This window comes from Nonomuraea insulae (assembly GCF_042656245.1).
Genome location: NZ_JBHSPA010000008.1, coordinates 1 through 53,962, shown reverse-complemented (window position 1 = coordinate 53,962; position 53,962 = coordinate 1). Strand labels below are relative to the sequence as shown.

The following is a 53,962-nucleotide window of genomic DNA, read 5'->3' as shown; positions in this document are numbered from 1 at the left end:
AGACGAAGCCCCCCGCGAACAGCAAGGTCGACAAGGAGTCGGCGGTCACGCTGGTCGTGTCCAAGGGCACGGAGAAGATCAAGGTTCCCGAGGGCCTCGTCGGCAAGCCCCGCGAGGAGGCCGAGGCGGTGCTGGAGGAGGCCGGTCTGCAAAGCTCCATCCAGACGCGGAGTTCGGCCCAAAAGCAGGGCACGGTCCTCGCCACCGACCCCAGGGCCGGCTCCGAGGTCGAGAAGGGCGGCTCGGTCACCCTCTACATCCCCAAGGAACTGGCTGATGTGCCGAGCGTGATCGACCTCACAGAGCAGGACGCCAAGGCCCAGCTCAAGGCCGCGGGCTTCAAGGCCAGGGTCGTCAGGCAACCCGACCAGACGCCCGAGGGCACGGTCGTCCAGCAGAACCCGGGTGAGGGCGCCAAGCAGCCGTCAGGCACGACGATCACGATCGTGGTGTCCACCGGTCCCGAGGAGACGGCGCCGCCGCCCACCGACGACTTCCCGTCCGACCAGCCGACCGACGATCAGCAGCCCGACTTCCCGTCGGACGAGCCGACCGAGGACAACCCGATCGGCGACGGTGAGGACGGCGGTCTCGGCGGCGGTCTCAACGGCTGACGCGGTGCGGGCCGCCCTTCCCTCTCAGGGGTCGGGCGGCCTTCGCCATCGGTGCCCCAAAACAAAGAACGCCCCCGCCGCTCGGGGGCAACGGCGGGGACGCTCACTTGTACGTCGCTCTGAGCGAGAAGTTTGTTACACGATCCCGCGCAGCCAATTTCGCAGCAGCCGGTGGCCGTGCTCCGAGAGCACGGACTCGGGATGGAACTGAATGCCCTCGATGGGCGCTTCGCGGTGCCGCAGGCCCATGACGACGCCTTTGTCCGTGCGCGCGGTCACGTCGAGCACGGCGGGCACGGTCTCGGGCAACACCGCCAGCGAGTGGTAGCGGGTCATCCGCACGGGTGAGGGCAGGGTCTCGAACACGCCCTTGCCGTCGTGCGTGACGGCGCTGGTCCGGCCGTGGAAGAGCTCGGGCGCGCGGGTCACGGTGGCGCCGTACGCGACCGCGATGGCCTGGTGGCCGAGACAGACGCCGAGCAGCGGGCGGTGGCCGGCGGCCGCGTGGTGGACCAGGGGGACGCTCACGCCGGCCGCCTCGGGGGTGCCGGGGCCCGGGCTGATGAGGACGCCGTCGAAGCCGTCGGCGTCGTGGACGCGTACGTCGTCGCGGGGGCGCACGTCGCAGTCGGCGCCCAGCTCACGCAGGTATTGGACGATGGTGTGGACGAAGCTGTCGTGGTTGTCCACGACCAGCACCCGGGTCATTTCCTCACCGTCACCTCGTCTACCGTCACCACGGGCTCCAGAAGCGGGAACACCGCATACCAGAGTACGGCCACCACCGCGGCGACCAGCACGACGGCCGTCAGCACCCGGGTGTGCGGGCGGCCGGGCAGCTTGCGCCAGAGCCAGGCGTACATGTCACTCCTTGCGCGGTTCGCTGTTCTTGAGCACGCCGTAGACGATGAGCCGTTCGGCGGCGGAGTATTCGGGGTGGCAGGTGGACAGGGTGATGAAAGCGCGGATGGGGCGGATGTCGGGCTTGCCGGGCACGGGGGCCAGTACGTCGATCTCGTCGGGCTGTACGACGTCCTGAGAGGTCACACGGTAGGTGTATCGGGCCTCCGGGGCCTCCACGACGATCTCGTCGTCACGTTCGAGCTCGTCGATCTCGTTGAACGGGGCCGCGTACGTGGTGCGGTGCCCCGACAACACGAAGTTGCCCACCTGGCCCGGCATGGCGCTGTCGGGGTAGTGGCCTGGGCCCTTCCTGAGCTGGTCGGCTCCGACGCCCTCGACCACGGCGTAGCGGTAGTCGGCGCCCAGCTTGGGGATGCGCAGCAACGCGACGGCCCCGCCGAGCTCGATCTTGCTCTTCTTGGTGGTCAGCTCGCGTTGGAGCAGCACCTGCTGGCTCTGGGTGTAGGCGCCGGTGCCCCAGAGCAGATACGCGCAGAACAGCATGAGGATCAGGCCCGCGGTGATGCTGATCTCCCCCACGGCCCGGAGCGTGGCCCGCATTCGATCAGCGTATTCGGCCACGATGAGCCCCCTGGGGATCGCCATGACGTGCGCGTGGCGACTATCCTGGGGCACGCTTCAACTACGCTAAACGAAGAGCCTGTGGACGATCCGGATGCCCAGGCCCTCAGCAGGAGTTATCCAGTGCCCAAGTCCAAGGCTCGCAAGAAGGCGGTTTACACCCCGCCGCAGAGATCACAGCAGGTCAAGGTCAGCCCGCGCTGGCTTGCGCCCACGATGGTCGTCGCATGGATCATCGGCATCCTGTGGATCGCGATCTATTACGTCGCTCCACAGGCGCCCTTCTTCAGCGACCTCCAGAACTGGAACCTGCTGATCGGGTTTGTTTTCATCATCTTCGGGGTGGTTCTTTCCACCCGCTGGCGTTAGTTTTTTCCACAGTCTTTTCCACAGCCTGGGGAAGCTCAGCCGAGCATGCTGACAATCGCTGGGACGCGGACCAGCACGAGCGCCAACAGCAGGACCAGCGCCCCAGCGATCGCCAGCCACTGCACGAGCGGCCTGTTGCCCTTCGGGGCATAGACCAGCGCCGCGCCTAGCAGCGTGCCTGTGATCAGGCCGCCTACGTGTCCGGTCCAGCTGATGGGAATGTTGGCGATCGCGGGCAGCACGAACGTGATGGCCAGGTTGAGTGCGATGACCAGGGCGATGCCCCGCACGTCCAGGTTGAGCCTGCGCCCCACGAGGAACACGGCGCCGAACATCCCGAAGACGGCTCCCGAGGCGCCCAACGTGAAGGTGTCCACAGGATCCAGCCACAGGCCGAGCACCGAACCGCCCAACGCGCTGATCAGGTAGAGGGCCACGAACCGGGCATGCCCGAAGGCTCGCTCCAGGTAGGGGCCCACGACGAAGATGGCCCAGGAGTTGAACAGGATGTGGACCAGATCCTCGTGCAGGAACGCCGCGGTGATCAGGCGGTAGAACTGGTCGCCCAGGGCGACGCCGCGGGGCCACATCGCGAGCAGACCGGTGATCGCGTCGTTCGTGAGGTATTGGGCGCCGAGGATCAGGATGTTGAGGGCCAGGATGGTGTACGTGACGAACGGCGTGCGTACGACGCTGCCGCCGAACGCGGTCTTGGCCTGGCGGATGCCTCGGTTGCCCTCGGCCACGCACTCGGGGCACTGGAAGCCGACGGCCGCGTCGCGCATGCAGTCGGGGCAGATGGGACGCTCGCAACGCTGGCAGCGTACCCAGGTCTCCCTGTCGGGGTGCCGGTAGCACGTGGGCACCGCCTCAGCGGGCTGCTCGGGCTGCGGGGGCGGGCTCGGCGGCAGGCTGGTCATGACCGAAGCCTATGGCGTGCGCGGCCCTGCCGCGCCGCCCGCTACGCCCGCCCCTGACCGCCTTCCCTGCCCGCGGAGGCACGCGGAGGCCCGCAGAGGCGCGCACGCGGCCACACGTGGCCGCGGCCGGCCCGTGCCGGCCTATGGGGCCCCTCGCCGCCCTCCCCGCCCGGCCGCAGACGCGCGGAGGCGCTGCGCCGGGACGTGGGAGATCGCCCTCACCCGGACGCGCTGACGCGCGGGCGTGGGAGTGCGGCCGGGGACCGCGGGTGGGTCGTCAGGCGGGAACGCGGTCGATGGTGACCGACTCCACGATGACGTCCTCCGCCGGACGGTCGCGACCGTCCACGCGGGTCTTGGCGATGGCGTCCACGATGTCCGTGCCCTCGACCACCTCGCCGAAGATGGTGTGCTTGCCGTTGAGGTGCGGCGTGGGCACGACCGTGATGAAGAACTGCGAGCCGTTGGTGCCCTTGCCGGCGCGGACTCCGGCGTTGGCCATGGCCAGCAGGTAAGGACGGTTGAAGTAGAGATCCGGGTGGATCTCGTCGTCGAACTCGTAGCCAGGGCCGCCGATGCCCTGACCGAGCGGGTCACCGCCCTGGATCATGAAACCGGAGATGACCCGGTGGAAGATCGTGCCGTCGTAGTAGCGGCCGGTGCTCTTCTCGCCGGTGCCCGGATGCGTCCATTCGCGCCCGCCTTCGGCCAGCTCGACGAAGTTGCGCACCGTTTTCGGGGCCTTGGTGGGAAAGAGTTCTACCTTGATATTGCCGCGGTTCGTCTTCAGGTTTGCGATCAGCTTCTCAGCCACGAGACAGCTTCCCCCCTCTATGCACAGGGTTGGTTTTGTGGTGTTTTGAGGACTATGGCCTTACGGCCTTCCGAGCCATCCTCCCATGGACGGTCATGATTGAGCCGCCTTGTCCTGGGAAGGTCAGGCTCGGGGCCCCAACGACAGGGGAGGTTGTCGTGTCCCTGACACAGAGAAGACGCCGCGCGGCCATGGAAGTTCCGGCCACGTGGATGGGTCGAGTGAAGACCCGGGCCGTGCGAACCGGCCACCGGATGTCGCCCATGGCGGACCAGGCCAAGGTGGCCGCCGCCCAGCGCATCGAAGACGCCCGATACTGGGCGGCGCCGCGGCTGGAGTCCGCGGCGCACGGGTTCGAGGACCAGGTCGCGCCCAAGGTCAGCTCCATGCTGTCCTCGGCGGCCAGGAAGATCGACCCCAAGCCGTCGCGGTCGCGGCGGTGGCCTGTGCTCGTGCTGCTGACCGGCCTCGCGGTGGGGGCGATCGGTTACATCTTCTACCGCCGCAACGCACAGCAGTGGACCGAGCACATGAAGGACTCCGCCTCCGATGCCTCACGATGGGTCAATGAGAAGGCGGACAGAACCTCCGAGTCCGCGGACAGGATGGCGGCCAACGCGTCCGACAAGGCGGATGAGGCATCTCGCAGGATGTCGTGACGATGGTGCGATGACGGTTCGTCGGGAAAGCGCGCTCTCCGAAGATCGGGGGCGCGCTTTCCGCTGTTCGCGGGCGCGCTTTCCGCTGTTTCGCGGCGACCCCGGCGGTTGACGTACGACCAAGCGCTTGTTAGAACCGGGCATGGCGCTGTCACCTCTCGACGACTTCCCCGTGCACCAGGCCGCGCAGGTCATGCGGCACGTGACCACCGGCGATCGCAACTTCTACGATCGCTACTACTTCAACTGCCACGCCGCCTCCGACGAGCTTATGCTGATCGTCGGCCTCGGCCAGTACCCCAACCTGGGCGTCACCGACGCCTTCGCCTGCGTGCGCACCCCGGACCTGCACCGCGTGGTCAGGGCCTCCCGCGAGCTGGGCGCGGACCGGATGGACACCCGGATCGGCCCCTTCCACGTCGAGGTGATCGAAGGGCTCAAACGGCTCAGGGTGGTGCTGGAGCCGAACGAGCATGGCCTATCCTTCGACCTGCTGTGGGAGGGGACGATCCCGGCGGTCCTGGAGCCGCGGCACTTCCTGCGCTGGCAGGAGCGGGTGGTGTTCGACTCAGTACGCCTGGCGCAGACGGGCCGCTGGTCGGGAAACATCAGGATCGGGGAGCAGGACATCCCGGTCACGCCCGAGAGGTGGATGGGCACCAGGGACAGGTCCTGGGGCATCCGGCCCGTCGGCGAGCCCGAGCCGCCCGGCATCCAGGCCAAGAACGCCGGGACCTTCTACTGGCTCTACACGCCGATACGGTTCGACGACCACGCCATCCTCTGCATCATCCAGGAGGACGAGCGGGGCCGACGGCTGTTGGAGGAGGCCGTACGCGTGTGGCCCGACGGTCGGGAGGAGGAGTACCTCGGCAGACCGGAGTATCGCCCGGTCTACGCCCCCGGCACCCGCGACGTCGTCGAGGCCACGATCACGTTCTCACCGCCCGGCGGCAAGCCGTTCGACATGCGCTGCACGCCGCTGCTTCCCGTCCACCTCATGGTCGGCACCGGCTACGGACTGGAGCAGGAGTGGCGCCATGGGATGTACCAGGGCGCGGGGCCCGTCGTGCAGGGCGTGACGTATCGGCTGCCCGGCGACGCCGCCAGGATGTGGGGCCTGGTGGACGCCGTCGGGCGCTTCGAGTACGACGGGCTCGTCGGCCACGGGCTCTACGAGTACTGGGCGCTGGGACCGCACCCGTCGTTCAGCTGAGCTACTCCTTCTCGGGCGCCACGCAGGTGATCTTGATGGTCTTGTTCACGCCCTCCGGGGCGAGCTCGGCGAGCTCCGCGGGCAGCGCCTTCTTGGCCTCCTCCGGCGAGCCCGCGTCGCTGCGCATGATGTGCATCTCGCCCTTGGCGCCCTTCGGAGGCTCGGGCAGTTTTTCGAGCTTCACCGCGTCGCCGCTCGGCAGGGCCGGCATCGCCTTGCCGGCAGGCGCGGTCACCTTGCCGCCCTCGACCGGCTCCGCGCCCCCACCCGGCTGGGTCCGCATGAACTTGCCGTCCTTGAGCTCGGCCGGCATCGCCTTGGTCAGCTCGATGGTCTTGCCGTCGCTGGTCGTGCAGACGACCTTCGAGCCGGCGGTGGGAACGGGGGGCTCATCGGCCATCGCCGAGCCGGCCAGGCCGGTGATGGCGAGTACGGCGACCGCACCGAGCACCGCGAGACGTCGCTTGAACATGAACTCTCCTTCATTGAAGTCGGCAGAACACCTCCGAGATTGGCCGGACATACCTGAAGTGATCCTGAAGATGCCCTAAATGATCTTCAGGTTGGCTTTAGGTGCGTTAAGGCACCCTTGATGACGTGCGAGTGTTACTGGTGGAGGATGAGGAGCGGCTGGCCGACCTGGTCAAGGGCGGGCTGGCGGGCGAGGGTTTCGCGGTGGACGTGGCCCATGACGGGCGCGACGGGCTGTGGATGGCCACCGAGAACCCCTACGACGTGATCGTCCTGGACGTGATGCTGCCGAGGCTGAACGGGTACGCGGTGTGCTCCAAGCTGCGCGAGGCGGGCAACTGGACGCCGATCATGATGCTGACGGCCAAGGACGGCATCTACGACGAGGCCGAGGCGCTGGACAACGGGGCCGACGACTACCTCGCCAAACCCTTCTCGTACGTGGTGCTGCTGGCCAGGCTGCGCGCCCTCGTACGGCGGGGCGGGAGCGAGCGGCCCGTGTCGATCACCGTCGGCGACCTCGTGATCGACCCGGCCGGGCTGCGCTGCCGCAGGGGCGAGGTGGACATCGCGCTGACGCCGAAGGAGTTCGCGGTGCTGCACGCGCTCGCGCGCCGGCCGGGCGAGGTCGTCTCCAAGAGCGAGCTGCTGGCCCAGGCGTGGGACTTCTCCTACGACGGCGACGCGAACATCGTCGAGGTCTACATCAGCGCACTGCGCCGCAAGATCGACCTGCCCTTCGGCAGGACGACGCTCATGACGGTCCGCGGGGCCGGATACCGGCTGGAGGCTGCGTGAGCTGGCACTGGATGTCCTCCGTACGGCTGCGCGCCACGGCGGCGGCCACGCTCGTGGTGGCACTCGCCCTGGGGACGGCGGCCCTGGTGCTGGTGATGGTGCTGCGCGGCACCCTGGAGAGCAGCGCCGACGCCGAGGCGGCCAAGAAGGCCGCGGCGGCGATCCCGTTCGCGGAGACGATGCCGGTCGAAGCCGCGAAGCCGTCCGGGGTCACGAAGCCGTCCGGGGTTACGGAGCCGGCCAGGACCACGGTGCCCGCCGAGCCCCTCATGATCAAGCAGGGGAAGCTCTACGCGCGCGTCGGCGACCCCGACATCCTGATCACCAAGGAGCAGGGCGGCACGATGGACACGTGGGCGGTGCCCGGTGAGTACGCCGTCGCCGGGGTCAAGGTGGCCACCGCCGCGGGGCCCGCCATGTTGTGGGGCCGGGCCTCGCTGGAGGGCGCCGAGGAGGCGCTGCGGACGCTCTACGGGGCGCTGCTGCCCGGCGTGCCGGCGCTGCTGGCCGTGGTGGCCGCGATGACGTGGTTCTCGGTGGGCCGCGCGCTCGGCCCGGTGGCCGCGATCAGGACCAAGGTCGCCGACATCACGGCCCGCGACCTGCACCAGCGTGTCCCCGTACCGCACTCGAAGGATGAGATCGCGCGGCTGGCGACCACCGTGAACGGCACGCTTGACCGCCTGGAGACCGCTGTGGAGCGGCACAAGCGGTTCGTCGCCGACGCCGCGCACGAGTTGCGCAGCCCCATCGCGACCCTGCGCGCCCGGCTGGAGCTGGCCGAGCCGAGCGAGCTCACCACGGAGGCGCTGGCCGACGTCGAACGCCTGCAGACTCTGGCCGCCGACCTGCTCATGCTGGCCAAGCTGGACGCGGGCGAGCCGCTGCGGACCGCCGAGCTGGACCTGGGCCAGGTGGCGGCGGAGGCGTCGCTGCGGGCCAGGCGGCGGCCCGAGGTGCGGGTGGAGCTGGACATCGAGCCCGACGTGGTGATGAAGGGATCGAGCGCGCATCTCGACCGTCTGGTGACGAACCTGGCCGACAACGCCGTGCGGCACGCCGCCTCGACCGTACGGGTCCGCGTGGGCGCCGAGAAGGGCCAGGCCGTGCTGGAGGTGCGCGACGACGGGCCGGGGATCCCGCGGAACCAGCGCGAGGCCGTGTTCGACCGCTTCACGCGGCTGGACGAGGCGCGAGCCAGGGACGCGGGCGGCGCGGGCCTCGGGCTGTCGATCGCACGCGACATCGCGCTCCTGCACGAGGGGTCACTCGTGTACGGCGGCTCCGGGTTCGTCGCCCGTTTCCCCCTGTGGGACGGATAGGGCGTAGTTCTTGTGCCGCTCGGTGATCGCGAAGCCGGCGCGCTCATAGACGGCGACGGCCCCGGTCGGATTGTCGGTGTCCACGCCCAGCCCCGCGCTCTGGTAGCCCTGCCGGGCGAAGGCGTCGAGCGCGTGCGCGATCAGCGCGCCGGCCACGCCCTTGCCGCGCCACTCCCTGAGCGTGCCGACGATCTGGATCCACGCCTGGCGCTCCCCGCGATGCGCGCTCTGGGCGTCGAAGAAGTGCGTCATGAGCACGCCCACCGCGCGGTCGCCGGCCAGGGCCACGAACGAGGACTCGGGGCGGAAGTTCCGCGAGCCGGTGATGTGGCCCGCCCAGCTCTCCGGGGTGTGCGGCACGCTGCCCCAGTGATCCCTGAACGACTCGTTGCGGACGTTGCGGGCTCCGTCGTCCACTTCGGGGGACCAGGTGGCGATACGCACCCCCTCGGGCGTTCTGAGCGCGGGCAGGCCGCCCGACAGGCTCCGCTCCATGTGGGCGAAGGTGCGTACGACGGCGAACCCGGCCCCCTCCGCCAGCGCGGCGAGGGCCGGGTTCGTGTCGTGGGCGCCGAGGTGGACCTCCACGGCGACACCGGGGAACGCCTTCTCGCCGAGCATGGGCGCCACGTCGACGGCCCAGTCCACGATCCGGCGGCCGAGCCCTCGCCCGCGGTAGGCCGGGTGCACGCCGCCCCACAGGCGCAGGGCGTGCACCCCGCCCTCCGTCGCCTGCCTGACCGGCAGATAGCCGAAGGCGGCGATCCGATCGCCGTCCCTGGCCGCGAACGTGCCGGCGGCCAGGTCGATCAGCTCGCTGGACAGGTGCTCGGCCACGTCCTCGGCGCCGTAGATCTCACCGATGCGGTCCTCGGCCTCCACCTCGGCCCAGAACTCGGCCAGCGCCCTGGCGTCCTCGTACGTCAGAGGTCCCCACTTCATAGGCGGCAGCCTAGGACAGCCGGGCCGCGCACCCCAATCGGCCTCCCATGCGAGCCAGGACGTCCGCGAACGACGTGCGGACCTGAGCGTCGAACCCGATGAAGAACCGGTTGGCCAGCGGCACCCCCCAGCGCATCCAGGTCGCCACGTTGTAGACCCGGTGCACCACGCGCGTGCCCTCCGGGTCGGGGGCGAGCGAGAACTCTCCTCGGTACCACCATCCGCCCTGGTAGGCGACGGTGTGCTCGGCCGTCTGCTCGTGCAGCGGGCGCTCGCCGCGCAACACCGGCCAGACCTGCTCCACGGACGCCGCGAGCACGCCGGAGACCTCGGTGATGAGTGTCTTCTTCATGGCCGGCTCACCCGGGTGTTCTGGAAGGAGGCGAAGCGCCAGCCCTCCGTCGTGCGCAGGGCGGTCAGGGTGACGACCGAGGCGCGGCTCGGGTCGGGTTCGCCGTCCACGGACGACGTGCCGCCCGCGATCACCAGGGCGACGTCGCCGGTGAGGTGCCTGATCGACGGAGCGCCGCCCCCGCCTTCGCCCAGCTTGATCGAGGTCTTGAACAGCTCCCGGTGCGTGTCCTCGATGGCCTGCCTGCCCTTCAGGCGCAGGCCGAAGAAGGTGATGTAGTCGGCGTCCTCCGTGAACAGCCCGGCGTAACCGGCGGAGTCGCCGGCGTTCCAGGTGAGCTTCATCTGCGTCAGCAGGTGGACGATCTCGTTGGACTCTTCGGACATGGCACAGCTCCCTGTGTCGCGGCGCCTATCCTGTGAATGCGAGTTCGGGCAGGGCAGGCGCCTTGTTCGGATCGGCCGCCGGGGTGTTGGCGCATCCCGGCGGCCCTTTCACATCTCGACCGTGCTCTCCCAGTCGAGCTCTCCCCTGGTGAAGCGGCCGGACAGGTCGTTGATCCACTTGAGTTCGGCCGCGTACAACGCCCGCTCGACCTCGACCTCAAGCGTGAGCACCGGCGGCAGGCCGCTGTCGGCCAGGGCGCGGATGTGGGCCTCCATCCCGGTCAGTAGCCCCTCGATGGTGGCCGCCCTGCCTCGCAGCGCGCGTTGCGCCTCGCTCATCGGCAGGCAGCCGATGAGTGAGATCGCCGCGACGAACGCGCGTCTGTCCGGCTCGGGTTTCTCCAGCAACTGGCGCAGACGGGTGCGTAGTTCCTGGCGGCCCTCGTCGGTGATCTCGTAGACCGTGCGTTCGGGTCTGCGGCCCTCGCGATCGGTCCCCGCCGGGGCGATCAGCTCGTCCCTGGTCAGGCGCTCGACCGCGTGGTAGAGGCTGCGGGGCAGGCCCGTGATGTAGTCCTTGTGCGTGTCGACGATGAAACGGTGCAGCTCGTAGGGGTGGCTGGCACGCACGCTGAGCAAGGCCAGGACTGTCAGGCCGACCAGGTCGTGGCGTCGTGCCATAGCGCCTCCTTCTATATTGCAAAATGCACTATAGCTTGGCGCACTTCTGCTGTCGACCGCCTCTACCCCTTGGGTCAGGCGTCCAGTTGCATGAAGGCGCGGGAGATGGCCTGCTGGGCGACGTCCTCGGGGTAGGGGAAGAGTTTGATCAGGTCGCGCAGGCCCTCCACGTGGGCCCGCTTGGCCAGCTCGGCCACCAGGGCCAGCTCCTCGTGCTGCGCCCGCGCGTACGCCCGGTCCACCACCGCGCCGTGTCCCGGCACGATCACCGGCTCGGGCAGCTCGGCCAGCATCGCGGCCGTGGTGGCGGGCCAGTCCAGCGGGTACGAGTCGCTGAACGCGGGCGGCGCCCCCTCCTCCACCAGGTCACCGGCGAACACCACGCCCGCGTCCGGCACGTGGGCAACGACGTCGTTGCTGCTGTGCCCGAGCCCGAAGTGCCGCAGGTGCACGATGCGGCCGCCGATGTCGAGGCCGGCCGCGACCGTGAACGTGTGGTCGGGCGGCACGATCGTCACCTCCTCCAGCTCCTCCCGCCGCTCCGGGTGGTACTCGATCACGCCGGCGCGGTGCTTCTCGCCGTCCTTCTCGATCTCCTCGGCGCACCTGGCGTGGCCCCAGATCTCGGCGGGCCGGAAGAGCGCGTTGCCGAAGTAGTGGTCGAAGTGGGAGTGACTGTTGACGACCGTCCAGGGCGCGGCGGTGATCGTACGGACGGCGTCGATCAGGTCCTGCGCCTCCCGGTGCGAGCTCCGCGTGTCGAGCACCAGACAGTGCCCGTCACCCACGATCAGTCCCGTATTGAGGTCGTACGACCGATGACGCCGGACGTAGACCCGGTCGCCGACCTCCTGCCACTGCTCGTTCATGTCAGGAACCCTACTTTTAGGATCGAGGCATGGCATATGACTTCCAGGTGGTCGTCGACAGCCGACTGGTGGGTCACGCTCGCCGATCCCGAGGGCGACGAGTTCCGCGTGAGCTGATCAGCCCCGCAGGTACGCCAGCACCGCCAGGACCCTCCTGTGCCCGTCGGCGGCGGGCGGCAGGTCGAGCTTGGCGAAGATGTTGGCGATGTGCTTGGCGACGGCCGCCTCGGTGACGTACAGCTCCTTGGCGATCGAGGCGTTCGACCGGCCCTCGGCGATCAGGCCGAGCACCTCCTGCTCGCGCGGGGTGAGCCGGGCCAGGGGGTCGCGCCGGCGTCTCAGGAGCTGGCGCACGACCTCCGGGTCCACGACCGTGCCGCCGGCGGCCACGCGGTCGAGGGCGTCGACGAACTCGCGTACGTCGCCGATGCGGTCTTTGAGCAGGTAGCCGATGCCCGCACCCGCGCCTGACTGAAGAAGTTCGGCCGCGTACGTCTGCTCCACGTACTGGCTGAGCACCAGGACCGCCAGCTTCGGGTCACGCTCGCGCAGCTCCAGCGCGGCGCGCAGGCCCTCGTCGGCGAAGCCCGGCGGCATGCGCACGTCGGTCACCACGGCCTCGGGATCGTGCTCGGCGACCGCCTCGATCAGGGCGGGCGCGTCGCCGACGGAGGCGACGACGGTGTGGCCGAAGCGTTCGAGCAGCCCGGCCAGGCCCTCGCGGAGCAGGACGGCGTCCTCGGCGATCACCACGCGCACGGGCTCTCCTTCACGAACATGGGATCTCCACTCGTACGAGGGTCGGGCCGCCCTCCGGGCTGGACAGGGAAAGTCTCCCGCCCACCACGGCCAGCCGGTCGGCCAGCCCGGTCAGCCCCGTCCCCTTGCCCGGATCGGCGCCGCCGACGCCGTCGTCGCGCACCTCGACGATCAGCGTGCCCCGCTCGACCCGGCCGGCGACCGTTCCCCTGGTGGCCCGGCTGTGCTTGGCCAGGTTCGCGAGGGCCTCGCTGACCACGTAGTACGCGGTCACCTCGACCGGCGCCGGCAGCCGTCCCGGCACGTCGAGCCGTACGTCGACCGGCACGGGCGAGCGCCCCGCCACGTCGTCCACCGCCGCGCGCAGCCCCCGGTCGGTGAGGACCTGCGAGTGCACGCCCCTGATCAGCTCGCGCAGCTCGGCCAGCGCCTGCTTGGCCTCGTCGTGGGCCACCCCGATCAGCCGTCCCGTGCCGGAGTCGTCCGGCAGGTCCAGCCTGGCCAGGCCGAGCGTCATCGACAGGGCCACCAGCCGCTGCTGAGCGCCGTCGTGCAGGTCCCGCTCGATCCTGCGCCGCTCCATCTCGAACGCGTCCACCAGCCGGGCCCGCGACCGCAGCACCTCACTCAGCTCGGAGCTCTGCGGGGCCAGCATCGCGCGGACCATGGCCCCTCTTGCTCCGCCCCAGGCCGTGATCGTGTACGCGGCCACGGGCAGCAGCAGTATGCCCGCGGCGCTGGCCAGGACGCCGACGAACGGTGTGACGTCGGGCTGGAGGACCGGGGACAACACCAGGACCAGCGGGCCGCCGATCGTGAACGCCAGCATGACCAGGTCGATCCACCACATCGCGAGCACGGTCACGACCGCCAGCCCGGCCTCCCGCCTGCGCCGGCCGGGCGCCCCGGGCACGGGGGCGGCGTCCACCAGGCGCAGCCGGAGGCGTTCGAAGGGGGCGACGAGCGGGATGGACAGGGCCAGGGTCGCCAGCCCCGCCGCCACACCCAGCGCCGGGGTGACGGACGTGCCGCTGACGGCGGCCACGCCGGTGAGCGCGGCGGCCGCGCCCGGCACGACGCTGGCCGCCAGGTACACCCCGCCGCGCCAGGGCCAGCCGGAGGTGAGGAACGGGATGGGGCGCTGGGTCAGGGCTTCCAGCGCGGTCCTGTTGAGCACCTTGTGACCGTATCCACTGGTCGGAGGGGCCGGCAGTAGTGCTGGGTAGAGCATTCACCGGTGGGCCTTGGCCGGCTCGACCCACGGCCTTCTGGCGTAGGGCAGCACTCCTATCTGGAACTCGTCCTCGTAGATGATGGTGCCGGGATCGGGTGAGCGTACGACGTCGTAGGGGACCTCGTACCGGCGCAGCAGGTCCTGGAGGGGCGCCAGGGCGTCGATGAGGGAGATGGCGTTCGGCTTGAACCAGGGGACGGCGCGGACGGTGTTGCCGTCCGCGTAGAAGGGCGGGTAGGGCAGGCGGGCGATGAACCAGGCGTCGACCTCCGTGAACATCTTGTCGTCTTCCGGGGTGAGACGGCCGGCGTGGCGGAGGTGATGGCAGGCGGCGAAGATGCCCACCTGCACGCCGAGCCGTCCGTAATAGCGGACCTGGAACCGTACATAAAGGCCGCCGTCGCCTTCGCGCAGGGGTTTCCGGCTTCCATGAGTCACATTGCTGGGTTTACCCCGCCGGATCGGCGGGCGCACGGAACGCACACCTGTGGACAGGCTTGTCGAACGCCGCGGTCAGGCGTCGACGCTCCCCCGCCGCCCGAACCGGTCCGCGACGGCGTCGAACATCTCCACCGCCCGTCCCGGGTCCGCGACCTCCGCCACCGGCAGGCCGAGCTGCGGGTCGAAGCACTCGAAACCGGTCTCGCGCTCCACCACGGACGCCACCTCGTACAGCAGTCCGACGACCCGGCGGGCCTCGTCGCCGTGCGTCCGGTAGGGGACGCTCATCTCCCAGCCGCCCTCCCAGTGGTTCACCGAGATGCCGGTTTCCTCGTGGTCCATCTCCCAGTTCGGCGGGTACTCGACGACGCGCACCTCGCCGAGCAGCTCGCGGGCGTGACCGACGATGCTCTCCCACGCCTCCAGGTCGGGCCGCAGGTCCTGCTCCTCGATGGCGTCCAGCGCGTCGGCCCAGGACTGGCCGGGCTCGCGGCGGGTGAAGTAGAGGTCGTAGCTCATGGTGGACGAAAATACTAGCTTTGCCGCGTTCTATCGGATCTTGGCCCGGCTCCGTACGGGCGGAACTCGAGGCCCTCGAACGTGCCCGAGGTGCGCCATCTGTCGATGTAGGCGAAGTACGCCATCGCCCCGTGCGGGTGGCCGACGCCGAGCCAGCCCTTCTTGCCGAGGTGCCGGCCCTCGTTGTTGTAGTAGCCGGGCGTGCAGTCCGGGGAGCCCAGGGCGGGGCCCGTGCCCGACAGGAGGAACTCCACCCACGCCTCCTCCGCCTGAGCGGTGGGCTCGATCTCCGCGTGGCCGTGGTCGAGGGCGTGCCTGACGGTGACGGCGATGGTCCTGCCCGCCTCCGTCAGGTTGTGCGGGATGTTGGAGATGAGGTTGGCGCCCTGCGTCGGCTGCACGAGGAAGGCGTTCGGGAATCCGTGCACGTGGACGCCGTGCAGCGTGCGCATGCCCTGCGCCCAGTGCTCCGACAGCCGGACCCCGCCGCGGCCGGTCACGTCGTAGCCGGCGCGGCGGGTGTAGTCGGTGCCGACCTCGAAGCCCGAGGCGTAGATGACGCAGTCGACCTCGTACTCCCTGCCCGCCACCACCACGCCCTTCTCCGTGATCCGCTCGACGCCCTTGCCGTCGGTGTCCACGAGGTGGGTGCCGGGCACGTTGAACGCCTGCAGGTATTCGTCGTGGAAGCAGGGCCGCTTGCAGAGCTGGCGGTACCAGGCCTTCAGCCGCCGCGCGGTCTCCGGGTCCTCGATGACGGTGTCCACGCGGGCGCGGATCTCCTCCATCTTCTCGAAGTCGGAGTCCTCGAACGCGGCCAGCATGCTCTCCTGGGTGAGCTCCTCCGGCGGCAGCTCCTTGAGCTTGGCGCGGAAGCGGCGGGAGATGTCGGTCCAGCCGTCCATGACCAGGTCCTCCTCGGCCTGGCCGCCGGCCTGGTTGGCGGTGAAGTTCTCCAGCCAGCGCTGCTGCCAGCCCGTCGTGGCGATCGTGGCGAACCACTCGGGGTCGGTCGGCCGGTTGTCCCGCACGTCCACGCTCGACGGGGTGCGCTGGACGACGTACAGCTCCTGGCACGCCCGCGCCAGGTGCGGCACGCACTGCACCGCCGTCGCGCCCGTGCCGATGACGGCCACCCGCTGGTCGGCCAGCCGGTCCAGGGGCGCGCCCGAGGGGTCGCCGCCGGTGTAGGCGTAGTCCCAGCGGCTCGTGTGGAAGGAATGGCCGGCGAAGTCCTGGATGCCGGGGATGCCGGGGAGTTTCGGGACGTGGAGGGGGCCGATGCCCATGGCGACGAACTGGGCGGTGAAGGCGTCGCCGCGGTTGGTGGTGATGGTCCAGCGTGAGCGGGTCTCGTCCCAGGTCAGGTCCAGGACCTCGGTGTGGAGGAGCGCGTTGTCGTACAGGCCGAAGTGTTTGCCGATGCGGCGGCAGTGTTCGAGGATCTCGGGGGCGTGGGCGTACTTCTCGGTCGGCATGTGGCCGGTCTCTTCGAGCAGCGGCATGTACACGAACGAGGCCGTGTCGCACTGCGCGCCCGGGTAGCGGTTCCAGTACCAGGTGCCGCCGAAGTCGCCGCCCTTCTCCACGATGCGCACGTCCTCGACCCCGGCCTCCTTCAGGCGGGCGCCGGTGACGAGTCCCGCGAAGCCGCCGCCGATGACCGCGATCGTCACGTGGTCGGACTTGGGGGCGCGTTCGGTCATCGGGGTGTACGGGTCGTCGAGGTAGTGGGCGAAGCGGCCGGTGAGGCGGAGGTACTGGTCGTTGCCGTCCGGACGGAGCCGCTTGTCGCGTTCCTCGCGGTATTTCCGGCGAAGGGCGTCCTTGTCGATCTCGGTCATGCATCCTCCGGCGACTTCTCGGGATGACGCTCAAATTTCAGAATGTCATTCGGTAATGGCCGCCGACAAGGAGACTGTGGGAGTCGCTCTTGGACCATACGTCCAGGCTCGTGGAGAAATCGTCCACTAGGGTGGTGGCTCGGACACACGAGGAAGCGGATCTGTCTTGGCCCATCGTGCGCTGGTCATCGCCATGTTGCCCGCGATCGGGCTGCGCGTGCTCGCCGTGCTCGGCTTCCCTCCCTCGATCCTCTTCTACGGCGACTCCTTCGCCTTCCTGGCCGAGGAGCTGAAGCCAGGGACGACCCGGCCCTCCGGCTACTCGCTGTTCCTGGCGCTGCTGCGGCCCGCGCACAGCCTGACGCTGGTGACGGTCCTGCAGCACCTGCTCGGGCTGGCGCTCGCGGTGGCCGTGTACGCGTTGCTGCGCCGCCGCGGCCTGCCAGGCTGGGGCGCCGCGCTGCTGGTCACCCCGCTGCTGTACGACGAGTTCCTCATCCTCCTCGAACACATGATCATGGCGGACGCGATCTTCATCGCGCTCGTCGCGGTGGCGATCACGCTGATCGTCTGGCGGGTCACGCCCACCACGGCGGCCGTCGGCGGGCTGCTGCTGGGGTTGGCCGGGATCACCAGGACGGTCGGCCTGCCGCTGCTGATCCTGACCGCCGCGTACCTGCTGATCAGGCGGTACGGCTGGCGGCCCCTGGTGGCGCTGGTGGTGGCCGGGCTGATTCCGCTGGGGGCGTACGCGACCTGGATGAAGGTGGAGAAGGACAAGTTCGGGCTGACCGAGGCCGACGGCAACTTCCTGTGGTCCAGGACCATGAGCTTCGCCGACTGCGCGGTGATCAAGCCGCCCGAGAGGTTGTCCGTGCTCTGCCCCGACATGCCGGTGGCACAGCGGCCCTATCCGCCGCACTGGTTGTGGGAGAGCTTCTCGCCGCTGCTCAAGGTGCCGGGGGCGGCCAACAGAAACCAGCTCGCCGGGGAGTTCGCCAGGGAGGCGATCCTCGCGCAGCCGGGGGCGTATCTGGGGGCGGTCGCCACCGACCTCACCCAGTTGGGGCGCTGGGAGCGTACCGGCGTGGAGGAGAAGACGCCGTACAAGTTGCCCAGCTCCGAACGGCCGCTGACCGAGTCGGTGCGGGACGTGGCCGAGTCGTACGAGGGGGGTCCCGCGGCGACGCGGGTGGTGGAGCCGTTCGCGGGGTGGCTGCGGGCGTACCAGAGGTTCGGCTACGTGCCGTTCCCGCTGCTCATGCTGGCCCTCGTCGGAACGCTGGTGACGGCGATCGTCAGGCGCCGGTGGGACGCGCTGCTGCCCGGGGTCGCCGCACTCGCCCTGGTCGTCTCGCCGCCGTTCCTGGCGGCCTTCGACGTGCGGTACGTGATTCCGGCGATTCCGCTGGTGTGCCTGGCGGTGGGGCTGACGTTCGGCGCCGCGACGCCGTTCCTGGCTGGTCGCCGGGCGGCGGCCGAGCGGCGGGAACCCGTCGAGGTGGCCTGATCGGCTTCCTATGGCCTTGTGTCGTCGAAGCGGGCCACGAAGCGGCGCTGCCATGGGGTTTCGACGGCCTGTGCGGCGTAGTGCTCGCGCACGTAGGCGACCGCCCGGTCGTTCGGGACGCCGTCCAGCACGGCCAGACAGGCCAGCGCAGTGCCCGTACGGCCGCGCCCGCCGCCGCAGGCGACCTCGACGCGTTCTGACTCGGCGCGTTCCCAGGCCTCGCGAAAGGCTGTGGCGGCGGCTCTGCGGTCGGAGGGAAGCCAGAAGTCCGGCCAGCGCACCCACCGCTGCTCCCAGTCGGAGGGTGGCGGTTGTTTGCCCAGGAGGTAGAGGGCGAAGGTGGGGGTCGGGCCCGGTGGGAGGGGGCGACGCAGGCCCCGGCCACGGACGAGGCGGCCCGAGGGCAGGCGCAGCACACCCTCGGCTGTGGGATCCCAGGTCACGGTCATGTCCGCGAGCGTAATCGCCGGCCTTTCCTGGGTGGCGGCTTTCCGCTTTCGGCGTGATCAGCGCAAAGCGGACCGGTCTCGGCGTGATCAGCGCAGAGCGGACCGCTTTTGGCGTGATCAGCGCAGGGCGGGGACAGTGGTCTCGGCGTGATCAGCGCAGGGCGGACAGTAGGAGGGCCCTGTGCCGGTGGATGAGGTCGCGATCGGCCGTGGCCCAGGCGACCGCCGCCGCGGCGTGGCGGCGGCGGGTGGCCGGCAGGCCGGGATCGGTGGCGTTGGCGGACTCCGCGTCGGCCATCTCGTCCTGCCTGCGTGTCATCGCCTCCAGCAGCGGCTCCGGCTCGACGTCACCGTAGCCGTCGCGTAGTTCGCGCAGGTGCCGGGCCTGGTCGGCGATCGGGACGTGGCCCTGTGCCTGGACGCACCAGGTCCATGCCAGGTAGCCCAGATCGTCGAGGCGGTCGCCTGGGCGGCAGGAGGACCAGTCGATGAAGGCGACCGGCAGTCCGGCCTGGAAGATCGTGTTGAAGGGGCCGGGGTCGCCGTGCATGACGCATTCGCGCCCGGCCGCCAGAGGGTGGCCGGCGGTGGCGTCGTGCAGCGCGCGGAGCATCCGGCCGCCGAGGGCGTACGCGCCGGGGGCCCGCTGGGTGGGATGGTCGGTGGTGACGCCGGGGATGTAGCTGAGCACGTCACGGCCACGCTCGTCGAGGCCGTGGTGGCGCGGGGCGTAGGGGTACGCCACCGATTCAAGATATTTCAGGACTTGGGCGGCGAACGCGGACCCGGCGTCCCGGGAACGGCGAACCGTCTCGCCGACCCGTACGACCTCCTGGGCCCTGTTCCCGCCCGTGAGCGGCTCCTCGGTCCTGTTCCCGCCCGTGAGCGGTTCCTCGGTCATGAGGCCGCCGGTGCAGAGAGCCAGCTCGTGGTGAGGTCGGCGAGGATGGCGCCGCCGCGGTCCGTGAGGTGGACGTGATCGACGAGAAGTTCGCGACCGCCCCTGCGGGCGATCTCGTCCCAGCTGCGCCGCAGCAGGTAGTGCTGGACCGCCGCGCCGAAGGCGAGCGGGAAGCTGAAGCCGTACGCCGTGCGGGCCTGGCCGCCTTGCCCGAGGATGTCGGTGAAGCGCTCGTGCAGGGGCAAGTAGTCGATCTTCGTCTGCGTGGCGATCTCCTTGATGACGGCGTTGTACCCGGCGAGCCGCCGGTTGATGTCCGTGTCCGGGTCCTCGCCGAGCGGCGGCAGGGACATGATCGCGAGGCGGGCGCCGGTGGCGGTCTTGACGCGGTCCACGACCGTGCGGAGGTCGTCGCGGTACTGGTCCAGCGGAACCTCGTTTCGTACGTCGTTGGTGCCTATCAGAAGCGTGACCGCCACCGGGTGGCACGCCACGATGTCGGTCTCGACGCGCTGCCGCAGGTCGGCGATGGTGTTGCCGTTGACGCCCGCGTTGACGAACTCGTACCCGGGATGCTTGGCGCGCAGTGCGGCCACCCAGTCCGGGCCGAGCGAGCCCTGCGTCATGCTGGCCCCCGCGGCCACCACGCGGGGGCGTTCTGCGGGCTTCGCGCAGGCGTCGGAGGGCGGGTTGTCCGGCGGGCGGAGGAAGGTGAGATAACCCACCATTCCGGCGGCACCCAGCGCGGCGGCGAGCACGACGCAGAGGACCCCGAGGATCTTCATCTAAACTCCTGGTGAGTAAACGCTCGTTAACGATTGCCGAGGCTAGTGAGCGTTAACTCACTATGTCAAGCAGAAGGGGTGGATATGGGCACCAGGGACGTGATCCTCGACGCGGCGGCCCAGGTCATGGCCGAGCGGGGCCTGGCCAACGTGACCACGCGCCAGATCGCGCGGGCCGCCGGGTTCACCGAGGCGGCCCTGTACAAACACTTCGCCAACAAGGCCGACCTGCTCGTGGCGGTGATACGGGAACGCTCGCCCGGCTTCGGCGAACTGGCCCAGGCCCTGCGAGGCGGGAGCGGCCTGGAGGACGACCTCACCGCGGTGGCCAGGGCGGCCATCGACTTCTACCGGGACGGGTTCCCGATGTTCGCCTCGATCTTCGCCGATCCGAGCACGCTGAGCGTGCACAAGGAGGAGTTGCGGCAGCAGGGAGCCGGCCCGCACAAGGCGAACGACGGGGTCGCCGCCTACCTCCGTGCCGCGCAGGAGGCCGGCCTGGTGCGGAAGGACGCCGATGTCCGCGCGGCGGCGGGGCTGCTGCTCGGGGCCTGCTTCCAGCATGCGTTCCTGAGCCACATGTCGGCGCCCGGGCCTCGGGACGACGGGGAGGCGGCGGCGGCGTTCGTGCGTACCCTGCTCGAATCCCTCACCGCCTGATGACCGTCGGCCGCGGGCGGCTGGGCGCCTCAGCGGGAGCAGGTCCGGAGCATGTTGAGCAGCGCGGCCTTCTCCTTCCTGGTCACGAAGAGCCGGTAGTGGTGCTTCACGGTGATCCACGAGGTCGCGTACCCGCACCAGTGGCCGCGGCGCTGCGGACGCCAGCTCTGCGGGCCCTGGCCGCCCTTGGCGATGTTGGCGGAGTGGCTGACGGTGATCAGCTCCGGGCGGACGAGGTCGTTGGCGAAAGCACGCCGCCGCGCCTGGCTCCATCTCTTGGCGCCGGAACGCCAGGCGTAGGCCAGGGGCACGACATGGTCGACGTCGACCAGCCTTTCGCTCTTCAACCGCTTGCCGTCGTACGGGCTGTGCCAGATGCCCTTCACGGGGTGGCAAGCGGCGTTCTTCCGTACGCGCCGGCCGTCGCGAGCCAGGACCGTCTCCCTCGTGTCGCACTTCCCCGCGTGCTTCGCCCATCGGGGCAGGAACCGCTCGCGGCTGTAGCCGCGAATCGACAAGGGCTCGGCGACCTTCAGCCCGGCCAGCCTGCGAACGGCCAGAGCCGCGGCACCGGCCTGCGCCGTCGCCTGCCCGGGGGAGACGGCGGCGGCGATCGGGCTGATCACGAGGGTGAGGAGGACGAGGTGAACGGACCGCCTCAGGAAGATCACGGTTTTGCCCATACCCAGCGACATCCCCGTGGACAGCGGCGATATTCGTCCTCGGCCACCGATTCACGGGCCCGTCGCGCACCCCGCTGAGCACCTGTCAGCCGGGCCGGCTCAGGGGGCACCCTCGATCGGCACGTTCTCGACCGTCCACTCCAGGCGCACCTCGTCGCCCGCGCACACGACCACGCCGCCCCACGCGAACACGTCGCTCGCCGCCGTGACCTGGTCGCCGTTGGCCTGCTCCGGCGACATGTACGCGGGTGTGCCCACGATCGAGGTGGTCTTGGTCGCGTCCGGCGTCAGGAGCTGGGCGATGCCGAAGTCGATCACCCGGGGGCCGACGGAGCTGAGCGGGATGTTGGCGGGCTTAAGGTCGCGGTGCACGACTCCGGCCTGGTGGATCGCGGTGAGCGCGGTGGCCACACCGACGACCGGCGCCTCCACGCTCGCGCCCGACATGGGGCCGCCGTCGCGGATGGCTTGCAACGCGCTTGACTCGCCGCCTGTCATCGGTGGTGCGCCAGGTAGAGCTGCCCCAGCCGGTCGATCCGCCAGAGCTGCCCCACCGTGATCAACGTGGCGCCGAACACGGTCGGCCAGACCTCCAGCATGACGAGCCCGTACACGAGCAGCCCGAACCCCGTCGCGCCGATCACCACGAGCAGCCGCTGCACCTTGCGATGATCCCCGGCGACCAGCGAACGGTCGCGTAGCCACATCCGCTCGCCGTAGATCCCCTTGGCCGTCCAGCTCTCCGGCCGCTCCACCGCGGGGAAGGCGTGCGGGTTGAGCGCCAGCCAGACGACGACCAGGCCCACCGGCACCAGCGCCCACCAGCCGATCCAGTCACGGCTCCAGATCGCGAGGATCATCAGCGGGATGGCGGCGAACCTGGTCCAGACGCTCCACGGGTTCGCGTGCCGCTTCCATGCCTCCTCCGACATGCCGACGGCCTTGGCGTACCTCTTCAGCATGCTCATGCGATCAGTCCTCTCGCGAGTGCGTTGACGGTGGCCTCGACGACCTGGTCGTGGTCGGGGCCGTAGCGGTCGCGGTGGACCACCAGCAATCCGGCGGTCCGCAGCACGCCGACCAGCACCTCCGGCGGGACGTCCGCCACGATCACCCCGTCTGCCTGGCCCCGGGCGAGGTAATCGAGCAGCGGCGTCATCAGGTGCGGCGTGACGCGGGCCACCTCCTCCGCCCCCACCCTGCGGGCCACCGCCTCCAGCTCGTCCGGCCGGGTGAGCAGGCGCCGGTAGAACGGGTCGGTGGTGAGCACCTCGATCATCTCCCGCATCAGCGCGGCCAGGGCCTCGGCGCTGGGTGGCCGGTCGAGCGCGGCGGCCAGGCGCTTGCCCATGATCGGCGCCCTGCGGATCATCACCTCCTTGTAGAGCTCCTCTTTGGACTCGAAGAAGGCGTAGAAGCTGCCCTTGGCGATGCCGGCCGGGGCGACCAGCTCGTCGAGTGAGGTCTTCTTCAGCCCTTGGGCGGCGAAGAGCCCTTCCGCGGTGTCGAGGATCCGCGCGCTGATGCGCGCTCTGTCCTCCGGTGTGAAGGCGACGGCCATCTGTCTATAACCCTATGACTTGTACGGATATTCAGTCATAGCGTACGCCGACTTCGCGCTCAGGGGAGTCGCGGGCTCAGATATGGGGAAGATCAGCACTAAGTGATCGTCTACTCACGATGAGTTCATGATCTCGGGGGCCGAAGATGTGTGACTATCCACCGTCCGCGTTCATCCGCAGTGCGCCGTCCAAGCCCAAGCGAGCCCGTGGGCCGCTCCTCATAACGCTCGCATGCGCCGTCGCCGTCGCGTTCAGCGTCGGCGTCGGCTTCTCCGCCGGACTCGCCCTGCAAACCGATCGTCCTGCCGTTCAGATTCCGGTGGCGATGCCATCGCTCGTCCACCAGGTCGTTCCTTCTTCACCTGCTCCGGCACCGGCCGCCGCGCCGACACCGGCACCGACGCCCGACCGGCGGCGCGAGAAAAGGCCGGCGACACACAGGAAGAGCGCTGAGACGCACCACAGGCCCGCACCGGCCGCCAGGCGCGTACCCGCCGAGACGCAGCACAAGCCCAGGCGCGTCCCTGTCGAGCGCCGCCCGCCGCGTCAGGGGTTCGACGACCTCGAGGATCGTATCCGTCGCGCTGTCTATTCGAACGTGCTGAAACACCTGCGCGACCGATACCGGCGCTAACCCGTCGGTTCGTCGCCGAGGTCGGTGCAGTGGGCGATCGTCGCGTCATCCGCCGCCACCGCGTGCCGCGCCTCCGCCTGCCGGACACGGTGGATGATCTCGGCGGGTCCGCTCGACGCCAGGAGGCCCATGACCCCTGGCCAGTCGGTGAGCCCGAACCGGTCCACGATGCGGCTGGCCCCATTGCTGAGCAGGACGGCACCGGTCAGCTCGGAGATCGCACAACTTCCGGTGATCGCCTCGTCCGCCGCCCGCGGGTCGTCCTTGGCCACCCAGAAGCCGCCCGGCTGGTTGCGGTTGGCGCGCAGGTCTCGCAGGACTCGGCGGTACTCGTCACTGCCCTCGGCGGCGGCCTTGAACGCGGGCTCGTACGACCGGCTGATGACCACCTCCCGGGGGTCGGAGACGACGAGCGGCGCACCGTCCGCCCTGTCGAGCACGACGAACGAGTCACCGAGCACCAGGTACTCGACGAGGCCGCCGGACAGGCGCAGGACGGCCACCGTCGCCGACGGGCTGATGGTGTCGGTGACGTCGCAGGTGTCCCGGTGATCGTCCGTCACCTGCTCGATGGCCTCGGCGAGCAGCGCGGGAAGGCCGCGGTCCGGCACGAGTGACAGGAGGCTGAGGAGGTGGCCTCCCAGGCGGCCTGCGTACCAGGCCACGCCGTGCCGGCAGAGCGATTCGGCGCCGGGGATGCCGGCGCCGTCGGTCAGCACCGCTGCCGTCGGCACGGCGCCGGCGAAGTCCTCGTTCGCGCGGCCCGCCTGCTTGGCCACGCTCGCCATCGTCACCCGCATGACCTGTCGCCGCCCCTCCATCGATCAGGGCGTTGATCATAACGGCCTCTCGTATGCTCCTACTCCTCCTCGGCGAACACGACCTCGCGACGCTTGCGGATCGTCGGGAGGACGGTGACGACGAGCGCCCCGACGGCCAGGACCAGGAGCACCGCGGAGATCGGCCGGGTCAGGAAGACCGACGCGTCCCCGCGGGAGATGATGAGCGCCCTGCGCATGTTCTCCTCGAGCAGGGGTCCGAGGACGAAGCCGAGCAGCAGGGGCGCCGGCTCGCAGCCGCACTTGATCAGGACGTAGCCCAGGATCCCGAAGAACACGATCGCGTAGACGTCGTACGCGTTGAACGACAGGGAGTAGGTGCCGATCGCGGCGAACAGGATGATCATCGGGAACAGCACCTGGTACGGGATGCGCAACATGCGCACCCAGAGGCCGATCAGCGGCAGGTTCAGCAGCACGAGCAGCACGTTGCCGATCCACATCGACGCGATCAGGCCCCAGAACAGCGCCGGTTCGTCGATGATGACGTTCGGGCCGGGGGTTATGCCGTGCACGATGAACGCGCCGACCATCAGCGCCATCACCGGATGGGCGGGCAGGCCCAGGGTGAGCAGCGGGATGAACGACGTCTGCGCGGCGGCGTTGTTCGCCGACTCGGGGCCGGCGACGCCCTCGATCGCGCCGTGCCCGAACTCCTGCCGTCGCTTCGAGATGCGCTTCTCCACGGCGTACGAGGTGAACGAGGCCAGCACGTGGCCACCACCGGGCAGTACGCCGAGCGCGGCACCGATGCCGGTGCCCCGCAGGATCGGGCCGACCATCCGGCGCCGGTCCTCGCGGGTCGGCCACAGGCTCATCACCTTGCTGATGACCGCCGTGCGGGTCTGCTCGTTCTCCAGGTTGCGCAGGATCTCGGCCACTCCGAACATGCCGACGGCGACCGACACGAAGTCGATGCCCTCGTACAACTCTCGCTGGTCGAGCACGAACCGGGGCGTACCCGTGTAGATGTCCTGGCCGACCGTGCCGAACAGGAGGCCGAGCGCGATCATCGCCAGCGCCTTGAGCGCCGTGCCACGGGCCAGCGCGATCGACACGACCAGGCCGAGCAGCACCAGCGAGAAGTATTCGGCCGGGCCGAACTTCAACGCGACGCGGGCCAGCGGCGGGGCCGCGACGGCCAGGGCGACGGTGGCGATCGTACCCGCGATGAAGGACCCGACCGCGGCGGCGGCCAGCGCCGCGCCGGCCCGACCCTGCTTGGCCATCTCGTGCCCGTCCAGCGCGGTGACCGCCGCCGACGACTCACCGGGCAGGTTGATCAGGATGGCGGTGGTCGAGCCGCCGTACTGTGCGCCGTAATAGATGCCGGCCAGCATGATCAGCGCGGTCACCGGCTCGAAGCTGAACGTGATCGGCAGCAGCATCGCCACCGTCGCCGTCGGCCCGATGCCCGGCAACACGCCGACCGCCGTCCCGAGCAGCACTCCGACGAAGCAGTAGAGGACGTTCTGGATCAGGAGGGCGGTCGAGAAGCCCAGTGCGAGGTTGTCGAGAAGTTCCATGCCTCAATCCGGATGCCGCGTCAGAACCCCAGCCATGGGCCCCACAGCGGGACCCTCAGCTGAAGTCCGACGACGAAGATGAGCGTGCCGGCCACGGTCAGCCCGGCGGCCACGGCCACGGCCATGAGCAGACGTACGCGTGTGCTGGCCAGCGTGGCGAGCAGGGCGGTCACCGCCGAGGTAGGTACGAATCCGAGGCCACGGACGGTGGCTCCGAAGAACAGGACCGCGAGCACGATCAGGCCGACCGCACGCCAGGGAATCGGCCCGAACGAGATCACCTCGCCGGCGATGAGTCCTTTGACGACGATCGCCAGGCCCAGGGTGGCCACGGCCACGCCGACCAGCAGCGGGAAGGCGCCGGGGCCCATCCGCAGCGGGGTGCCCAGCTCGTAGCCGAGCGCCCCCACCACGAATGCGCCACCGATCAGGACGAAGATCACCCCGGCGAGCACGTCCGGGAGGGACCGGCGGCGCTCCACCTCAGGAGGCCTTGACCCCGGCGTCGGCGATGACCTTCGCCCAGGTGCCGAGTTGCTCTTCGAGCTTGGTCCTGTGCGCCTGCGGGGTCGCGTCCTCGGCCGGGACCGGCGCGGTGCCGAGCTTGGCCATCTGGTCGATGACCTTCTGGTCGGCCAGCGCCACCTTCAGCGCCTCGGACAACTTCTGGACGACGTCCTGCGGTGTGCCCTTCGGTACGTAGAGGCCGTGCCACACGCTGACCTGGAGCTTGGGCAGCCCGGCCTCGGTCGTGGTGGGCACGTCGGGCAGGCTCTTCACCCGCTCTGGCGTGGTGACCGCGTACGCCTTCACCTCGCCGGCGGAGATCTGGCCGCTGGTGTTGGTCGTCTGGTCGCACATGAAGTCGACCTGGCCGCCGACCAGGTCGGTCAGCGCGGGGCCGGTGCCCTCGTACGGGACCTCCTGGAGTTTGACGCCCGCGGCGGTCTGGAACAGCAGGCCGCACAGGTGGGACGCGGCGCCGATGCCGGCGTTGGCCAGCGTGACCTTGCCGGCGTTCGCCTTCACGTAGGTCACGAGTTCCTGGAGTGTCTTGGGCTCGAAGTCCTTGCGGGCGACGATCGTCATCGGCACCTCGGTGACGAGCCCGACCATCTCGAAACTCTCGAGCGGCTTGTAGCCCAGGTCCTTGTACAGGGCGGGCGCCGTGGACATGCCGATGTGGTGCATGAGCACGGTGTAGCCGTCGGGCTCGGCCCGCGCGACCTGGCCGGCGCCGACGGTGCCGCCCGCTCCCTCGACGTTCTGTACGACGATCTTGGCGCCGAGCTTGGCGGCCATCGGTTCGGCGATCATGCGGGTGACGGTGTCCGTCGGACCGCCCGCGCTGAACGGCACGATGAACGTGATGTTCTGGTCCGGGTAGCCTCCGCCGGTGGTGGCTCCACCGGTGGCGTCGCCCGGGGCGCCACCGCTGCCGGAGCAGGCGGCGACGAGCGAAACGACGCCGATCGCGGCGATCATCCGCGCGGCGGCCCGGTACCTGCCGGTCGTTCTCATATCGCGGTCTCCTCGTCAGCGCATGCGCCTTCGTCAGTGAGTGCGCGGCCTCAGTCTCGGCTGGCAGAGCCGTGAATGGTGTCAGAGGAATCCCAAGGAATGCGCTGAATGTCAGATAAATCCCAAGAACTGTAGGGCTAACACGAGCGTCGATCCCGGTCGTACAATCCGGTATGCGGATCACCATCATCGAAGATGACGACCGCGTGGCGCGGGGGCTCGTGACCGTCCTGACACAGGCGGGCTTCGAGGTCCACCGCATCGCGACCGCCGCCGAGGCCGTGCGCGCCGCCCCGTCCGATGTGGTCCTCGTCGATCTCGGCCTGCCCGACGGCGACGGACTCGACGTGATCCGCAAGCTGCGCGACCGCCCGGAGACCGCCGTCATCGCCGTGACAGCACGCTCGGAGGAGCACGAACGGGTGCGCGGCCTACGCGCCGGCGCCGACGACTACATCGTGAAACCGTTCGGCATCCCGGAGTTGCTGGCCCGCATCGACGCCGTCCTGCGGCGCACCCGGGTGGCCCGTGCCCTGAGCCATCCGGACGAGCCGCTCGTCCTCGGCCCGATGCGGATCTGCGTCGGCACCCGCGAGGTCACCGTCGACGGCACCCCCGTGACGCTGACCCGCAAGGAGTTCGAGCTGCTCCTGCTGCTGGCCCGCCGGGCGCCGAACGTGGTGAGCCGCGACGTCATCCTCGACCAGATCTGGGGCGCGAGCTGGGAGTCCTCAAGCCGCACCCTCGACACCCACATCGCGGCGTTACGCCACAAGATCGGGCCGGCCGTCCTCATCGGGACGATCCACGGGGTCGGCTACCGGCTCCTGGGCGACCGGCCGGAGCTGATCGGTTGACACGCCATGCACCGTCGCCTGCTCGTCGTCCTGGTACCCCTCGCGGTGTTGCTCGTCGCGGCGCTCGGGGTGCCACTCAGCATCACCGTGGCCGAGCGGGAGATGCAGGAGACCTACGTCGACCGGCTCAACGACGTCGGCCGGTTCGCGTCGCTGGCCGAGACCGCCCTCTCGACCGGGCGGAATGAGGCTCTCCAGCAGGAGCTGACGCGCTATCACGAGCTGTACGGCATCCCGGTCGCGGTGATCGACACCTCCGGCACGGTCCTGCTCGGACCGACGGGCGCCTACCAGCAGGCGGCGCGAGCCGAGCCGGCGTTGCCCCGAATCGTGACCGCCGCGCTGGCCGGGACGAGGCCGGAGCCGTCCGGGAAATGGGCGCCGTGGGACGACTCCGCGCTCGTGGTCGCGGAGCCGGTGGGCCGCGACAGCGAGGTCGTCGGCGCCGTCGTGACGATCTCCGACCTGTCGACGACACGCCACCGCATCCTCGTGCGATGGGCCCAGCTCGCCGGGCTCGGGCTGCTGCCGTTGATCGCGCTGATCGCCGTCGCCTGGCCGGTGTCGGCGTGGGTGCTGCGGCCGGTGCGGAAACTGGACGCGGCCAGCTCGCGGATCTCCCAGGGCGACCTCACGATCCGGGCGGACGCCGAGGCCGGGCCGGTCGAGCTGCGGCGGCTGGCGGAGACGTTCAACACCATGATGGACGCGGTCGAGAACGCCGTGCACCGGCAGCGGGCCTTCGTGTCCGACGCCTCGCACCAGTTACGCAACCCGCTGACCAGCCTCCGGCTCGCCGTGGAGAGTCTGGAACCGCATCTGGTGGCGGCCGGCAACGGGCGGCAGGTGTACGACGTCGCCGTCGACGAGCTGAAGGCGATGCAGCGGATGTTGAACTCGTTGCAGGCCAGTGCGCGGATGGAGAGCATACGGACGGCGTCGCCGGTGGATCTCGATGCCGTGCTGGCTACCCGGGTGGATCGGTGGCGGGCGTTGACGGCGACGGCGGGGCAGACTCTGGCGGTGGATGTGCCGTCGGGGTTGCGGTTGCTGGAGCCTACCGGGGGGCTGGGGAGCATCTTGGACGAGCTGATCAGCAACGCGTTGCGGCTGTCGGATGCGCGGGTGGTGGAGGTGACTGCCCGAGTTGTCCCGGGTGGTGCGGGCTCCGGGCACGGCAGCGGGGTTGGCCCTGGACACGGCGGCGGCGGGGTCGGCGGTGCTTCCGTGGCCGGAGGTGTGGTCACGATCGTTGTCCGTGACGACGGGCAGGGGATCGACGCGTCCGAGCGGGCCCAGGCGCTCCGGCGCTTCTGGCGGTCGCCCCGGCACCAGAACGTGTCCGGGACCGGTCTGGGACTGGCGATCTGTGCCGACCTGGTCGGGGCGGCCGGGGGCGAGCTGCGGCTGGAGGAGGGCCTGCCTCGTCCGGACGGATCCGGGTACGGGTTCGCCGCGGTGGTCGCGTTGCCGGTCGTTCCGCGGGTCGCGTCGTCGTCCGACGCCCCGGCTCCTGTCTGAGGCCCCCGGCCCTTCTCACCAGCCCTTTGGGTCGGCGCTTTGGTCGGCCGGGTCGGCGCTTTGGTCGGCTGGGTCGGCGCTTTGGGTCGGCGCCTTGGGTCAGCGTTTGCGGTCACGGAACCATGAAGCCGCACCCTGATGCAGCGGAATCGATGCGGTGGAGATCCCGGTGCGCACGTTGATCTGCCACGCCTCGGGAACGGGTTCAGCGTCGTCGCGGCCGGCGGAGGTGATCGTACCGGTTTGCGTGAAGATCGTATCGGTAATGGCGTAGACCAGGTCAGCGGGCACGTCGTTGCGCACGAGAAGTACGTTCGGCACCGCGACCGTGCGGGTGGCCGGGACACCGGCGTAGGCAGCCGCGTGGATCACGGCCGGAGCGTAGGGACCGGGAAACGCCGTGAAGAGCGCATCCGCCTGCGATTCCAACGGGATCAGCCGTACCGGATGCCGCAGCGCCAACTCCATGATGGCCGGCGTCGGGACGCCGGTCAGGGAGAACATCGCATCGATCTCGCCATCGCGCAGCGCCGCCGCCGATTCGGCCTGACTGAGATACAGACCGTCGGCGTCCACCATGCCCAGCTCCAACACCCGCAGCGACGTGAACTCCGTACCCGAGTCGCGAGCACCGAGAGATATGCGCTTCCCCTTGAGATCCCGAAACTCATCGATCGCCGACCCAGCCATGACCACAAGATGCAGGTGACTGTCATAGAGCCGACATACCGCCGAAAGCCCCTCGGGCACACTGCCGTCGGTCGTGATCAGCGCATCCAGGCTCGTCAGCCCGAGATGCACCTCACCGGCCCGCAACATCCGGATGTTGTCGGTGGACGCCCCACTCGGCACGGTACTCACCGTGGCACCCGACACCTGCTCGGAAATGCGCTCGGCCAGCGAACCACCGATACGCCGATACACCGCCCCCGCCGGCCCGGTGGCCAGCCGCAGGTGAACCCTGTCGACTTCGGGCTCCCGGGAACAACCGACGACCAGCCCTCCGGCAGCCAGAAGCACCACCCGCCGACTGAGCCGTAACTCCGGGTCCAGCACCATGCCGCGATGATACGGACAGCGACCCTCAGCCGATGACACCTGCGACCCGCCTGTGGGGGTGCATCGAGATCACCGATCGCTTCCTGCGTCCACCACCGCATCACCAAGCAATAGGGCTTCGGCGAGGCCTGTACGGGCGTAGAGGACCGAGCGGCCTGCTCGGTGGGTGCTGGTCAGGCCGGCGGCCCTCAGTGCGGTGAGGTGTTGGGAGACGCCCGCCGCCGATAGGCCCGACCGGTGGGCGAGTTCGGTGGTCGAGGCGGGTGCGTCCAGTTCGGCCAGGAGCAGGGCCCGGGATCGGCCGATCACGGCGGCGAGGGATTCCATGTGCGCATGTGTCCGGCGCTGCCACAACGTGCCGATCCCGCGCGCCGGGTAGGCCAGCTGCGGTGGTTCCGACACGATGGACCGGGTCAGCACCCGCGGCCAGGCGAAGACCGACGGCACCAGGAGCAGCCCGGCTCCGGTCTCGATCCTGGTGATGGCGCAGTGCCGCTCTACCAGGTGGAGGCTGCCGTTGGCCCAGCGCACCGTGGGGTGCAACTCGTCGAGCGCCTGGGCCGTACCGTGCTCGGCCACCTGGCGGCCCCGGTGGAAGAGGTCCGCCTCCAGCAGCGAGCGGATTCTGGCCCAGTAAGGCGCTATCGCGAGCCGCCAGTAGTCCTCGATCTCCGTGACGATCCGAGGCAGGTAGACCCAAGGGGTCCGGTGAAGGTTCCGCAACCGGAGGGACAACCGGCCTTCGCGCTCGGCTGCCAGGTGGTCGAGGTCCCGGCGTACCTGCTCGGGATCGGTGGCTTCGACGGCGGCCAGCTCGTCGGAAAGGCCAGGGGACGCGGTCGGCGATGTCGGGTTGAGAAAGTCGGGGAGATGGCCGATGGGCGGAATCATGTCGGCCAGCCAACCGCGGTCGAGACCCGCTGCCGCGAGCCGAGGGCGTACCTGGGCGGCCCAGCCGCGGTGCGGGCCCGGCACCTCAGCGGCGGCCAGCGCTCTGAAGCTGGTGACGACCTCCCACATGGGCGAGATGGCGAACCGGGTCTCGGCCAGATCGTTCACCGAAAAGCTCAGCCGCGTCTTCATGCCGCCTCCACTGCTTCCACGATTCGGTCCGAGCTTAATCAGTGGACGCCCCGCTCCCCCGCCCAGCAGCATCCCAGGAGCGGGTGCCCGCGATTCAGGGGTGCCGAGAAGCAACACGACGAGAAGGCGGTCACGCACATGTCTGTCGGCATCACTCCCTCAGCCAATGCAGCGAGCGAGGTGAAGGCTCGGCTGTTCCGCGCCCTGAGCACGGAGTCCGTGCTGGTGCTGCCCAACGCCTGGGACGCCGCCAGTGCGGCTGTGATCGCCGCGGCCGGCGCCACGGCGATCGCGACGACCAGCGGTGGCGTCGCGTGGTCACTGGGCCGTGGGGACGGGCAGCAGCTCAGCCGGGGCGAGATGGTGGAGGTCACGCGGCGCATCGTGGACGCCGTCGACCTGCCGGTGACGGTCGACGTGGAGGGAGGGTACGGACCGGCCGCGGCGGATGTCGCCACGACCGTGCGGGCGGTGATCGAGGCCGGTGCGGTGGGCGTCAACCTGGAGGACTCCGCGGCCGTCGGTGGTCCTCTGTTCGACGTCGCCGAGCAGAGCGCCAGGCTGCGCGCCGCCAGGGAAGCCGCGGCGGAGGCGGCCCTGCCGGAACTGTTCGTCAATGCGCGCACCGATGTGTTCCTGTTCGCGATCGGTGCGCCCGATGGCCGGCTGGACGAGGTGCTGGCGCGCACGGAGGCATACGCCGAGGCGGGAGCCGACGGCATCTTCGTTCCCGGCCTGCTCAACCTGGACAAGCTGACCACCCTCTGCGCCGAGTCGCCGCTGCCGGTCAACGCGATGGCCATGGCCGGCGGGCCGAGTGTCACCGAGCTCGCGCAGGCCGGGGTGCGCAGGATCAGCGTCGGCACCGGGCTGGCGCAGGCCGCCTACACCGCGGCCCGCAGAGCCGCCGCGGAACTGCTCGGCACGGGAGGGCTCACGGCGCTGAACGGCTCACTGGACTTCAGCGAACTGAACGTCCTGTTCCGTCGTTGACGGATCGGCTCCGACGACCCGCGGCGATGCCGGCGTACCGGGTGGACGAGGCGTCATACCCCCTCTTGCGGCATTACGCGACACTGCATATCGTGCCGATGTATCAGGTCGATATATCGGGCCGACAGCTTGTCGTAGCCCGGCTGGGGCGGGAGATGCGATGCGGCGGATCGACTACGACACGGAGCAGTACCAGGACTACGCGCGTGGCCGTGCCCTTGACGAGCGGCAACTGCAGGTATGGATCAGTGCCTTCGAAGCGGTGCTGCCCGAGCGGCGTCCGCTGACGGGGCTGGACGTCGGCTCAGGGACCGGCAGGTTCACCCCCGCGCTGGCGCGAGCGTTCGGGCCGGCCACCGGCGTCGAGCCGTCGGTCCGCATGCGCGAAGTAGCGCAGGCGCAGCCCCCGCATCCCGATGTGCGGTATCTGGCAGGCTCCGCCGAGGACCTGCCCGTGCCGTCCGGCAGCGCCGACTACGCTCTCATGTTCCTGTCCTGGCACCACGTCCAGGACAAGCCGCGGGCGGCCCGGGAGCTGGCCAGAGTGCTCAAGCCCACCGGGCGGCTGCTGCTGCGCGCGAACTTCAGCGACCACCATCCCAGGCCGTGGTGGCTGGAGCACTTCCCCCGCGGCCTTGAGGCGGACGCCTCGCTGTTTCAGCCGCTGCACGAGGTCATCGAGATGTTCACCTCCACCGGCTGGCGCGTCGCCGGCTTCGGCACGGTCACCGAGCCGTCCACCGGCACCTGCGCTGACATGCTCGAACGGCTACGCCTGCGTACTCTTTCGTTCTTCGCTCAACTCAGTCCCGACGAGCTGGAGACCGGCTTCCGCCGTCTGGAGCAGGCTGTCGCCGCGGATCCCGACGCACCGGCGCCTGTGTTCTCTGAGGCGCTGCTCACGCTCGAACGGGATCCGCTGCGAGGATAAGGCGGCATCCCCTGGCTTGAAGGGGTACGTCCGCGCTGATTGTCACCATCATCCTCCGCCAGGGCTGGACCGGCCGCCGGGAGGAATACCGATCGCGGGCAGGATCGCCTGGTCGACGATCGCCGCGAGGTCCTCGTCGCCGGGCACGCCGCCGTCGATCAGGCGCTTGGTGACGAGGGCCTCGCCGATGTCGGCCACGACCGGGGTGAGCAGCTCGGCCGGGAAGTGGCCCCGGTCGGCGTAGTGCTGCAGCACGGTGCGGGTGAACGTACCGCCCCGGCTGGCGAAGACCCGCTCGAACAGGGCCTCGGACATCAGCGCGGCGCTCTTCGGGTCGGTGAGGATGGCCGCGACGGCGCGACCCGCCGGACTGAGGGCCCAGTCCACCATGAGGCGCAGGGCGCGGACGAGGTCACCGCGCAGGTCGTCGGCCCCCGGCGTCGGCTCCTCGACCGGGTGCTGGTGGTAGAGCGCGTCGAGGAGCACCTCGACCGGGTCCGACCAGCGGCGATACAAGGTCGTACGGGGCGTGGCCGCGCGCCGGGCGATGCCGTCCATGGTCAGCCGCCCCGCACCGACCTCCACCACCTCTTCCAGCACGGCGTCGTGGAGGGCCTTGACCAGCTCTTCACCGCGCCGGCGCATCCGATCGCCCATACCCACCCCTTGCTTAGCTACATGGATGTATCTTACTCTGAGCATTAGCTACAGTCGTGTATCTAATTCGAGGGGACAACCATGTCCATCGCCCCACCGGCTCCCGTTCACGGAGCTACTCCCATCATCCAGCGCGCGCTCGCACCCGATCTCGCGCGCGGGCTGATGCTGCTGCTCATCGCGGTGGCACACGCACACATGTACCTGTCAGGCCACGAGACGGGCTTCCGCGGCTACGCGCTCAACGGCGTCGCCTTAGACCGGCTGGTCGCCGGAACGCAGATCCTGCTGGTGGACGGGCGCGCGCTGCCCATGTTCGCCGCTCTGTTCGGGTACGGCCTGGTGCAGCTCGCCAACCGGCAGCTCGCCACGGGCATGAGCTGGCCGCAGGTCCGCAAGGTGCTGCGCCGGCGGAGCCTGTGGCTGCTGGCGTTCGGGTTCTGCCACGCGCTGCTGCTGTTCTTCGGTGACATCCTCGGGGCGTACGGGCTGGTCGGGCTCATGCTCGTCGGGTTCATCCGGCGCGAGGACAAGGTCGTGCTCCGGGCCGCCGTCGTAGGGCTGGTGCTGCACGTCGTGATCCTGTTCGGCTTCGGGCTGCTCACCATCTCCGCGCCCAAGGGCGACACACCCGCCGCCATGGCGGACCCGATCGAGGCGACCGTGATGCGACTCATCGGATGGTCCGGGATGACGCCCACGTACTTCGCCGCCAGCGTGATCCCGGCCTTCCTGTTCGGGATCTGGGCGGCCCGGCGCCGCGTGCTGGAAGACCCCGTCTCGCACCGGGACCTGCTCTCCCGGGTCGCCGTCCTGGGCACCGGACTGGCCGTGGTCGGCGGAGTGCCGCTGATGTTGATCGACACCCGGATCTGGACGCCGTCGGACATGGTGGCCGTGTCGTCGTACGCGCTGCACAGCGTGACGGGCATCGCCGGCGGGCTCGCGTACGCGGCGATCATCGGACTCGCCGCCGGCCGGATGCGGCGCGGCCATCCCGGCCCGGTCGTCAGGGCCCTGGCCGCGTGCGGTCAATGGTCGCTGACCTGCTACCTCCTCCAGTCAATGATCTTCGTGGCGGTGTTCGCGCCGTACACCGGAGGGCTCGGCTCGCGCGTCGGCGACGCGGCGGCGTCCGGCATCGCCGTGGTGACCTGGCTGGCCACCACGGTGCTCGCCGCGCTGCTGGCCCCCGCCGGGCGAAGAGGACCGGCCGAGGCCGCCCTGCGACGCCTCACCTACGCCCGCCGCTGACCAGGCGGAGCCCGCCGGTCCAGCCGTCCACGGTGCAGGGTGGAATGAAAATTTCACCCCATCATGGCGGCATTACGGCTCCGCAGGTCTGATCCCCGGCCTGGTGGCACGCCTCGCCTACTATCGCGCGAGTTGCCATGGCACAAGTTAACGCCGGGCCGAATCAGTGACTCTGAATCGTCTCTCTGGACGACTGAAAGCCCCGACAATAGTCTCCGTGCGCGCTCCGCCGACATCATGAAAGAGATGAGGTTGGAAGTGACACGTTCCAAAGCACGTCGTGCGGCCAACTCTGTCGCCATCGCCATCGCAACACTCGCGGCAATCCTGGTGCCCGTCACTCCCGCGCACGCCACCTACGGTCCAGACCAGGCCGTGTCCATCACGGTGACCTCGAACGCCGGACCGTCGATCATGCTCGCCCAGCTCACCGGCACGCTGGCGTTCGACGACGGGAACACGAAGTTCAGGTACGCGCTCCGGCTGTGCTGGGGAAGCGGCTCTTACCCCAAGCCGAACTTCTACGTCTCCGTCAATGGCAGCACCGTCTTCTATCCGGGCCAGACGGGCACGGCGACCGCTCCCCCCGGGTGCCAGTTGTCCCTGTTCCTCTACGACGGTGAATACACGCACTCCACTACCCTCACGAACGTCACCTTGTACGTGACGGGCGGCTGGTTCTATCCCGGCAACACTTACAACAGCCGCACCAAATCCGTGACCTACGACAACCCCTACAACTGAGCCGTCGGAAAGCCGCGATGGGACAGGCCCGCCGCCTGGTCTTCGACGCGCGATGAAGGCCAGGCGCCGGGCCGATCGGTAGCTTGCTGGAGTGAACCTTGTGCAGCGTGCCGTTGGTGCGGTCGTCGGCTCGGCGGTGGGCGACGCGCTGGGCGCTCCATTCGAGTTCGGCCCGGCGGGAGCGTTCTCCTCCCGCTTCCCGGCATCGGGTGCCGGCGGTGAGATGAGCGGTGGCGGCGGCTGGGACGCGGGCGAAGCCACCGACGATACGCAGATGGCCGTTCATGTAGCCGAGTCGCTGCTGGAGCATGGCGGCCTGAACCTGCCGGACATCTTCGCGCGCTTCCAGCGGTGGGCGGCCGATGATCCCAAGGACATCGGACTACAGACCGAAGACGTACTGACCCGCGGACTGCCCTGGGACCAGGCCGCCGCCGCCCACTACCGAAGCAGCCACCGAGCCGCGGGCAACGGCGCGCTGATGCGGGCCACTCCGTCGGCGGTGTACTTCGCCCGCGACGGCCGGCAGGCCACCATGGACGCCGCTCGGCACATCTCCGCCCTCACCCACGGCGACCCGGCGGCGTGGGAAGGCACCGCGATCTTTCACGACCTGATACGCGTCGCCCTGGACGGCGGGGACCCCTTGGACGAGCTCTCGCAGACCCTCACTGCCGTCCGGCCCGACCATCGTCAGCGCTACGCCGTCGTCCTCGCAACCGGCTGGCATCCCAACCACGCCACCGAGTTCAACGGCGCCGTCTGGCCCTGTCTCGGCTCAGCCGTCTGGGCCCTGCGCACCACCCGTACCTATGAGGATGCCATCCGAGCCGCGATCGACCTGGGCGGAGACACCGACACCGTCGCCGCGGTCACCGGCGGCCTGGCCGGAGCCATCTACGGGCCGACAACAATTCCGGACGACTGGACCGAGCCCTTGCACGTTCCGCTACCCGGAAGCGGCGGCCGGACCCTGCGCCTGTGTCATCTGCTCGATCTTGCTCGTGACCTCGCCGATCGTCCGAGTACAGACTGACGCCGGGAGCCACCTCAAGGTCCCTGGATTGTCGCTTCGAGCACGAGAGCCCGGCTCTTGATCTCCCATGCGTCCCGGACATAAGGCGATCGCCGATCCCGGAGACGGGGTGCATGCGGCCCGCGAGTGCGGGTAATGACCACCAACCGGGCGAAGGATGGGTGTGGCATGGGGTTGTGGACGAGGTTGCGGGGACGATGGGGACGTTCCGGGCGGCGGCTGCGGGCCACGGCCCACCAGCGCTTCGGATACCACGACCTGCGACCAGGCCAGCAGGAGGCGATGACGCACTTACTCAACGGCCGCGACGTGCTGCTCGTCATGCCGACCGGCGGCGGCAAGTCGGCGGTCTACCAGGTTCCCGCCCTGCTGCTCGACGGCCCCGCGATCGTCGTCTCGCCGCTGATCGCGCTCCAGCGCGACCAGGTGACCGGCCTGCTGGAGGCCGACGCGGGCGGCGCCGTGGCGGTGAACTCGACCACTTCCGTGGCGGCCGGGCTGGAGAAGGTGACGGCGGGGGACGCGACGTTCGTGTTCCTGTCGCCGGAACAGCTCGCCAAGCCCGACGTCGTCGAACGGCTCGCGCAGGCCCGGCCGTCACTGATCGCGATCGACGAGGCCCACTGCGTCTCGTCCTGGGGACACGATTTCCGCCCCGACTACCTGCGGCTCGGGAAGGTCATCGAGCGTCTGGGACATCCACCGGTGGTCGCGATGACCGCCACCGCCGCCCCGAACGTCCGCGAGGAGATCGTGGACGTGCTCGGCCTGATCGAGCCGGCGCAGATCGTCAGGGGATTCGACCGGCCGAACATCTCGCTGGAGGTCAGGCGCTTCGTCCGCGCTGAAGACAAGAGCCGGGCGCTCGCCGAGTACGCCGCCTCCAGCGAGGGCCTCGGCCTGGTGTACGTCGCCACCCGCAAGGAGACCGAGGAGTACGCGGCGGAGCTGACCGGCAGGGGGCGCCGGGCCGAGCCGTACCACGGGGGCATGCGGGCCACCGAACGCAGCCGCGTACACGATCTGTTCAGCCGGGGCGAGGTGGACACCGTGGTCGCGACGTCGGCGTTCGGGATGGGCATCGACCGGCCGAACGTGCGTTACGTGCTGCACGCCGAGCCGCCGGAGTCGCCCGACGCGTACTACCAGGAGATCGGCCGGGCGGGCCGGGACGGCGCGCCCGCCGCGGCGGTGCTGTTCTACCGGCAGGAGGACCTGGGCCTGCGCCGCTTCTTCACCGGCGGCCGAGCCGACGGAGAGCTGCTGCTGCGCGTGGCGACGCTGGTGCGCCGGCATGCCGGCACGGTGCCCGCCGGCGAACTGGCCGCGCTGCTCGAGGTGAGCACGTCGTACCTCACCAGACTCGTCAACCTGCTGGAACGAGCGGGCGCGCTGTCCGTGACCACCACCGGCGACCTCAGGTATGCCTCGACCGGCCTGACACCCGAGCGGGCCGCCGCCCGGGCCGTCGAACAGGACGAGGCGCGCCGCCGTGTCGACGACTCACGCATCGACATGATGCGCGCCTACGCGGAGACGAGGGGCTGCCGCCGCCGCTTCCTCCTCGAATACTTCGGCGAGCCGTACGCACCCGGCAGGTGCGACGCCTGCGACATCTGCTCCAGCGATGACGCGCCGGAACCGATGCCCGCACGGGGCGGAGAGGGATTCCCCGTGCAGGCGAAGGTGACGCACAAGATGTGGGGGCCGGGCACGGTCATGAGCCGCGAGCCCGACCGGATCACCGTGCTGTTCGACTCGGTCGGCTACAAGACCCTGTCACTGGCCGCGGTGGGCGACGTGCTCGTTCACGACCTCGCCCCCGCGTCCGGTCGCTCGCAACTACACCAGGATTGACGCGCGCCTTCGTTGTGGACGGCCGTGATCGCCTCAGGACGCGAACCACGCCCCCGCGCTGCCAGAGGCGGAGTGAAGGCCTGCAGGGGTCTAGGCTCTGGCGCGACTGGACAGACCTCTTCCTTTCCTCACCTCCGGAGCTAGGTTCTCGATGCATCTACATCCAGGCGAAACCGAGGCCGTTGGGTGGCGGGTGGTGACCGTGCTCGACGCCGTCCGGCAGCTGCGCGACGCGTCACCCGACGTCACCGGACGTCCGCGGGTGATCGCGATCGACGGCCGGGGCGGCGCCGGCAAGACGACCCTGGCCGAGCGGCTACGCAAGGTGGTGCCCAACTCCGCCATCGTGCACACCGACGACATCGCCTGGAACCACGCCTACTTCGACTGGGGCGCCGTGCTCGTCGAGAACATCCTGCAACCCCTGCACCGGGGTGGGGCGGTGGGCTTCCGCCCTGATGCCTGGATCACCCACGACCGGCCCGGATCGATCACCATTCCCGCCGGTGCCGACTTCATCTGGGTCGAGGGCACCGGCATCATCCGCGAAGAGCTTGCCCCGTGGTTGGACGCCTCGGTGTGGATGCAGGGTGACCTCGATGAGCAGGAGCGCTTGCTGGTCGTCCGCGACGGTGACTCCCCCGAGCAGCTGGAGCACGTGGCGAACTGGCTGCTGGAGGAACTGCCGTTCTTGTTGCGAGAACGGCCGTGGGCCCGAGCCACCATGATCGTCGCTGGCCCGCCGCAGCTGGACCACGACCCGGACACCGAGCTGGTCGTCGCCCCGCCGACCAGCCCTTAGGTCGGCCGACCCCAGCCACAGAACGGTTCGAGATCGCAGGGGTGGAGTGGATCACGATAGACCTCTCGAACGGCATTGTGATCTGATCTTCCAAGGCTGCCTCAGGTGGCCTGCACATAGATTCACGGGAGAGGGAGCCGATGGTTTCGGCGTCATTGGGACCGGCGTACCACCGGTTATGGCTGGCGACGGTGCTGTCCAATCTGGGTGATGGAATTCGGATGGCTGCCTTGCCCTTGTTGGCGGCCGCCATCACCTCCGATCCGGTTGCGGTGGCTGGTGTCGCCATCGCCGGGCAGAGCCCGTGGTTGTTGTTCGGGCTGGTCGCTGGGGCGATCGTCGATCGGTTTGACCAGCGTCGCCTTGCTGCGGCCGTCGATGTGGTCCGGGTATCGATGCTGGCCGTCCTGGTCGTTTCGATTTCTCTGGATGTTGCCGGGATCGCGCTGCTTTACCTGGTGGCGTTCGTCTGTGGTGTTGGCGAGACGCTGCGCGACACCGCGACGGCCACGCTCCTTCCGCCTCTGGTGAAAGACGCCGATCTCGATCGGGCCAACGGTGGGTTGGTCAACGCAGAGGTTGCGGGGAACGAATTAGCAGGGCCGCCGATCGGTGGATATCTGTTCGGCGTAGCGCTGGTGCTCCCGTTCGCGATCAATGGCGGGGCCCTGGCTTTGGCGGCCGCTCTGATCTTCAGTCTGCCCAACGTGTTCGCCCCGAAAGCCGGTTCGTACAGCAGCAAGGGGCAGATCTGGAATGACACGCGCGCCGGTCTGCGGTGGCTGATCAAACATCCTCGCCTGCGGATGATCGTGGGCTTGGGTGCCGTGTTCGCGGCGATGGACAGTGCCTGGTTCGCCGTGCTCGTGCTCTACGTGCCTCAGGTCCTCGGTCTGCCGGCTTGGGGCTACGGCGTGTTGCTGGGCATCGGCGCCGTTGGGGGGCTCGCCGGAGGGTTCTTCGCGACACGGGTCACGCGAATGATCGGACCCGCGGGAGCTCTGGCCGGGTGCCTCGGTTGTGCCGCGATTGGGCAACTGATGATCGGCCTTACCGCTTCCGCCGTCGTGGTGGCCGCGGGTCTGGTCATCACAAGTGCAGCGTTCGGCGTGTGGGCCGTCGTGGCTCGTACTACCCGTCAGCGGCTTACTCCAGCTGAGATGCTCGGTCGAGTGAGCAGCGCGGCGATGACCGCGGTGATGAGCGCGTCTCCGCTGGGAGCCCTCCTCGGTGGCCTGCTTGCGGCTGAGTGGGGGTTGAGAGCGCCGATCCTCGTTGGGGTTCCGGTCTTGACGGTGGCGGCTGTCGTTTGTTTCCTCGCGATGCGCGAGCGCGGTTGAGTCGCGTGAGCGCCGACCTCCCGGCCGGTCATCCCGTCGCCGTCCTCTCCCTCGTCGGGGAAGCGGCCGGCCTCCAGGCCGCAGCACGCACGCCGTACGGACCAGAAAACGGTCGTCAGCCGTCGGCGACCCCGACATCCAGCACCCGAGCCGTACAGAACGGCGCCACCCGCCGCGCCGCCTCCGCCTCCCGCATGAACCGCCGGTGCGTCTCCGCATCCTCGACCTGCGTGCAGCACCTTCACCGCCGCCTTCGCCCCGGCGGCGTCCTGCCCCAAATACACCGACCCTTGCCCGCCTCTGCCAAGCAAACCGCTCAGCCGGTAGGCGTTGATCTGACCCGGCTCTGCGGACGCGAGAGCCTTAGTGAGCCTCCCATTCCTCTATCACTGCCGCCGGCGAGGTGCCGTAATGGGCGGGATCACGCCTGGGAGCAGGCGCAGGAGCGCTGTGCCGGGCTGCCGATGGTGTCTTCGACGCGGCCATGTTCGACATGCACTGGAAAGGGAACTATGAGCAGCCTTCTTCGCTCACTCACAGACGAGGTGCGACCCGAATACAGCCTCTTCGTCGTCGCCGGCGTTGTCGGCGGCCAATTGGTGGGCTCGGCGGTCGAAGGGGAGATGGGACCACCGGACGGCAGGATCGCAGCAGGGCACGACGGGCTCATCATCCAGACGGCACGCTTCGACGCCGACCTGCATGCGGTCCACAGCCGGTTTGAGCGGTGGGACGGCCCGCCACCCACGGATGACTGGGAAGAGCTGTGGACTGGCCGGCTTTCACTGAAATCCGAACTGATCGGTGTCGAAGCCTGGGCGGCCGACTATCCGCACGATGTGGAGTTCGACCTGGGGCAAGGCGGTACCACCTGGTCCACACGGGTAGCCACCAAGATCCTCCGGACCGAACAGGAGCCCGGCTTTCCCCACGCAATCGCCCGGATCGAGCTGTACAAGATCCAGTTTTGGGCCTGAAGGCTGTTCTCAGCCTGTTTCCGCGGCGGTCTGTTGAAGGCTCATGGCGGTTGTCTTCGTCGGAGACAGGCCGGTGTGTTCTGCCGCGAAGGCCAGGATGTCCGCGGCCAGGGCGCGTTCTTTGCTCGCGGGGAAGGCGGCGTGGGCAGTGTCGGGTTCCCGGCGCATGAGGATCGGCCGGTCACTGCTGGTGGCGTGTTGCAGGGCCGCGCACATTTTGGTGACGTGGGCCTCTCCGGTCTGCAGGTCGGTCACCGCGCCGGTGAGGAGGAATGCGGGATAGGGGACTCCGGGGGTGATGGCGTGGTACGGGGAATAGGTGAGTAGCCATTGGAGCTGTTCGGGTTCGGAGGCGGCACCGAATTCGTCGGTCCATGTGCATCCCAGGCCGAAATGCTCGTAGCGCACCATGTCACACAGCGGCCCTTCGGCGACGACCGCGGCGTACAGGTCCGGTCGCTGTACCGCGGCGGCGGTGACCAGTAGCCCGCCGGCGGATTGGCCGAATATCGCCAGTTGGTCGCACGTGGTTCGGCCGGTGGTGATGAGCCAGTTCGCGGCGTCGTTGAAGTCGCTGATGGCGCGGTATTTGTGTGGTCCGCGGCCGGCGTCGTGCCAGCGTTGGCCTTCTTCGCCACCTCCGCGGACACAGGCGACCGCGTAGGTGCCGCCGGCGCCGACCCATGCGGCCGCCATGGGGAAGAACCATGGGCGCATCGGCATGCCGAAGCTGCCGTAGCCGTAGAGCAGGGTGGGGCGGGGCCCCTGATGTTCTTCAGCCGGGGTGAACAGCAACAGCGTGATCTCGGTACCGTCGCCGGCGTGATAGCGGACGCTGCGGCTACGGATTCGTGGACTGTGCCCGGCTGTCGAAGCGCCGGCTCGTTGTTCCAGCTCCCCGCTGGTGGCGTCGTAGCGATAGATGGTGGGAGGTGTGGTCGCGTCGCAGTAGCTGAACCATGCGTGACGTCCGTGTGGAGCGTTGGTACGCAGGGATGACACCACGCCGGCGCCGGGAAGGGGCAAAGTGGTGAGGCTGGCGCCGCTGGCCAGGTCGTGGAGGGTCAGGGTGGAGGCGCCATGGCGGGTGCGTGCCACCAGCAGCCGGGGCCGCGGAAGTGCCGGGTCGTCCAGGACCACACACTCGTCCAAGGGGGCCTGGGGATCTTCGGCTACCAGGGTTCGCCACGCGGCCGGGCCGGTGTCGTACCGGTGCGCCGTGCAGATGCGGCCACACGGGGCCTGGTGATCGGTGACCAGCAGCAGATCGTTGTCCGCCAGGAAGCGTGGCAGGACACGGGCCTGTGTGGTGCGCCCGTTCACGATCTTGACGAAGTGCGGGGCTCGCGGATCGAGGAGCTCGCCCAGGTACACATCGTTGTGCGAGGCGGGCCCGGCCGTCGCGGTGATCGCCAGATAGCGACCGTCGACGCTGACCGTGAGCCCGTAATAGTGGTCTGGGGCATCTTCTCCGCCGAACACCACCGTGTCGTCCTGCCAGGGCGAACCGATCCGATGCAACCGCACCCGCCGCTGCAGACGCTTGTCGCCGGGGGCCAGCTCCTCATCAGGAACGCGGCTGACGTAATAGAACGCCTCCCCTCCCGGCAGCCAGGCAAGCGAGGTGTTACGGGCGCGTGGCAACGGCCCGTCCACTTCCTCGCCGGTACGCACGTCCAGCACCATGATGTCGCTGCCCGGCTGCTCGGCAACCTCCATCTGAACGGCCACCCGCTCGCCCTCGCGCGACGGCCACCAGGCGTACAGCCCGGTGTGACCGGAAGGATCGATCTCGCCCGGATCCACCAGCACCCGCCTGCCGCCCTCGGCGTCGACGACCAGCAGGCGGCGTTGCTCATCCCCACGCAGTTGCTCGGCGAGGAACATGACGGAACCACGCACCATCGGAGGCTCCGACACACCGAAGGAAGAGACCTGATCCACCAAGGACGCCCACCACGATCGGCTCTCAGACCATCCGGCGCGATACGCGCCGAAGAGACGATCCTGGGCCGCGGCCCAGTCCCGCACGCGCGCATCATCGGCGTCTTCGAGCCATCGGTAGGGATCGGGAACCAAAAGTCCGAATAGATCATCGACCGTATCGCTGCGCCGAGCGGCAGGGTAGAACAATCGCGCCACAAACTCCTCCGGAGCAATTCCCAGACTGCGGTGGATCGAGGTACTGCGGCCTTTACGCACCGCAGTACCTCGGCTTACTGGGTTACGACTCGCCGCGGAGAATGTCCGCCTGCCAGCCGCGTACGCCGCCGACGCGGGCACCCGGAGTGGTTTCGCGATACGGCAGGAATCCGTTCATGTCAGCCTCCCGGATTCGTCGGAATCACCCGAAATGGGCGATTATGGCGACAATCATCCCCGGGGGCGCGATCCATAAACACAGCCTCGCCCTCGACACGTGCGCGCCAATCCCCAGAATCCCCGGCACGCGCTGGGCCACTTAACCGGCCGACCATATCGGCCATCCACCATAAAGTTTCATGCAAAAGCGGAATGCCAATCGAAGATTGGTCCACACAAAAGTAATACGCAGGTCACCGAGAGGGATCCCAGGGCCCATGGAGCCCACCCATGGTGAGACCGAGAGCAATCAACAGGTCGCCGACGGCTCCACGGACCCCGCGCCGCATGCTGAAGCTGCCCGCTCTCGCGCCTGCCGGTGGAGAACCAGGAGAAGGCGCTGACCGCGGTGGTGATCGACCAAGTGCATCGGGTACTGCTGCACGTCGGTGTTGCTGTACCAGACTGCTGTACGGCAACCAGGCTCGGGCCGTCCAAGGATTTCCAGGGTCAGCGTCAGCAGCGGAGTCAGCTTGACCAGCATCGCAAGCTGGTAGCCAGTGGTCACCATGCCGAAGGAAGATCTGGTGAGCGTTGCAGGTCGCTGCGGGTCAACACAGGGCAGCCAAGCATCTCGGTCAGTACGGTCCGTTGCCTGCCGGTCAGGTCGTTGACGAACACAACAGCCGAGGCCTGGGTCTCCGTACGGGCCTCTGCGATCTCGCGTACCTTGCCCGTGCTCATCAGCGTTCGCGCTGAGTAGGCCCGATCCATGTTCGCCGTCCCTCCTGGAGCATGGCCCTTCTTGCCGCCCGAGACGCCTCGGCGTTGCACGAACCGCCTGACGGCCCGCCCACCCAACGCGGTGACCTCCACAGCGAGATCATCCATGAGGTCGGCATGATCCTTCCGCTTGGCGGAGAACAGACCGGCGATCAACACATCGGCCTCTGCCACCAGCTTCGTCACGTGGAGTGCCGGCTCAACGCTGGATCGCCGACGCTCGTTCCTCTGCTGATGACGCCGACCACTCATGCACCTCAGCGTAAGGACATCTCACGGAGTCGACGACGACGCTTTTCCTTCGCGCCACGACGGCCCCGGGCTCTTCGGGCTGATGAGCGTCCGGACGTGCTACCTAGTAGCACCAAATGGCACCTCTATAGACTTGAGATGTGAGCACTCCCGAGCCTGACCACCCCCATAAGATCTCTCAACGCGACCTGCGTAATCGGTCAGCGGAGATCATGGATGGCCTGGAGCGGGGGGAGCGGTACGCCGTTACCCGCAATGGCCATCACATCGGTGATCTGGTCCCTCTCCGCGGGCGGCGCCGGGCCGTATCGCGCGCGGAGTTCGCCGCCGTGTCGCGTGGAATGCCGCAACTGGACGACCGTAAATATCGCAACGACATGGACCGCCACATCAATGACCATCTCTACGACCCTTACGATCGCGCATACGGCAGACGTGAATTCGCGGAGGACGAGGGACGAACCAGTGGCCCCGGGCGAACGCGTCCGCAGTAGGCCGGTGCATGAAGGGGAAAACGCTCAAGAAGCGGCAGCGAACAACCGTCGCCAGGCAACCCCTCACTACCAGCTTGCCGGGCGTGTTAATGATCAAGAAAGCCGTTCGGTCGAAGCGCGTGGTCACCCAGACAGTCACATGCATCCACCCTGCGTCTTCGCACGAGCCAATACCCTTTCTGCCTCGTGATTCGGGTACGGATCGCCAACCGTTTACAGCGGGCCGACGTTCTTGACTGCATCAGGCCCCTGACTTCCGGGTACGGCTCTCGCTTTCCCCTACTGGGAAGATCATCCCGCGTATATCCCGCGATGCAGAGCCAGCCACGATCACCCCGGGGCCTGCGGATCAGCCACGTTCCCCGGTGAACCAGGGTGAGGAACGAACCCTGGATCGTCAATCGCCCCCAAGCCGGTATGGCGGCCAGCCATGCAGTGGCGATCGTGAGGGATGCATCTGTGGGGCGCCGCGACAACCCCGGCCCGAGCGTTCGGTCAGTTCGGCGCGGCAAGCGCGCGGCACCGCGACATCACAGATCAAGAGCCCTCAGGTCACCATCATTGGCTACCGTCGAAATATGACCCTCTACTGCTATGTCTGCCTGGCGCAGAAGCAAGCCAGCGAGGCCTACACGATCATGCGAGGGTACGCATTCTGCCTCGATCACGCCCAGCAGATCATGGTCGACAAGAGGACGGGGCATCCCGGTCTCGACGGCTCGGCGTTCCGCAGGGATCTCGAAAAGCTCATAGAACTCGGTCGATCTGGCAGCGGCGGCGAGCGGTGATTGTTATGCCGTTGGTCGGCATGCAGATCGACAGCATCGGCTTGGCTCCGCGCGGCGGTGCGGCGCTTGGTCGGTGGGTTTGAGGTGTACGGCGGGGCCGCCGTACGGCAATGCCCCGCGCGACGCTCGCGCGAGAACGGCCCCAGGCCGCACGCACAGCGCGGGGCGTACGGCGGTGCGCCGCGCCGCCGCTTGATACCTAAAAGAGCAACTCGGCAGACCTGCAAGTGGACCCGTGCCGCGCTCAATCGAGCAGGTCCGGACGGCGGCCAGTGAGGGCTCTACGGGCAGTTACGAAGCGCTCGTGGAACTCTTCGGCAAGCGCTTCGCGTCGGTAGCGCTGCCGTAGCACGCGCTCGAGATCTCCAGCACGGTTCACGAGGTCGGTGAGGGACCGTCGATCAATGCGCTCCACTTTCACGATCTCCGGCACACTGGCAACCCCCTGGGCCTGGCGGCCCAGTCAAGAGCGAGCCTCGCCGATCTCAAGGCGCGCATGGGGCACGACAGCGACCGGGCCGCTCTCATCTACCAGCACGCCACCCGAGACGCGGATCAGAAGATCGCCGACGCGCTCTCGGCCCGCGTCAAAGCCGAGAGGAAGAAGGCGAAGAAGACGCCCAAGAAGGGAGATGACGACGGCAGCGCGGGCGTGCTCATCCCCGCGAGCTAATGGCACGAACACCCCGTCACATGATCAGTGGCGGGGTGTTTTCGCTGGTGGAGCCTAGGAGATTCGAACTCCTGACTTCCTGCTTGCAAACGGGAGACAGACACAACGTCGGATGGCCTTCCTCCTGGTCAAGCGGCAGGTGGGGGTTGGTGGCGCGTGCCGACGTGTGTCGGCGTTGCTGTATCAGGCTGCTGTACAGCGCCGCCGCCACCGCAAGGTGACCAGCCAGCTCATACGGTGGCAAGGGAACCCGTACCGCAGGGCCGCCAGGCCCGAGGAACGGAAGCCCCGCGGCAGGCTGATCTTCCGCTTTACTGGTGCAGCAATCACCCGCGCCTCATTCAGAATCAATTCGACTTCAATCACCAACGTCGAATTTCCCGAATGGGTCCATCCCCCACAGCCGCAGGCCTCTTCCATCAATCTCCAGGCCCTGCGATCTAAGAATAGCCGCCAGCAATGCCTCCGACGCGGGCCAATTTATCTGGGCAAAGAAAGATTTGTAGCTGAATTTAGTTTCCAACCTTCTCGTAAATGACTCAACCCAAGAGTAATAAGGCCAGCGACCTGCTGGAATTATGAGTGGCTTCTTAATTGTGACAGAAACCTGGAAGTCGACACGCCACCGCCCCGTATCCTTGAACTCCCTCCCCATGACGTGAGCTACGAAAAAGGGTAAAAGTAGGGATTTGCCCCATTCATTTTGGTCAAGATCTCCAGGCGCAACGCGGGACTGTCTATAACCAGCGCCCCATTGGCCGACCTGCACATTTCGCTTCCTTTGGGAAGGGTAAGAGTGAACTGTGCATAGTGAAATGCGGACCCAAACTCCGATCCTTCGTCCGAGCCGACAGGGCGATACATGGCAGAGCGATCCTCAATGTCCCTGGAGATAATTTCCAGTACGCGATTACTCAGCAAAACACTAGGAAGTTGATCGCGGTTCAATTGGGCCAACAATTCCCGGCTGAAATTGCCTCTATTGAAATGACGATCCAGATGGAAGCTCAACTCTCGCAAAATCACATACTCAGCCGCCTCTCGGGCCAGACGAAAGCTAGCAGTATCGGACACATTTCCATGAAGTGTACTGCTGCCCCGACTTCTTCCTAATGGGTCAGATATCCACTGTCGCCTGAGTGCCGCATTCTCTCCGAGCACCGCATTCAGAATCATGGAGAATTCCTCTGAAAACCGATAGCCAGGCAAAGCCAAGAGCTTATGGGAGCTGTCCCAGTCCGAAGCAAAAGCCGCCTCTATATTAAGCTCATAGCTGCGCTCTCGAGTCTGAGCAAGAACGTAGTAGGCAAAACAGGCCGCCATAACTGAGATTCCAATGAACAGACTATAACGTGCTCCCCAAAGATCAAAGAGAACCGAACTTATCAGATTGACGGCCAGCGATAATGCAATAACAAGTGCGATCAATTCCAAGATCCGCTAGCGCGCTAACTTGAGCCGATCAATTACGGTACTAGCAGTATCATCGATCATCATATCTCGCCAAACTGAAGTTGATGGACACGCCTCATTCTTGCATCCCCTTAGTTGCATCCCACAGCTGATGGGCGACGCAATATACTTGAGCGATCTTGTTTGAAGGCGATGTGTGAATCGCCTCGGTTTCGGTGGAGACTTTGATGTGCCCCGAGTTCGGCGGAGCTGACTTGGTTGGCTGTCATGCCAGCAGGGTCCTGGGGTGAAGTATCTCGCACTCGATCGGGATGAGCATCCCCAATGAGCTATGTCGTCGCTGTGGGTTGTGGAAGATCCCCAGATACCGAAGATCGCGTTCGCTAGTTCCAGGCAGGTGTTCCAGCGTCGGCGGTTGAGTAGTTGGGTCTGCATCCGACCCCAGAACGACTCCATCAGGGCGTTATCGAAGCAGTCGCCGACGTTGCCCACCGAGGGCAACAGTCCGGAGGCCTTGCTCGTTTGGTGAAGGCTCAAGAAGCGTATTGCTTGGGTTCAAGGGGTCGCAAAACTGCCGCTCAGCAGCAAGTTTAGATGATCGCGGAAAATTTCGGCCGGCGTCTTCCATCCGAGGGTCTTTCGTGACTTGGTGTTGAGTGTGGAGGCAACAGCCTCCAACTCCTCGGATCCCACCGCGACAGGTCAGTGCCCACGGGAAAGTACTGGCTCAGCAGGCCGTTGGTGCCACGCTGCCACGGGCTATGAGGGTCGGCGCCGTGGGCACCTGCGCGGCCGGATGGCGCCGTCGGTTGCCGGGCAATCCCTCCAGGGCGGCGCGCTGCATGAGCATGGCCACCGCCCCGTGTCCGACGGTGGCGCCGTGGCTCAGAGTGAGCTCGGCATAGACGGAGGTCACCGTAGACGCTGCGCGTGTCGAGGTGCACCTGGCGGATGAGGTCTGTCAGCTAGGCGTGCCGGACGGCGCGGATAGAGGGGAGACAGCCGCGCCAGGCGTAGCAGCCCGACTCCGACATCCGCAGCACCTGGCAGCAGGCCTGCACCGGCAGCCCTCCGCTTACCATCACCGGATGGCTTACTTGAGGAGTTGGCGGGCCATGACCATGCGGCGGAACTGGTTGGTGCCCTCGTAGAGTTGGGTGATCTCCGGTGCGCTACACAGCCACCAGCGGAAATCTGTCGATCATGAGCATGAGCTGGGGCTACTGTTGCGACTGACTCTCGTCGTTTCTCGCTGTTCTCGGCCACCCCACGGAACAGGGACGGAACAGCGCAGAAAGTTGCTCATGGCGATCCCAAAGTAGGGTCCACGGCTCATCACCGTCGATGGCACCGTATGCCGCTGGCCCGTCCGTCGTAAGCCTACGTCCTGTCAGGGGAACAGCTGGAGCCTGATGACGTACGCGGTGAGACTGGCTGGCGCTCCGGTTCGCACATCTGTCATTGGGGTCGGCAGTCGACAGGTGTGCTGCTGGGTAGTCGGAAGTACCACCGACGGCATCGACTTCCGTGCAATCCGTATGTAGACGACGCCAACTTATCGGCCTATGCGTTAAATCCGAAATAGTAGGGCGATCCCTTGCGGTAGTCGATGGCTTCAAGAAACACAGCTTCGGCATCTTGCAGCACAGACAAGCGCGGCTCATGATCCTCATCTGGACTAGCCGCAGTGAAAATCAGGTCAGTCCACTTGCCCAGCCGCTTAGACCAGACACTTAGGTGGTCGGGAACCCAGAGAACCCAGATCGTATCGAGCCCGTCGTAACTTCTCATGACTGGCAGGAACGGGCCGATCACCTGATGCTCATACGTCTCCAGGGCGAAGTGATCGAATGGATGGATGACGAGGAAGGCATTTTGGGAGGAGGCTTCGTCCGTCTTCGTCGCTAGGCCATCGCATGCTCGCCTCAGAAGCACGTCTGCCTCGGCCAGGATGTCCGCAGCGGCTTTGACCTCAACAGAAATGCTGAGCCCCGCAGGATTCCCACCGCGCGCATTGATTCTGTCAATCGTGCTCTCCATCGTGCGATAGCCGCTGCCTAGCGACTTGATCTCGAATGCGGCCCGATCCATGCCTTCCGGAAACAGTTCGCGAAAGCCATCCTGCTCTAGGTCGGCAAGACTATAGAGCAGGTCAACACCGCCGTCGACATCCATCTCGATCGGCATCCTGTACATGAATGAAGAGATCAGGATCGCGGCAAGGTGCTCACCCGATCGCACCTTGAGGTGGCTCACCTTGTTTGGATCCAAGGCGGCGAGCTGCCTGCTTGCCCATCCGACGGTGCGGTGCCAAATGGCGATCACCGGACTGCCATGCATATCCTCGCCTACGTCCACGCGCATACCTCAAGGATCTATGGCGTGATCATGCGTGCGCAACCTGCTTTCCGGATGCTCTCCAGGGATCAGGATCCGGCCCCTCCTGCCTTCAATCGCAAACCAACGAGAGGAAGGAAGGATCTAAGATTCGGGCCACGGCCCTTCAGAGGGAGAGCATTGTGCCAGACGTCACCGCAGAGAGTGGAATGGTTACCGAGGATGTGCATCCGTACAGCGACCGCAACGCGGCGCCTTGTGCGGCTGGTCAGGCATGTGATGGTGCGCGGAGCGGTCGCGAGTGTGCGTTGCCGCATTCCGTGCTGGAAGCAGGTTGGAGATCTCGCAGGCCCTCCGAATGCTGGGCCTGACAAAAGAGTTGGCCTGCACGCTAGAGATCTCAGACGATCTTGCTATCGCACCGCGCTGCGTCGCGGCGAAATCTAGGCCCTTCCCATGGCGATCTCGGAGCGGGCCCGGAAGATCATCTGGGTGGAGTCGGGCGGGCGTTGCGCGATCTGTCGACGCCAGGTCCTGACTCCAGGTAGCGAGACAGACGATCCATCGATCTTCGGCGAAGAGTGCCACATCGTCGCTCGCGGGGCTTCCGGGCCGAGAGCCGGCGGCTTGGGCGAGGAGCTCGTAGACCACCACTCAAACCTCCTGCTGTTGTGCAGCGAGCACCACAAGCAGATCGACGACCAGGTCGCGATGTTCACCGTTGAACGCCTGCACGAGATCAAAAAGTCGCACCGCGAGTGGATCGCGCGCCTGGGCAATCCTGATGGCGGTCCCGTTCGCCTTGTCCCAGATCCCAGCTTTCCGCGACCGCGTCTCCTGACGCCGATCACCACGGGGAACGCTCTCTGGGAGATGCTCCGCAGGGCTACAGCCTTCGAGTACGCCCACGCCGACCACCAGCCCGAAGCCGCAGAAGACTTGACAATCGAGTTCCTCGACATGATCAAGGATTACCTCGACATCGCGAGCGAACTCGACAGCATCAGGGAGCAGCGAGATGCGGCGAAGTTCCTCGGGAGCTACATCAGCCGCCTCGCCGAAAACGGCTACCTGGTCGGTGCATGGGTACGCCACATGTTGCTGACAGGCGGACCAACTCAAGCCGAGCCCTCGCCATGGGAAATCCTTCGGGTCGAAGTGATCCCCGCAGCCGACGCCGAGGTCGTCGATAGTGCGGGAAAGCCCGTCACGATCCCCGATCCACCGAGCAGCCCTCAGGCGAGTTGAGCGCTCTTGGACACCTCCCCACGGGTCGTCGCTATGGACGGAACTGCTGTACGGAGGTCAAAAAGGCCCTCCCGGATCACCCGAGAGTGCCTTTCACCTGGGAGCCGCCTTCGGGATTCGAACCCGAGACCCCTTCATTACGAGTGAAACATGATCGTCCAGAATAGTCCAGGTGAAGCGGTGATGCCTGCTCACGGCCGCCTCATGATTGGGCCCCGTCCACCCGCGTCCGTGACCGTTCAGGACCGTTGTTGCACCTCCGTTAGCAAGAGCGAACCTCAGCCCTCATGCTCAGTGGCAAGCCGACCCGGAGCGCAGGGCCGCCAGGCCCGAGCACCGGAAGCGGCGCGGCAGCTTGACCTTCCGCTTTCCCAGACGCACCATGACCAAGGCCCTGCGGGCACTGATTACTAAGGGCCTGCAGAGAAATAACTCGTAGCATTCCAGATTCGCCGTCGATGGTCTGGTATGAGCGTATCGGCCGAGACCGTGGAGATGCTGGCGGCGAAGCTTGAGGCGATCTTGCCGCATCTGGATGAGCGGCAACGCCGGCTGCTGCTCGGTGCTGAGGCTCGCGCGTTGGGACACGGCGGGATCCGGGCGGTGGCCCAGGCCGCGGACGTGCGTGAGGCGACGGTGTCGCGGGGCGTCGATGAGTTGGACGCAGGGGCTGAGCCGCTGGGACGCACGCGCCGCCCGGGCGGAGGCCGAAAACCGCTGGTCGAGACCGATCCAGAGTTACGTGCGGCATTGCTGGCCCTGGTCGAGCCGGACGAGCGCGGGGATCCGACCTCGCC

61 protein-coding genes, 1 tRNA gene and 2 pseudogenes (1 of these 64 cut by a window edge) are annotated in these 53,962 nt (G+C 68.0%); 25 read left to right on the top strand and 39 right to left on the bottom strand.

Going from position 1 to position 53,962, the window contains the following annotated elements:
• Positions 1-614, top strand: the 3' end of a protein-coding gene (gene pknB, locus ACFPZ3_RS05690; protein WP_379512875.1) for a Stk1 family PASTA domain-containing Ser/Thr kinase. It extends 1,252 nt beyond the left edge of the window; only the last 614 of its 1,866 coding nucleotides appear in the window; the start codon falls outside the window, past its left edge; the stop codon is at positions 612-614.
• 135 nt (positions 615-749) lie between these two features.
• On the opposite strand, the gene ACFPZ3_RS05685 is transcribed toward pknB, so the two are convergent.
• Genes ACFPZ3_RS05685 through ACFPZ3_RS05675 form a run of 3 tightly spaced genes read right to left on the bottom strand, consistent with a single transcriptional unit; the run spans position 750 to position 2,078 of the window.
• Positions 750-1,322 (bottom strand): anthranilate synthase component II, encoded by a 573-nt coding sequence (locus ACFPZ3_RS05685; RefSeq protein ID WP_379512874.1) that lies wholly within the window; start codon positions 1,320-1,322, stop codon positions 750-752.
• On the bottom strand, positions 1,319-1,477 hold the full coding sequence (locus ACFPZ3_RS05680; RefSeq protein WP_379512873.1) for a hypothetical protein: 159 nt from the start codon (positions 1,475-1,477) through the stop codon (positions 1,319-1,321). Before ACFPZ3_RS05680 ends, ACFPZ3_RS05685 begins: the two co-directional genes overlap by 4 nt.
• 1 nt (position 1,478) lies before the next feature.
• On the bottom strand, positions 1,479-2,078 hold the full coding sequence (locus tag ACFPZ3_RS05675; protein WP_379512872.1) for a class E sortase: 600 nt from the start codon (positions 2,076-2,078) through the stop codon (positions 1,479-1,481).
• A 144-nt stretch (positions 2,079-2,222) separates the two neighbouring features.
• On the opposite strand from ACFPZ3_RS05675, the gene ACFPZ3_RS05670 reads away from it, so the two are divergent.
• Positions 2,223-2,468: a cell division protein CrgA gene (locus ACFPZ3_RS05670; protein ID WP_138694473.1), complete on the top strand. Its 246-nt coding sequence runs from the start codon at positions 2,223-2,225 to the stop codon at positions 2,466-2,468.
• Between the two features lie 35 nt (positions 2,469-2,503).
• On the opposite strand, the gene ACFPZ3_RS05665 is transcribed toward ACFPZ3_RS05670, so the two are convergent.
• Positions 2,504-3,388: a rhomboid family intramembrane serine protease gene (locus tag ACFPZ3_RS05665; RefSeq protein ID WP_379512871.1), complete on the bottom strand. Its 885-nt coding sequence runs from the start codon at positions 3,386-3,388 to the stop codon at positions 2,504-2,506.
• 277 nt (positions 3,389-3,665) lie between these two features.
• Positions 3,666-4,202, bottom strand: a complete 537-nt coding sequence (locus ACFPZ3_RS05660; RefSeq protein WP_379512870.1) for a peptidylprolyl isomerase — start codon at positions 4,200-4,202, stop codon at positions 3,666-3,668.
• Between the two features lie 221 nt (positions 4,203-4,423).
• Here ACFPZ3_RS05660 and ACFPZ3_RS05655 point away from each other — a divergent pair, with 221 nt between their 5' ends.
• Complete coding sequence (locus ACFPZ3_RS05655; RefSeq protein ID WP_379512869.1) at positions 4,424-4,861, top strand: YtxH domain-containing protein; 438 nt, start codon at positions 4,424-4,426, stop codon at positions 4,859-4,861.
• A gap of 142 nt (positions 4,862-5,003) precedes the next feature.
• On the top strand, positions 5,004-6,077 hold the full coding sequence (locus ACFPZ3_RS05650; RefSeq protein ID WP_379512868.1) for an Rv3169 family protein: 1,074 nt from the start codon (positions 5,004-5,006) through the stop codon (positions 6,075-6,077).
• A gap of 1 nt (position 6,078) precedes the next feature.
• Here the strand turns inward: ACFPZ3_RS05650 and ACFPZ3_RS05645 are convergent, their stop codons facing one another.
• Positions 6,079-6,549: a hypothetical protein gene (locus ACFPZ3_RS05645; RefSeq protein ID WP_379512867.1), complete on the bottom strand. Its 471-nt coding sequence runs from the start codon at positions 6,547-6,549 to the stop codon at positions 6,079-6,081.
• Positions 6,550-6,674: 125 nt separating this feature from the next.
• Here ACFPZ3_RS05645 and ACFPZ3_RS05640 point away from each other — a divergent pair, with 125 nt between their 5' ends.
• Positions 6,675-7,346, top strand: coding sequence for a response regulator transcription factor (locus ACFPZ3_RS05640; RefSeq protein ID WP_379512866.1), 672 nt, complete (start codon positions 6,675-6,677; stop codon positions 7,344-7,346).
• Complete coding sequence (locus tag ACFPZ3_RS05635) at positions 7,343-8,668, top strand: sensor histidine kinase (RefSeq protein WP_379512865.1); 1,326 nt, start codon at positions 7,343-7,345, stop codon at positions 8,666-8,668. Before ACFPZ3_RS05640 ends, ACFPZ3_RS05635 begins: the two co-directional genes overlap by 4 nt.
• On the opposite strand, the gene ACFPZ3_RS05630 is transcribed toward ACFPZ3_RS05635, so the two are convergent.
• The 10 genes from ACFPZ3_RS05630 to ACFPZ3_RS05585 all read right to left on the bottom strand — a co-directional run bounded on the left by ACFPZ3_RS05630 (position 8,612) and on the right by ACFPZ3_RS05585 (position 16,695).
• Positions 8,612-9,610, bottom strand: coding sequence for a GNAT family N-acetyltransferase (locus ACFPZ3_RS05630; RefSeq protein ID WP_379512864.1), 999 nt, complete (start codon positions 9,608-9,610; stop codon positions 8,612-8,614). The two genes, ACFPZ3_RS05635 and ACFPZ3_RS05630, sit on opposite strands and share 57 nt — an antisense overlap.
• Before the next feature lie 10 nt (positions 9,611-9,620).
• Complete coding sequence (locus ACFPZ3_RS05625) at positions 9,621-9,962, bottom strand: hypothetical protein (protein WP_379512863.1); 342 nt, start codon at positions 9,960-9,962, stop codon at positions 9,621-9,623.
• Positions 9,959-10,348 carry an SgcJ/EcaC family oxidoreductase gene (locus tag ACFPZ3_RS05620; RefSeq protein WP_379512862.1) on the bottom strand — a complete coding sequence of 130 codons (390 nt, stop codon included), beginning with the start codon at positions 10,346-10,348 and terminating at the stop codon, positions 9,959-9,961. The genes ACFPZ3_RS05625 and ACFPZ3_RS05620 overlap by 4 nt, the downstream gene beginning before the upstream one ends.
• 108 nt (positions 10,349-10,456) lie before the next feature.
• A complete protein-coding gene (locus ACFPZ3_RS05615) occupies positions 10,457-11,029 on the bottom strand; it encodes a PadR family transcriptional regulator (RefSeq protein WP_379512861.1) in 573 nt (190 codons plus the stop codon).
• 74 nt (positions 11,030-11,103) lie between these two features.
• Positions 11,104-11,898 (bottom strand): MBL fold metallo-hydrolase, encoded by a 795-nt coding sequence (locus ACFPZ3_RS05610; protein WP_379512860.1) that lies wholly within the window; start codon positions 11,896-11,898, stop codon positions 11,104-11,106.
• Between the two features lie 117 nt (positions 11,899-12,015).
• Positions 12,016-12,657 carry a response regulator gene (locus tag ACFPZ3_RS05605; protein WP_379512859.1) on the bottom strand — a complete coding sequence of 214 codons (642 nt, stop codon included), beginning with the start codon at positions 12,655-12,657 and terminating at the stop codon, positions 12,016-12,018.
• Between the two features lie 10 nt (positions 12,658-12,667).
• Positions 12,668-13,834, bottom strand: a complete 1,167-nt coding sequence (locus ACFPZ3_RS05600; RefSeq protein WP_379512858.1) for a sensor histidine kinase — start codon at positions 13,832-13,834, stop codon at positions 12,668-12,670.
• Between the two features lie 54 nt (positions 13,835-13,888).
• Positions 13,889-14,329: a hypothetical protein gene (locus ACFPZ3_RS05595; RefSeq protein ID WP_379512857.1), complete on the bottom strand. Its 441-nt coding sequence runs from the start codon at positions 14,327-14,329 to the stop codon at positions 13,889-13,891.
• A gap of 75 nt (positions 14,330-14,404) precedes the next feature.
• Positions 14,405-14,851, bottom strand: coding sequence for a hypothetical protein (locus ACFPZ3_RS05590; RefSeq protein ID WP_379512856.1), 447 nt, complete (start codon positions 14,849-14,851; stop codon positions 14,405-14,407).
• A gap of 14 nt (positions 14,852-14,865) precedes the next feature.
• Complete coding sequence (locus ACFPZ3_RS05585) at positions 14,866-16,695, bottom strand: flavin-containing monooxygenase (RefSeq protein ID WP_379512855.1); 1,830 nt, start codon at positions 16,693-16,695, stop codon at positions 14,866-14,868.
• Between the two features lie 166 nt (positions 16,696-16,861).
• On the opposite strand from ACFPZ3_RS05585, the gene ACFPZ3_RS05580 reads away from it, so the two are divergent.
• On the top strand, positions 16,862-18,205 hold the full coding sequence (locus tag ACFPZ3_RS05580) for a hypothetical protein (protein WP_379512854.1): 1,344 nt from the start codon (positions 16,862-16,864) through the stop codon (positions 18,203-18,205).
• An 8-nt stretch (positions 18,206-18,213) separates the two neighbouring features.
• Here ACFPZ3_RS05580 and ACFPZ3_RS05575 read toward each other — a convergent pair whose 3' ends face one another.
• The 3 genes from ACFPZ3_RS05575 to ACFPZ3_RS05565 all read right to left on the bottom strand — a co-directional run bounded on the left by ACFPZ3_RS05575 (position 18,214) and on the right by ACFPZ3_RS05565 (position 20,340).
• Complete coding sequence (locus tag ACFPZ3_RS05575) at positions 18,214-18,654, bottom strand: protein-tyrosine phosphatase family protein (RefSeq protein ID WP_379512853.1); 441 nt, start codon at positions 18,652-18,654, stop codon at positions 18,214-18,216.
• Positions 18,655-18,805: 151 nt separating this feature from the next.
• Positions 18,806-19,555, bottom strand: a complete 750-nt coding sequence (locus ACFPZ3_RS05570; protein ID WP_379512852.1) for an aminoglycoside phosphotransferase family protein — start codon at positions 19,553-19,555, stop codon at positions 18,806-18,808.
• Positions 19,552-20,340: an SGNH/GDSL hydrolase family protein gene (locus ACFPZ3_RS05565; protein ID WP_379512851.1), complete on the bottom strand. Its 789-nt coding sequence runs from the start codon at positions 20,338-20,340 to the stop codon at positions 19,552-19,554. Before ACFPZ3_RS05565 ends, ACFPZ3_RS05570 begins: the two co-directional genes overlap by 4 nt.
• Positions 20,341-20,424: 84 nt before the next feature.
• On the opposite strand from ACFPZ3_RS05565, the gene ACFPZ3_RS05560 reads away from it, so the two are divergent.
• A complete protein-coding gene (locus tag ACFPZ3_RS05560) occupies positions 20,425-21,000 on the top strand; it encodes a TetR/AcrR family transcriptional regulator (RefSeq protein WP_379512850.1) in 576 nt (191 codons plus the stop codon).
• Between the two features lie 29 nt (positions 21,001-21,029).
• Here the strand turns inward: ACFPZ3_RS05560 and ACFPZ3_RS05555 are convergent, their stop codons facing one another.
• The 8 genes from ACFPZ3_RS05555 to ACFPZ3_RS05520 form a co-directional block, all read right to left on the bottom strand.
• Positions 21,030-21,683, bottom strand: coding sequence for an HNH endonuclease family protein (locus tag ACFPZ3_RS05555; RefSeq protein WP_379512849.1), 654 nt, complete (start codon positions 21,681-21,683; stop codon positions 21,030-21,032).
• A 99-nt stretch (positions 21,684-21,782) separates the two neighbouring features.
• Positions 21,783-22,181 (bottom strand): protein kinase domain-containing protein, encoded by a 399-nt coding sequence (locus ACFPZ3_RS05550; RefSeq protein WP_379512848.1) that lies wholly within the window; start codon positions 22,179-22,181, stop codon positions 21,783-21,785.
• The gene (locus ACFPZ3_RS05545) at positions 22,178-22,651 is read right to left on the bottom strand and encodes a DUF6653 family protein (RefSeq protein ID WP_379512847.1); all 474 of its coding nucleotides are present in this window, start codon (positions 22,649-22,651) and stop codon (positions 22,178-22,180) included. The genes ACFPZ3_RS05550 and ACFPZ3_RS05545 overlap by 4 nt, the downstream gene beginning before the upstream one ends.
• A complete protein-coding gene (locus tag ACFPZ3_RS05540) occupies positions 22,648-23,244 on the bottom strand; it encodes a TetR/AcrR family transcriptional regulator (RefSeq protein WP_379512846.1) in 597 nt (198 codons plus the stop codon). The genes ACFPZ3_RS05545 and ACFPZ3_RS05540 overlap by 4 nt, the downstream gene beginning before the upstream one ends.
• Before the next feature lie 631 nt (positions 23,245-23,875).
• A complete protein-coding gene (locus tag ACFPZ3_RS05535) occupies positions 23,876-24,700 on the bottom strand; it encodes an integrase (protein WP_379512845.1) in 825 nt (274 codons plus the stop codon).
• Between the two features lie 38 nt (positions 24,701-24,738).
• The gene (locus ACFPZ3_RS05530; protein WP_379512844.1) at positions 24,739-26,244 is read right to left on the bottom strand and encodes a tripartite tricarboxylate transporter permease; all 1,506 of its coding nucleotides are present in this window, start codon (positions 26,242-26,244) and stop codon (positions 24,739-24,741) included.
• A 20-nt stretch (positions 26,245-26,264) separates the two neighbouring features.
• Positions 26,265-26,726 carry a tripartite tricarboxylate transporter TctB family protein gene (locus ACFPZ3_RS05525; protein ID WP_379512843.1) on the bottom strand — a complete coding sequence of 154 codons (462 nt, stop codon included), beginning with the start codon at positions 26,724-26,726 and terminating at the stop codon, positions 26,265-26,267.
• Position 26,727: 1 nt separating this feature from the next.
• On the bottom strand, positions 26,728-27,765 hold the full coding sequence (locus ACFPZ3_RS05520) for a tripartite tricarboxylate transporter substrate-binding protein (protein WP_379512842.1): 1,038 nt from the start codon (positions 27,763-27,765) through the stop codon (positions 26,728-26,730).
• A gap of 173 nt (positions 27,766-27,938) precedes the next feature.
• Between ACFPZ3_RS05520 and ACFPZ3_RS05515 the strand changes: the two genes are divergently transcribed.
• The gene (locus ACFPZ3_RS05515) at positions 27,939-28,622 is read left to right on the top strand and encodes a response regulator transcription factor (protein ID WP_379512841.1); all 684 of its coding nucleotides are present in this window, start codon (positions 27,939-27,941) and stop codon (positions 28,620-28,622) included.
• Positions 28,623-28,628: 6 nt separating this feature from the next.
• Positions 28,629-30,143, top strand: coding sequence for a sensor histidine kinase (locus tag ACFPZ3_RS05510; protein ID WP_379512840.1), 1,515 nt, complete (start codon positions 28,629-28,631; stop codon positions 30,141-30,143).
• 99 nt (positions 30,144-30,242) lie between these two features.
• Here ACFPZ3_RS05510 and ACFPZ3_RS05505 read toward each other — a convergent pair whose 3' ends face one another.
• Together ACFPZ3_RS05505 and ACFPZ3_RS05500 are read right to left on the bottom strand one after the other, a co-directional pair.
• Positions 30,243-31,202, bottom strand: a complete 960-nt coding sequence (locus ACFPZ3_RS05505) for a TAXI family TRAP transporter solute-binding subunit (protein WP_379512839.1) — start codon at positions 31,200-31,202, stop codon at positions 30,243-30,245.
• 69 nt (positions 31,203-31,271) lie between these two features.
• Positions 31,272-32,285, bottom strand: coding sequence for an ArsR/SmtB family transcription factor (locus tag ACFPZ3_RS05500; RefSeq protein ID WP_379512838.1), 1,014 nt, complete (start codon positions 32,283-32,285; stop codon positions 31,272-31,274).
• A 180-nt stretch (positions 32,286-32,465) separates the two neighbouring features.
• Here ACFPZ3_RS05500 and ACFPZ3_RS05495 point away from each other — a divergent pair, with 180 nt between their 5' ends.
• Positions 32,466-33,278, top strand: coding sequence for an isocitrate lyase/PEP mutase family protein (locus ACFPZ3_RS05495; protein ID WP_379512837.1), 813 nt, complete (start codon positions 32,466-32,468; stop codon positions 33,276-33,278).
• 160 nt (positions 33,279-33,438) lie between these two features.
• Positions 33,439-34,209, top strand: a complete 771-nt coding sequence (locus ACFPZ3_RS05490) for a class I SAM-dependent methyltransferase (RefSeq protein WP_379512836.1) — start codon at positions 33,439-33,441, stop codon at positions 34,207-34,209.
• A 48-nt stretch (positions 34,210-34,257) separates the two neighbouring features.
• Here ACFPZ3_RS05490 and ACFPZ3_RS05485 read toward each other — a convergent pair whose 3' ends face one another.
• On the bottom strand, positions 34,258-34,866 hold the full coding sequence (locus ACFPZ3_RS05485) for a TetR/AcrR family transcriptional regulator (RefSeq protein WP_379512835.1): 609 nt from the start codon (positions 34,864-34,866) through the stop codon (positions 34,258-34,260).
• An 81-nt stretch (positions 34,867-34,947) separates the two neighbouring features.
• On the opposite strand from ACFPZ3_RS05485, the gene ACFPZ3_RS05480 reads away from it, so the two are divergent.
• From ACFPZ3_RS05480 to ACFPZ3_RS05450, 7 genes are all read left to right on the top strand, one after another.
• Complete coding sequence (locus tag ACFPZ3_RS05480) at positions 34,948-36,120, top strand: DUF418 domain-containing protein (RefSeq protein ID WP_379512834.1); 1,173 nt, start codon at positions 34,948-34,950, stop codon at positions 36,118-36,120.
• A 258-nt stretch (positions 36,121-36,378) separates the two neighbouring features.
• Positions 36,379-36,864 carry a hypothetical protein gene (locus tag ACFPZ3_RS05475; RefSeq protein ID WP_379512833.1) on the top strand — a complete coding sequence of 162 codons (486 nt, stop codon included), beginning with the start codon at positions 36,379-36,381 and terminating at the stop codon, positions 36,862-36,864.
• A 91-nt stretch (positions 36,865-36,955) separates the two neighbouring features.
• Entirely contained in the window at positions 36,956-37,900 is a 945-nt protein-coding gene (locus tag ACFPZ3_RS05470; RefSeq protein WP_379512832.1) for an ADP-ribosylglycohydrolase family protein, read from the top strand.
• A gap of 168 nt (positions 37,901-38,068) precedes the next feature.
• Positions 38,069-39,757: a RecQ family ATP-dependent DNA helicase gene (locus ACFPZ3_RS05465; RefSeq protein WP_379512831.1), complete on the top strand. Its 1,689-nt coding sequence runs from the start codon at positions 38,069-38,071 to the stop codon at positions 39,755-39,757.
• 196 nt (positions 39,758-39,953) lie between these two features.
• Positions 39,954-40,559, top strand: a complete 606-nt coding sequence (locus ACFPZ3_RS05460; RefSeq protein ID WP_379512830.1) for a uridine kinase family protein — start codon at positions 39,954-39,956, stop codon at positions 40,557-40,559.
• A gap of 140 nt (positions 40,560-40,699) precedes the next feature.
• The gene (locus tag ACFPZ3_RS05455; RefSeq protein ID WP_379512829.1) at positions 40,700-41,899 is read left to right on the top strand and encodes an MFS transporter; all 1,200 of its coding nucleotides are present in this window, start codon (positions 40,700-40,702) and stop codon (positions 41,897-41,899) included.
• Positions 41,900-42,411: 512 nt separating this feature from the next.
• Positions 42,412-42,876 (top strand): hypothetical protein, encoded by a 465-nt coding sequence (locus tag ACFPZ3_RS05450; RefSeq protein ID WP_379512828.1) that lies wholly within the window; start codon positions 42,412-42,414, stop codon positions 42,874-42,876.
• 9 nt (positions 42,877-42,885) lie between these two features.
• Here the strand turns inward: ACFPZ3_RS05450 and ACFPZ3_RS05445 are convergent, their stop codons facing one another.
• From ACFPZ3_RS05445 to ACFPZ3_RS05435, 3 genes are all read right to left on the bottom strand, one after another.
• Positions 42,886-45,078, bottom strand: coding sequence for a prolyl oligopeptidase family serine peptidase (locus ACFPZ3_RS05445; RefSeq protein ID WP_379512827.1), 2,193 nt, complete (start codon positions 45,076-45,078; stop codon positions 42,886-42,888).
• A 409-nt stretch (positions 45,079-45,487) separates the two neighbouring features.
• Positions 45,488-45,721, bottom strand: coding sequence for a hypothetical protein (locus ACFPZ3_RS05440; RefSeq protein WP_379512826.1), 234 nt, complete (start codon positions 45,719-45,721; stop codon positions 45,488-45,490).
• A gap of 20 nt (positions 45,722-45,741) precedes the next feature.
• Positions 45,742-46,146: an HflX-like GTP-binding protein gene (locus tag ACFPZ3_RS05435; protein WP_379512825.1), complete on the bottom strand. Its 405-nt coding sequence runs from the start codon at positions 46,144-46,146 to the stop codon at positions 45,742-45,744.
• 206 nt (positions 46,147-46,352) lie between these two features.
• On the opposite strand from ACFPZ3_RS05435, the gene ACFPZ3_RS05430 reads away from it, so the two are divergent.
• Positions 46,353-46,706: a type II toxin-antitoxin system Phd/YefM family antitoxin gene (locus ACFPZ3_RS05430; RefSeq protein ID WP_379512824.1), complete on the top strand. Its 354-nt coding sequence runs from the start codon at positions 46,353-46,355 to the stop codon at positions 46,704-46,706.
• 578 nt (positions 46,707-47,284) lie between these two features.
• The gene (locus tag ACFPZ3_RS05425; protein WP_379512823.1) at positions 47,285-47,494 is read left to right on the top strand and encodes a hypothetical protein; all 210 of its coding nucleotides are present in this window, start codon (positions 47,285-47,287) and stop codon (positions 47,492-47,494) included.
• A gap of 244 nt (positions 47,495-47,738) precedes the next feature.
• Here ACFPZ3_RS05425 and ACFPZ3_RS05420 read toward each other — a convergent pair whose 3' ends face one another.
• Positions 47,739-47,927 (bottom strand): hypothetical protein, encoded by a 189-nt coding sequence (locus ACFPZ3_RS05420; RefSeq protein ID WP_379512822.1) that lies wholly within the window; start codon positions 47,925-47,927, stop codon positions 47,739-47,741.
• A 63-nt stretch (positions 47,928-47,990) separates the two neighbouring features.
• On the opposite strand from ACFPZ3_RS05420, the gene ACFPZ3_RS05415 reads away from it, so the two are divergent.
• Positions 47,991-48,167: a hypothetical protein gene (locus ACFPZ3_RS05415; RefSeq protein WP_379512821.1), complete on the top strand. Its 177-nt coding sequence runs from the start codon at positions 47,991-47,993 to the stop codon at positions 48,165-48,167.
• A gap of 112 nt (positions 48,168-48,279) precedes the next feature.
• A complete protein-coding gene (locus tag ACFPZ3_RS05410) occupies positions 48,280-48,705 on the top strand; it encodes a hypothetical protein (RefSeq protein WP_379512820.1) in 426 nt (141 codons plus the stop codon).
• A gap of 125 nt (positions 48,706-48,830) precedes the next feature.
• On the opposite strand, the gene ACFPZ3_RS05405 is transcribed toward ACFPZ3_RS05410, so the two are convergent.
• From ACFPZ3_RS05405 to ACFPZ3_RS05390, 4 genes and pseudogenes are all read right to left on the bottom strand, one after another.
• A complete protein-coding gene (locus ACFPZ3_RS05405) occupies positions 48,831-49,601 on the bottom strand; it encodes a hypothetical protein (RefSeq protein WP_379512819.1) in 771 nt (256 codons plus the stop codon).
• Positions 49,602-50,135: 534 nt separating this feature from the next.
• A pseudogene (locus ACFPZ3_RS05400) lies at positions 50,136-50,350 on the bottom strand (transposase); the annotation flags it as partial.
• The gene (locus ACFPZ3_RS05395; protein ID WP_379512946.1) at positions 50,308-50,496 is read right to left on the bottom strand and encodes a hypothetical protein; all 189 of its coding nucleotides are present in this window, start codon (positions 50,494-50,496) and stop codon (positions 50,308-50,310) included. The gene ACFPZ3_RS05395 and the pseudogene ACFPZ3_RS05400, both read right to left, overlap by 43 nt.
• A 647-nt stretch (positions 50,497-51,143) precedes the next feature.
• Entirely contained in the window at positions 51,144-51,944 is an 801-nt protein-coding gene (locus ACFPZ3_RS05390) for a hypothetical protein (RefSeq protein ID WP_379512818.1), read from the bottom strand.
• Positions 51,945-52,373: 429 nt separating this feature from the next.
• Between ACFPZ3_RS05390 and ACFPZ3_RS05385 the strand changes: the two genes are divergently transcribed.
• The gene (locus ACFPZ3_RS05385) at positions 52,374-53,165 is read left to right on the top strand and encodes an HNH endonuclease (protein WP_379512817.1); all 792 of its coding nucleotides are present in this window, start codon (positions 52,374-52,376) and stop codon (positions 53,163-53,165) included.
• Between the two features lie 102 nt (positions 53,166-53,267).
• Here the strand turns inward: ACFPZ3_RS05385 and ACFPZ3_RS05380 are convergent.
• A tRNA-Ser gene (locus ACFPZ3_RS05380) sits at positions 53,268-53,366 on the bottom strand.
• Between the two features lie 267 nt (positions 53,367-53,633).
• Between ACFPZ3_RS05380 and ACFPZ3_RS05375 the strand changes: the two are divergent.
• Positions 53,634-53,962: pseudogene (locus ACFPZ3_RS05375) on the top strand (ISAzo13 family transposase); the annotation flags it as partial.

Excerpts from the sequence above, each read along its gene's own strand:
- ACFPZ3_RS05620 (WP_379512862.1), bottom strand. The coding sequence starts at position 10,348 with ATGTCCGAAGAGTCCAACGAGATCGTCCACCTGCTGACGCAGATGAAG.
- ACFPZ3_RS05455 (WP_379512829.1), top strand. The coding sequence starts at position 40,700 with ATGGTTTCGGCGTCATTGGGACCGGCGTACCACCGGTTATGGCTGGCG.
- ACFPZ3_RS05510 (WP_379512840.1), top strand. The coding sequence starts at position 28,629 with ATGCACCGTCGCCTGCTCGTCGTCCTGGTACCCCTCGCGGTGTTGCTC.
- ACFPZ3_RS05665 (WP_379512871.1), bottom strand. The coding sequence starts at position 3,388 with ATGACCAGCCTGCCGCCGAGCCCGCCCCCGCAGCCCGAGCAGCCCGCT.
- ACFPZ3_RS05565 (WP_379512851.1), bottom strand. The coding sequence starts at position 20,340 with ATGAAGATCCTCGGGGTCCTCTGCGTCGTGCTCGCCGCCGCGCTGGGT.
- ACFPZ3_RS05575 (WP_379512853.1), bottom strand. The coding sequence starts at position 18,654 with ATGACCGTGACCTGGGATCCCACAGCCGAGGGTGTGCTGCGCCTGCCC.
- ACFPZ3_RS05675 (WP_379512872.1), bottom strand. The coding sequence starts at position 2,078 with ATGCGGGCCACGCTCCGGGCCGTGGGGGAGATCAGCATCACCGCGGGC.
- ACFPZ3_RS05425 (WP_379512823.1), top strand. The coding sequence starts at position 47,285 with ATGACCCTCTACTGCTATGTCTGCCTGGCGCAGAAGCAAGCCAGCGAG.
- ACFPZ3_RS05415 (WP_379512821.1), top strand. The coding sequence starts at position 47,991 with ATGGGGCACGACAGCGACCGGGCCGCTCTCATCTACCAGCACGCCACC.
- ACFPZ3_RS05680 (WP_379512873.1), bottom strand. The coding sequence starts at position 1,477 with ATGTACGCCTGGCTCTGGCGCAAGCTGCCCGGCCGCCCGCACACCCGG.
- ACFPZ3_RS05650 (WP_379512868.1), top strand. The coding sequence starts at position 5,004 with ATGGCGCTGTCACCTCTCGACGACTTCCCCGTGCACCAGGCCGCGCAG.
- ACFPZ3_RS05490 (WP_379512836.1), top strand. The coding sequence starts at position 33,439 with ATGCGGCGGATCGACTACGACACGGAGCAGTACCAGGACTACGCGCGT.
- ACFPZ3_RS05585 (WP_379512855.1), bottom strand. The coding sequence starts at position 16,695 with ATGACCGAGATCGACAAGGACGCCCTTCGCCGGAAATACCGCGAGGAA.
- ACFPZ3_RS05385 (WP_379512817.1), top strand. The coding sequence starts at position 52,374 with ATGGCGATCTCGGAGCGGGCCCGGAAGATCATCTGGGTGGAGTCGGGC.
- ACFPZ3_RS05610 (WP_379512860.1), bottom strand. The coding sequence starts at position 11,898 with ATGAACGAGCAGTGGCAGGAGGTCGGCGACCGGGTCTACGTCCGGCGT.
- ACFPZ3_RS05570 (WP_379512852.1), bottom strand. The coding sequence starts at position 19,555 with ATGACCGAGGAACCGCTCACGGGCGGGAACAGGACCGAGGAGCCGCTC.
- ACFPZ3_RS05515 (WP_379512841.1), top strand. The coding sequence starts at position 27,939 with ATGCGGATCACCATCATCGAAGATGACGACCGCGTGGCGCGGGGGCTC.
- ACFPZ3_RS05410 (WP_379512820.1), top strand. The coding sequence starts at position 48,280 with ATGGCCTTCCTCCTGGTCAAGCGGCAGGTGGGGGTTGGTGGCGCGTGC.
- ACFPZ3_RS05450 (WP_379512828.1), top strand. The coding sequence starts at position 42,412 with ATGAGCAGCCTTCTTCGCTCACTCACAGACGAGGTGCGACCCGAATAC.
- ACFPZ3_RS05555 (WP_379512849.1), bottom strand. The coding sequence starts at position 21,683 with ATGGGCAAAACCGTGATCTTCCTGAGGCGGTCCGTTCACCTCGTCCTC.
- ACFPZ3_RS05545 (WP_379512847.1), bottom strand. The coding sequence starts at position 22,651 with ATGAGCATGCTGAAGAGGTACGCCAAGGCCGTCGGCATGTCGGAGGAG.
- ACFPZ3_RS05520 (WP_379512842.1), bottom strand. The coding sequence starts at position 27,765 with ATGAGAACGACCGGCAGGTACCGGGCCGCCGCGCGGATGATCGCCGCG.
- ACFPZ3_RS05530 (WP_379512844.1), bottom strand. The coding sequence starts at position 26,244 with ATGGAACTTCTCGACAACCTCGCACTGGGCTTCTCGACCGCCCTCCTG.
- ACFPZ3_RS05505 (WP_379512839.1), bottom strand. The coding sequence starts at position 31,202 with ATGGTGCTGGACCCGGAGTTACGGCTCAGTCGGCGGGTGGTGCTTCTG.
- ACFPZ3_RS05685 (WP_379512874.1), bottom strand. The coding sequence starts at position 1,322 with ATGACCCGGGTGCTGGTCGTGGACAACCACGACAGCTTCGTCCACACC.
- ACFPZ3_RS05625 (WP_379512863.1), bottom strand. The coding sequence starts at position 9,962 with ATGAAGAAGACACTCATCACCGAGGTCTCCGGCGTGCTCGCGGCGTCC.
- ACFPZ3_RS05560 (WP_379512850.1), top strand. The coding sequence starts at position 20,425 with ATGGGCACCAGGGACGTGATCCTCGACGCGGCGGCCCAGGTCATGGCC.
- ACFPZ3_RS05540 (WP_379512846.1), bottom strand. The coding sequence starts at position 23,244 with ATGGCCGTCGCCTTCACACCGGAGGACAGAGCGCGCATCAGCGCGCGG.
- ACFPZ3_RS05645 (WP_379512867.1), bottom strand. The coding sequence starts at position 6,549 with ATGTTCAAGCGACGTCTCGCGGTGCTCGGTGCGGTCGCCGTACTCGCC.
- ACFPZ3_RS05465 (WP_379512831.1), top strand. The coding sequence starts at position 38,069 with ATGGGGTTGTGGACGAGGTTGCGGGGACGATGGGGACGTTCCGGGCGG.
- ACFPZ3_RS05440 (WP_379512826.1), bottom strand. The coding sequence starts at position 45,721 with ATGCTGGTCAAGCTGACTCCGCTGCTGACGCTGACCCTGGAAATCCTT.
- ACFPZ3_RS05390 (WP_379512818.1), bottom strand. The coding sequence starts at position 51,944 with ATGCGCGTGGACGTAGGCGAGGATATGCATGGCAGTCCGGTGATCGCC.
- ACFPZ3_RS05615 (WP_379512861.1), bottom strand. The coding sequence starts at position 11,029 with ATGGCACGACGCCACGACCTGGTCGGCCTGACAGTCCTGGCCTTGCTC.
- ACFPZ3_RS05535 (WP_379512845.1), bottom strand. The coding sequence starts at position 24,700 with ATGGAGGGGCGGCGACAGGTCATGCGGGTGACGATGGCGAGCGTGGCC.
- ACFPZ3_RS05500 (WP_379512838.1), bottom strand. The coding sequence starts at position 32,285 with ATGAAGACGCGGCTGAGCTTTTCGGTGAACGATCTGGCCGAGACCCGG.
- ACFPZ3_RS05480 (WP_379512834.1), top strand. The coding sequence starts at position 34,948 with ATGTCCATCGCCCCACCGGCTCCCGTTCACGGAGCTACTCCCATCATC.
- ACFPZ3_RS05590 (WP_379512856.1), bottom strand. The coding sequence starts at position 14,851 with ATGAGCTACGACCTCTACTTCACCCGCCGCGAGCCCGGCCAGTCCTGG.
- ACFPZ3_RS05485 (WP_379512835.1), bottom strand. The coding sequence starts at position 34,866 with ATGGGCGATCGGATGCGCCGGCGCGGTGAAGAGCTGGTCAAGGCCCTC.
- ACFPZ3_RS05630 (WP_379512864.1), bottom strand. The coding sequence starts at position 9,610 with ATGAAGTGGGGACCTCTGACGTACGAGGACGCCAGGGCGCTGGCCGAG.
- ACFPZ3_RS05550 (WP_379512848.1), bottom strand. The coding sequence starts at position 22,181 with ATGACAGGCGGCGAGTCAAGCGCGTTGCAAGCCATCCGCGACGGCGGC.